This is a genomic window from Burkholderia sp. Cy-637, assembly GCF_011753175.1.
In the GTDB taxonomy this organism is placed as follows: Bacteria; Pseudomonadota; Gammaproteobacteria; order Burkholderiales; family Burkholderiaceae; genus Burkholderia; species Burkholderia gladioli.
Map to the genome: position 1 here is coordinate 1 of NZ_VWWC01000031.1, position 52,526 is coordinate 52,526.

General features: G+C 68.6%; 41 protein-coding genes. 30 read left to right on the forward strand and 11 right to left on the reverse strand.

All coding sequences use genetic code 11. The features are described from left to right. The first annotated feature begins 367 nt into the window (after positions 1 to 367). The 3 genes from F3J10_RS11630 to F3J10_RS11645 all read left to right on the forward strand — a co-directional run bounded on the left by F3J10_RS11630 (position 368) and on the right by F3J10_RS11645 (position 11,213). Positions 368 to 2,974, forward strand: a complete 2,607-nt coding sequence (locus F3J10_RS11630) for a transglycosylase domain-containing protein (RefSeq protein WP_167242142.1) — start codon at positions 368 to 370, stop codon at positions 2,972 to 2,974. A 233-nt stretch (positions 2,975 to 3,207) separates the two neighbouring features. Beyond that, positions 3,208 to 10,920, forward strand: coding sequence for a hemagglutinin repeat-containing protein (locus F3J10_RS11635; protein WP_205200268.1), 7,713 nt, complete (start codon positions 3,208 to 3,210; stop codon positions 10,918 to 10,920). 23 nt (positions 10,921 to 10,943) lie between these two features. Continuing rightward, positions 10,944 to 11,213 (forward strand): hypothetical protein, encoded by a 270-nt coding sequence (locus F3J10_RS11645; RefSeq protein WP_240155528.1) that lies wholly within the window; start codon positions 10,944 to 10,946, stop codon positions 11,211 to 11,213. A gap of 319 nt (positions 11,214 to 11,532) precedes the next feature. Here F3J10_RS11645 and F3J10_RS11650 read toward each other — a convergent pair whose 3' ends face one another. Continuing rightward, positions 11,533 to 12,381 carry an FCD domain-containing protein gene (locus tag F3J10_RS11650; protein ID WP_013691687.1) on the reverse strand — a complete coding sequence of 283 codons (849 nt, stop codon included), beginning with the start codon at positions 12,379 to 12,381 and terminating at the stop codon, positions 11,533 to 11,535. Between the two features lie 242 nt (positions 12,382 to 12,623). On the opposite strand from F3J10_RS11650, the gene F3J10_RS11655 reads away from it, so the two are divergent. From F3J10_RS11655 to F3J10_RS11685, 7 genes are all read left to right on the forward strand, one after another. Next, on the forward strand, positions 12,624 to 13,832 hold the full coding sequence (locus tag F3J10_RS11655) for an ABC transporter substrate-binding protein (protein WP_025098407.1): 1,209 nt from the start codon (positions 12,624 to 12,626) through the stop codon (positions 13,830 to 13,832). 62 nt (positions 13,833 to 13,894) lie between these two features. Then, positions 13,895 to 14,755 carry a branched-chain amino acid ABC transporter permease gene (locus F3J10_RS11660; protein WP_167242143.1) on the forward strand — a complete coding sequence of 287 codons (861 nt, stop codon included), beginning with the start codon at positions 13,895 to 13,897 and terminating at the stop codon, positions 14,753 to 14,755. 53 nt (positions 14,756 to 14,808) lie between these two features. Then, positions 14,809 to 15,804, forward strand: coding sequence for a branched-chain amino acid ABC transporter permease (locus F3J10_RS11665; RefSeq protein ID WP_051598264.1), 996 nt, complete (start codon positions 14,809 to 14,811; stop codon positions 15,802 to 15,804). Then, entirely contained in the window at positions 15,801 to 16,568 is a 768-nt protein-coding gene (locus F3J10_RS11670) for an ABC transporter ATP-binding protein (protein WP_013691683.1), read from the forward strand. Before F3J10_RS11665 ends, F3J10_RS11670 begins: the two co-directional genes overlap by 4 nt. Beyond that, positions 16,565 to 17,266 (forward strand): ABC transporter ATP-binding protein, encoded by a 702-nt coding sequence (locus F3J10_RS11675; RefSeq protein WP_167233487.1) that lies wholly within the window; start codon positions 16,565 to 16,567, stop codon positions 17,264 to 17,266. Before F3J10_RS11670 ends, F3J10_RS11675 begins: the two co-directional genes overlap by 4 nt. A 32-nt stretch (positions 17,267 to 17,298) precedes the next feature. Beyond that, positions 17,299 to 18,606 carry a Zn-dependent hydrolase gene (locus F3J10_RS11680; RefSeq protein ID WP_167242144.1) on the forward strand — a complete coding sequence of 436 codons (1,308 nt, stop codon included), beginning with the start codon at positions 17,299 to 17,301 and terminating at the stop codon, positions 18,604 to 18,606. After that, entirely contained in the window at positions 18,606 to 20,093 is a 1,488-nt protein-coding gene (locus F3J10_RS11685; RefSeq protein WP_167242145.1) for a M81 family metallopeptidase, read from the forward strand. The genes F3J10_RS11680 and F3J10_RS11685 overlap by 1 nt, the downstream gene beginning before the upstream one ends. 52 nt (positions 20,094 to 20,145) lie before the next feature. Here F3J10_RS11685 and F3J10_RS11690 read toward each other — a convergent pair whose 3' ends face one another. Further along, a complete protein-coding gene (locus F3J10_RS11690; protein ID WP_167242146.1) occupies positions 20,146 to 21,057 on the reverse strand; it encodes a DMT family transporter in 912 nt (303 codons plus the stop codon). Positions 21,058 to 21,371: 314 nt separating this feature from the next. Here F3J10_RS11690 and F3J10_RS11695 point away from each other — a divergent pair, with 314 nt between their 5' ends. Beyond that, complete coding sequence (locus F3J10_RS11695) at positions 21,372 to 22,118, forward strand: SDR family oxidoreductase (protein ID WP_167242147.1); 747 nt, start codon at positions 21,372 to 21,374, stop codon at positions 22,116 to 22,118. Between the two features lie 127 nt (positions 22,119 to 22,245). On the opposite strand, the gene F3J10_RS11700 is transcribed toward F3J10_RS11695, so the two are convergent. Then, positions 22,246 to 22,830 (reverse strand): ABATE domain-containing protein, encoded by a 585-nt coding sequence (locus F3J10_RS11700; protein ID WP_025098414.1) that lies wholly within the window; start codon positions 22,828 to 22,830, stop codon positions 22,246 to 22,248. 256 nt (positions 22,831 to 23,086) lie between these two features. On the opposite strand from F3J10_RS11700, the gene F3J10_RS11705 reads away from it, so the two are divergent. Both F3J10_RS11705 and gcvA read left to right on the forward strand, forming a co-directional pair. Beyond that, positions 23,087 to 23,977 (forward strand): alpha/beta hydrolase, encoded by an 891-nt coding sequence (locus tag F3J10_RS11705; protein ID WP_205200269.1) that lies wholly within the window; start codon positions 23,087 to 23,089, stop codon positions 23,975 to 23,977. Between the two features lie 150 nt (positions 23,978 to 24,127). Further along, positions 24,128 to 25,039, forward strand: coding sequence for a transcriptional regulator GcvA (gene gcvA / locus F3J10_RS11710; RefSeq protein WP_167242149.1), 912 nt, complete (start codon positions 24,128 to 24,130; stop codon positions 25,037 to 25,039). Between the two features lie 73 nt (positions 25,040 to 25,112). Here the strand turns inward: gcvA and F3J10_RS11715 are convergent, their stop codons facing one another. Then, positions 25,113 to 25,829, reverse strand: a complete 717-nt coding sequence (locus F3J10_RS11715) for a type 1 glutamine amidotransferase domain-containing protein (protein ID WP_167242150.1) — start codon at positions 25,827 to 25,829, stop codon at positions 25,113 to 25,115. 212 nt (positions 25,830 to 26,041) lie between these two features. On the opposite strand from F3J10_RS11715, the gene F3J10_RS11720 reads away from it, so the two are divergent. Next, the gene (locus tag F3J10_RS11720; RefSeq protein WP_105850366.1) at positions 26,042 to 26,956 is read left to right on the forward strand and encodes a LysR family transcriptional regulator; all 915 of its coding nucleotides are present in this window, start codon (positions 26,042 to 26,044) and stop codon (positions 26,954 to 26,956) included. 46 nt (positions 26,957 to 27,002) lie between these two features. Here F3J10_RS11720 and F3J10_RS11725 read toward each other — a convergent pair whose 3' ends face one another. Together F3J10_RS11725 and F3J10_RS11730 are read right to left on the reverse strand one after the other, a co-directional pair. Beyond that, complete coding sequence (locus F3J10_RS11725; protein ID WP_013691672.1) at positions 27,003 to 27,278, reverse strand: DUF2164 domain-containing protein; 276 nt, start codon at positions 27,276 to 27,278, stop codon at positions 27,003 to 27,005. Between the two features lie 70 nt (positions 27,279 to 27,348). After that, positions 27,349 to 28,293, reverse strand: a complete 945-nt coding sequence (locus tag F3J10_RS11730) for a LysR family transcriptional regulator (RefSeq protein ID WP_167242151.1) — start codon at positions 28,291 to 28,293, stop codon at positions 27,349 to 27,351. Between the two features lie 304 nt (positions 28,294 to 28,597). On the opposite strand from F3J10_RS11730, the gene F3J10_RS11735 reads away from it, so the two are divergent. From F3J10_RS11735 to F3J10_RS11770, 8 genes are all read left to right on the forward strand, one after another. After that, positions 28,598 to 30,037: an NAD-dependent succinate-semialdehyde dehydrogenase gene (locus F3J10_RS11735; RefSeq protein WP_166913619.1), complete on the forward strand. Its 1,440-nt coding sequence runs from the start codon at positions 28,598 to 28,600 to the stop codon at positions 30,035 to 30,037. 44 nt (positions 30,038 to 30,081) lie between these two features. Continuing rightward, on the forward strand, positions 30,082 to 31,092 hold the full coding sequence (locus tag F3J10_RS11740) for an NAD(P)H-quinone oxidoreductase (RefSeq protein WP_166913618.1): 1,011 nt from the start codon (positions 30,082 to 30,084) through the stop codon (positions 31,090 to 31,092). Positions 31,093 to 31,420: 328 nt separating this feature from the next. Continuing rightward, positions 31,421 to 31,498, forward strand: coding sequence for a pyrroloquinoline quinone precursor peptide PqqA (gene pqqA / locus F3J10_RS11745; RefSeq protein WP_013691668.1), 78 nt, complete (start codon positions 31,421 to 31,423; stop codon positions 31,496 to 31,498). A gap of 107 nt (positions 31,499 to 31,605) precedes the next feature. After that, entirely contained in the window at positions 31,606 to 32,517 is a 912-nt protein-coding gene (gene pqqB, locus F3J10_RS11750) for a pyrroloquinoline quinone biosynthesis protein PqqB (protein ID WP_036028557.1), read from the forward strand. A gap of 107 nt (positions 32,518 to 32,624) precedes the next feature. Continuing rightward, positions 32,625 to 33,377 carry a pyrroloquinoline-quinone synthase PqqC gene (pqqC, locus tag F3J10_RS11755; RefSeq protein WP_166913631.1) on the forward strand — a complete coding sequence of 251 codons (753 nt, stop codon included), beginning with the start codon at positions 32,625 to 32,627 and terminating at the stop codon, positions 33,375 to 33,377. Further along, positions 33,374 to 33,649, forward strand: coding sequence for a pyrroloquinoline quinone biosynthesis peptide chaperone PqqD (pqqD, locus tag F3J10_RS11760; protein WP_025098424.1), 276 nt, complete (start codon positions 33,374 to 33,376; stop codon positions 33,647 to 33,649). Before pqqC ends, pqqD begins: the two co-directional genes overlap by 4 nt. Next, positions 33,649 to 34,845, forward strand: a complete 1,197-nt coding sequence (pqqE, locus tag F3J10_RS11765; protein ID WP_025098425.1) for a pyrroloquinoline quinone biosynthesis protein PqqE — start codon at positions 33,649 to 33,651, stop codon at positions 34,843 to 34,845. The genes pqqD and pqqE overlap by 1 nt, the downstream gene beginning before the upstream one ends. Beyond that, positions 34,814 to 36,682, forward strand: coding sequence for a prolyl oligopeptidase family serine peptidase (locus F3J10_RS11770; RefSeq protein ID WP_167242152.1), 1,869 nt, complete (start codon positions 34,814 to 34,816; stop codon positions 36,680 to 36,682). The genes pqqE and F3J10_RS11770 overlap by 32 nt, the downstream gene beginning before the upstream one ends. A gap of 98 nt (positions 36,683 to 36,780) precedes the next feature. Here the strand turns inward: F3J10_RS11770 and F3J10_RS11775 are convergent, their stop codons facing one another. Next, positions 36,781 to 37,944, reverse strand: coding sequence for a porin (locus F3J10_RS11775; RefSeq protein ID WP_025098427.1), 1,164 nt, complete (start codon positions 37,942 to 37,944; stop codon positions 36,781 to 36,783). 754 nt (positions 37,945 to 38,698) lie between these two features. Here F3J10_RS11775 and F3J10_RS11780 point away from each other — a divergent pair. From F3J10_RS11780 to F3J10_RS11800, 5 genes are all read left to right on the forward strand, one after another. Next, entirely contained in the window at positions 38,699 to 39,337 is a 639-nt protein-coding gene (locus tag F3J10_RS11780; protein WP_167242153.1) for a LysE family translocator, read from the forward strand. A gap of 163 nt (positions 39,338 to 39,500) precedes the next feature. Continuing rightward, positions 39,501 to 40,511, forward strand: coding sequence for an ABC transporter substrate-binding protein (locus tag F3J10_RS11785; RefSeq protein WP_167242154.1), 1,011 nt, complete (start codon positions 39,501 to 39,503; stop codon positions 40,509 to 40,511). A 262-nt stretch (positions 40,512 to 40,773) separates the two neighbouring features. Continuing rightward, positions 40,774 to 42,852, forward strand: a complete 2,079-nt coding sequence (locus F3J10_RS11790) for a carbon starvation CstA family protein (RefSeq protein ID WP_167242155.1) — start codon at positions 40,774 to 40,776, stop codon at positions 42,850 to 42,852. A 22-nt stretch (positions 42,853 to 42,874) separates the two neighbouring features. Next, positions 42,875 to 43,081, forward strand: a complete 207-nt coding sequence (locus F3J10_RS11795; protein ID WP_013691656.1) for a YbdD/YjiX family protein — start codon at positions 42,875 to 42,877, stop codon at positions 43,079 to 43,081. Positions 43,082 to 43,330: 249 nt separating this feature from the next. Continuing rightward, the gene (locus F3J10_RS11800) at positions 43,331 to 44,245 is read left to right on the forward strand and encodes a PilZ domain-containing protein (protein ID WP_167242156.1); all 915 of its coding nucleotides are present in this window, start codon (positions 43,331 to 43,333) and stop codon (positions 44,243 to 44,245) included. A gap of 122 nt (positions 44,246 to 44,367) precedes the next feature. On the opposite strand, the gene F3J10_RS11805 is transcribed toward F3J10_RS11800, so the two are convergent. The 4 genes from F3J10_RS11805 to F3J10_RS11820 all read right to left on the reverse strand — a co-directional run bounded on the left by F3J10_RS11805 (position 44,368) and on the right by F3J10_RS11820 (position 47,489). After that, entirely contained in the window at positions 44,368 to 44,652 is a 285-nt protein-coding gene (locus F3J10_RS11805) for a hypothetical protein (RefSeq protein WP_167242157.1), read from the reverse strand. A gap of 512 nt (positions 44,653 to 45,164) precedes the next feature. Beyond that, positions 45,165 to 45,701, reverse strand: coding sequence for a chromate transporter (locus F3J10_RS11810; protein WP_013691653.1), 537 nt, complete (start codon positions 45,699 to 45,701; stop codon positions 45,165 to 45,167). A gap of 10 nt (positions 45,702 to 45,711) precedes the next feature. Beyond that, complete coding sequence (locus F3J10_RS11815; protein ID WP_025098444.1) at positions 45,712 to 46,284, reverse strand: chromate transporter; 573 nt, start codon at positions 46,282 to 46,284, stop codon at positions 45,712 to 45,714. Between the two features lie 170 nt (positions 46,285 to 46,454). Further along, on the reverse strand, positions 46,455 to 47,489 hold the full coding sequence (locus F3J10_RS11820) for a LysR substrate-binding domain-containing protein (RefSeq protein ID WP_167242158.1): 1,035 nt from the start codon (positions 47,487 to 47,489) through the stop codon (positions 46,455 to 46,457). 112 nt (positions 47,490 to 47,601) lie between these two features. Here F3J10_RS11820 and F3J10_RS11825 point away from each other — a divergent pair, with 112 nt between their 5' ends. The 3 genes from F3J10_RS11825 to F3J10_RS11835 all read left to right on the forward strand — a co-directional run bounded on the left by F3J10_RS11825 (position 47,602) and on the right by F3J10_RS11835 (position 52,356). Next, a complete protein-coding gene (locus tag F3J10_RS11825) occupies positions 47,602 to 48,687 on the forward strand; it encodes a tartrate dehydrogenase (protein WP_013691650.1) in 1,086 nt (361 codons plus the stop codon). A 148-nt stretch (positions 48,688 to 48,835) separates the two neighbouring features. Next, entirely contained in the window at positions 48,836 to 50,164 is a 1,329-nt protein-coding gene (locus F3J10_RS11830) for an MFS transporter (protein ID WP_167242159.1), read from the forward strand. 542 nt (positions 50,165 to 50,706) lie between these two features. After that, positions 50,707 to 52,356 (forward strand): tyrosinase family protein, encoded by a 1,650-nt coding sequence (locus F3J10_RS11835; RefSeq protein WP_025098447.1) that lies wholly within the window; start codon positions 50,707 to 50,709, stop codon positions 52,354 to 52,356. The last annotated feature ends 170 nt before the right edge of the window (positions 52,357 to 52,526 follow it).

Sequence of the window (52,526 nt, forward strand, 5' to 3'; positions counted from 1 at the left end):
TGGAAGAGGGCGTCTCGGGCGATGCCGCCGAGCGGCGCGGGAATCGGGAAGGAAATCGGGAAGCGGCGCCGTCGCCGGGCAGCCAGGCCGGCGAAGCGCCGCGCGACGGCCGCGAGCTGCCGCCGCCCGGCGCGCAGCCTTACGGGCCGACGCGCTAGCGGGCTTCGATAGGTCAGCCGGTTTTACGCAATAGCCGGCGTCGACCTGGCAGCCGGCTCCGATGCGTCTGCCGACGTCGTCGCGCGGCCGGCGCAACCGCGCCGTTCAGGTACCGCCCCCTCCCACCGCCGCGGCCTACCGCTTCTCCCGCCGTTCCGGCGCGCCGGCTTTGATACGATGCACGCTTTCGCCTCTTCGGATGTCCCGCGTGAGCCGTCGTTTCCTGTCCAGCCTGCTTTCCCGCCTCGCCGCCTGGCGGGCCGCCGCCCGGCCCGTGCTGGCCTCGGCCCTGGCCCGCGCGCGGCCGCCCGTCTCGCTCGCGCTGGCCCTGCTCTGGCACCACCTGCGGCATCCCACGCGCCGCGGCGTGCTGATCGCCGTGGCGGCCATCCCGGCGCTGTTCCTGCTCTATGTACTGGTGCTGATCCCGTTCACGCCCAGCATCGGCGACATCCGCAAGGCCCGGGTCGATGCGCCGGCCCAGGTGATGTCCTCGGACGGCAAGCTGCTGGCCGAATTCAAGCCCTCGAACCGCGAATGGGTGGCGCTGGCCGATATCTCGCCGCACATGGTGGACGCGCTGATCGCCACCGAGGACCATCGCTTCTACGAGCATCACGGGCTCGACTGGCGGCGCACCGCCGGCGCCGCGCTGCACACCTTCTCGGGCGACCGCCAGGGTGGCTCGACCATCACCCAGCAGCTCGCCCGCAATCTCTATCCGGACCAGATCGGCCGCGCGCCCACGCTCACGCGCAAGCTCAAGGAGGCGATCACCGCGCTGAAGATCGAGGCCGTCTACAGCAAGCCGCAGATCCTCGAGACCTACCTGAACACGGTGCCCTTCCTCTACAACGCCTATGGCGTGGAGATGGCCGCACGCACCTATTTCGACAAGTCGGCCGACCAGCTCGACGTGCTCGACAGCGCCACCCTGGTGGGCATGCTCAAGGGCAACAGCTACTACAACCCGGTGATCAATCCCGAGCGTGCGCTGCAGCGGCGCAACACGGTGCTCGGGCAGATGGTCAAGTACGGCAAGCTGACGCCGGCGCAGTTCGCGGTGCTGCAGAAGAAGCCCCTGCGCATCGACTTCGAGCGGCAGAAGGAGCCGCCCGGCCCGGCGCCGCATTTCGCGCAGCAGTTGCGCAAATGGCTGATCGGCTGGGCCGACCGCAACGACTACAACATCTACTCGGATGGGCTGATCGTCAGGACCACGATCGATTCGCGCATGCAGTCGATGGCCACCGCGGCGCTCAAGCTGCAGGCCAACCAGCTGCAGGGCATCGCCAACGGCGCCTGGAATTCGGGCAGCGGCTGCGCGTTCGGCAGCCCGCTGTTCCAGACCTTCATCCGCGAGACGCCCGAGTACAAGGCCGCGCGCGACGGCGGCGCCGACGATGCCGCCGCGCTGAAGGCGCTCGGCAAGCAGCGCGAGTTCCTGCGCGATCTCTGCAAGGCCAAGGCCGACGTGCAGGCCGGCTTCATGGCGATCGACCCGCGCGACGGCGCGATCCGCGCCTGGGTCGGCAGCCGCGACTTCGGCACCGAGCCCTTCGACCATGTGCAGCAGGCACGCCGGCAGCCGGGTTCGACCTTCAAGGCCTTCGTCTACGGCGCCGCCTTCGCCGACGGCGCCAAGCCCACCGATACCTTCATCGACCAGCCGGTGGAGATCCCGCTCAAGGGCGGCGAGATCTGGCGCCCCGACGACGCCGAGACGCCCACCGGCAAGCCGATGACGCTGGCCGACGCGCTGGCCTATTCGCGCAACCGCATCACCGCGCAGCTGATGCAGCAGGTCGGGCCGGTCAAGGTGGCGCGGCTCGCGCGCGAGATGGGGGTGCGCGACAGCACGCTGGAGGCGGTGCCCTCGCTGGCGCTGGGCACCAGCCCCGTCACGCTCAAGGAGATGGTGTCGGCCTACGCGACCATCGCCAACCTCGGCAGCTATGTGGAGCCGCGCATGGTGACCCGCATCGAGGATCGCGACGGCAACGTGCTGGCCGAGTTCATGCCGGCGCCGCCGGAACGCACGCTGTCCACCTCGGCCTCGCGCACGCTGGTGGAGGCGCTGCGCGGCGTGATCAATCGCGGCACCGGCTCGGCGATCCGCTCGCGCTTCGGGATCCGCGCCGACGTGGCCGGCAAGACCGGCACCACCCAGGGCAATACCGACGGCTGGTTCATCCTGATGCAGCCGCAACTGGTGGCGGGCGCCTGGGTCGGCTTCGACGACGGCCGCGTCACGCTCGGCGATACCTGGGGGCAGGGCGCGCGCAGCGCCTTGCCGATGGTCGGCGATTTCTACCAGCGCGTGTTCCGCGCCAAGCTGATCGACGCGCGTGTGAAATTCGATACCGAAGCGCCGCCGGGTTTCTTCGATACCTTGCGTGGCAAGCTCGACGACTGGATCGCCTATCTGTTCCCGTCCAAGCCGGAGAAGCCGGCCGTGCCGCAGAAGCCGCGCGCGCCGGCACCAGCCCCGGCGCCGAGCGAGGCGGAGCAGGCGGCCAGTGCCGCGAGCGCCGCCTCGGCGGCGGCCGCGGCCGAGGCGGCTTCGGATCCGCTCGGCGCGTTCCTGAAGGGCGGCGGCGCGGCGGGCGGCCATGCCGCGTCGGGCGTGGATACCTTCAGTGCCTCGGCGCCGCCGCTGCTGCCTTCGGCGCCGGCCGGCGGCGGTAATCACGGCAGTGGCAACGGCGGCGCGAGCGGCGGCGGGCAGGACAACGGCCTGCCGAGCGAGCCGCCGGCCGAATCGCCGACGCCCACGCCGGATACGCCGTCGACGGGTAGCGGCAACGGGCAATAAGCGAATGCCGCGAATGGCTTCCCCGTCACGATGAACTGATGGCCTGGTCGCGGCCTGACTGGCTTTGGAAAAGCGATCAGAGAGTCCGGACCCTAATCAATCAGACGTATCCAAATTTCATGATTTGAGTCGGTTGGGTCAACAACTTGGCAGTTGTTGACAGCTATCTTTCGTTGCTTCGATAAGCTCGCGTCCAATAACCACCGCAATGGACGCAGGCCACGTCGAAGAGCATGAACAAGAATGCGCATCGCCTGGTGTATTCCAGGCTTCGGGGTATGGTGGTGGCCGTCGCCGAGACGACCACGGCCGAGGGCAAATCCGCAAGCGGCGAGGCGCGGCGGGTCAAGCGATCGTCAGACATGCGCGCTGCCGCGGTGCTGGCCGCCTCGGCGGTGGCGGGTGTTCTGTCGACGCCGGTCCAGGCGCAAATAGTCGGGGCCGGGCCGAGCGCGCCGGCGGTGATCCAGACGCCGAACGGGCTGCCGCAAGTCAATATCAACAAGCCAGGCGGCAGCGGTGTGTCGGTCAACACCTACAACCAGTTCGACGTGCAGAAGGCCGGCGCGATCCTGAACAACTCGGCCACCATGGTCCAGACCCAGCTTGGCGGATGGATCAACGGCAACCCGAACTTCGGGCCGAACGATGCGGCGCGCATCATCGTCAACCAGGTCAATAGCCCGAACCCCTCCCAGATCCGCGGCGCGCTGGAGATTGCAGGCGCCCGCGCGGAGCTTGTGCTGGCGAATCCCTCGGGTATCTATCTCGATGGCGCGGGCTTCATCAATACCAGCCGCGCGACCCTGACCACGGGCCTGCCGTTCTACGGCCCCGACGGCTCGCTGGCTGGCTACAACGTCAACCGCGGCTTCGTGACCGTTGCCGGGGCGGGTCTCAATGCCTCGAATCTCGATCAGGTCGACATCATTTCCCGCGCCGTGCAGGCCAATGCGGCGATCTACGCGAAGAATCTGAACGTGATCGCCGGCACGAACCAGGTCAATCACGACACGCTCGCCGCGACGCCGATCGCCAGTGACGTTCCTGCTCCCGCTGTCGCGATTGATGTGGCCCAGTTGGGCGGCATGTATGCCAACAGGGTGTTTTTGGTGGGCAACTCGGCAGGCGTGGGTGTCGCGAACGCAGGGACGATCGCGGCGCAGGCAGGCGATCTGACGCTGCAATCGAATGGCCGTCTGGTGCTCACGGGCAAGACGACGGCGAGCGGCAACCTCGCGCTGTCGGCTGCAGACGGGATACAGAACAGCGGTACGACTTACGCTCGGCAGTCGCTGTCGGCCAGTATCGGCACCGATCTCACGAACAGCGGGACACTGGCGGCACAGCAGAATACGAGCGTTAATGCCGGCAGCGTCAATTCAACCGGCACGCTCGGCGCGGGCGTGAACAACGACGGGGCGGTCGGCCATGGCGGCGACCTGAACCTGACGGCCTCCGGCCAGTTGAGCGCAACCGGCCAGAATGCTGCCGGTGGCAATGCGTCACTGACCGGTGCCAGTGTGAATCTCGCCGGCAGCCAGACGACAGCAAACGGCAATCTGTCGCTGACCGCGACAGCCGGCGACGTGAACCTGTCGAGCGCGACGACCAGCGCACAAGGTACGGTCAACGCGAAGGCTTCCGGCACGGTGATCAACGACCACGGCAGCGTGTCGAGCGGCGGCAGCATGACATTGACGGGTGCCAACCTGTCGAACCACGGCGGTACGATCACGCAGTATGGATCGTCGACGATGGGGATGAACGTCAGCGGCACGCTCGATAACTCGGCCTCCGGCGTGATCCAGACCAACGCCACCGACCTGACGCTCACGCCGGCCGAGCTGGACAACGCGAGCGGCACCATTACGCACGGCGGGATCGGTACGTTGACGATCGCTCCCGGCACGGGAGCCAATGCGGGCGCCGGTGCGCTGAACAACGCGTCGGGCAGCATCGTGACGAAGGGACAAGCCATTGTCCAAGCGGCTGGCTGGAACAACGCGGGCGGTATTCTCGCCGCGCAATGGGGCATCGACGCGACCATATCGGGCCACTTGAACAATGCGCAGGGGTTGCTTCGTTCTGACGCGTCGCTGTCGTTGACGAATGGCGGTGCCCTGTCGAATCAAGGTGGCCAGATCAGCTCGACGCACGACTTATCGATCGCCGCGGCCACGCTGCAAGGCGGCGGCACCTACAGCGCGACGCATGACGCCTACGTGCATCTCCAAGGCGACTACACGGTAGCGTCCGATACCCAGTTCAATGTCGGCCACGACCTCGCTTTCACCTTGCCCGGCACCTTCACGAACAACGCGAGCCTGCAGTCGGTCAACATGCTGAGCGTCGACGCAGGCAACATCGTCAATGCAGGCGCCTTGACGGCCGGCGGCTTGCTGCACACGCAGTCGACCAACCTGACCAATACCGGCGCGCTGGTGGGCGCCAGCGCCTCGCTGAACGCGACGAATACGATCTCCAACCTCGGGCCGACCGCGCTGATCGGTGCGTCGGACAGCAACGGCACGCTCGACATCCTCGCGCACGCCATCGAGAACCACGACGACACGACCACGACCGACTCGATGGCGACGATAGCCATCTTCGGCATGGGCAAGGTCGTGCTGGCGGGCGGCAAGGACGCGAGTGGCAGCTATACGAACGCCGCGCTCGTCAATAACGTGTCGGCCCTGATCCAGTCCGACGGCGACATGGAATTGCATGCGGACAAGGTAACGAGCACGCGCCGCGTGATGAAGGCGTCCACCAGTCAGATCGACCCGGCATCGCTCGCGCAATTCGGCATCAGCATGGTTGGATGCGCGGCAGTCGACATGACGGCGTGCTCCGGCCGGGACGTGGGCTGGGTCGATTTGAGCAAGCCCGAGGTGCAAGCGCTTTTTCTGGACTTCCCGGGGGGAGTCCCTACCGTTCCTCCCCATGGCGGACAATGGAACAGCAGTTATCAGAAGACCACGTACTACGCGGACAGCGCGACAGCGACGACCGTAACGGACCTCAGCCCGGCCGCCCAGATCGTGTCGGGCGGCAAGATCGATGCGTCGTCGGTCGGTACGCTGCAAAACTACTGGAGCAACATCGCGGCGGTCGGCGACATCAAGATGCCCGCCCGCTACGACGCCGACGGCTGGGCGGCGTCCGGCCAGAAACTGCCGGGCGTGACGGTCTCCTATTCGGGGCAATACCACTACAACAACTACGACAACACCGAGCACGACTGGCAACTGCCGTTCGGCAACGCGCCGTTCGTGACGGGGCGCCCGGGCGGCTACACACAGGCGGCGCCAGCCTCCCTCAAGGACTACACGCTGCCGGGCTATTTTTCGACGCTGAGTTCGAACGGCACGATCTCGGGCACGGGCGCCAGCGTCAATAACACGGCCGGTAACGCATCGATTCCGCCGCTCGGCCTGCTGCCGGGGCAATCGGTGCCGGGACTCACGCCGAACGACCTGAACGGTAACGCGAGCGGCGCGAAATCGGGGGCATCGTCGGTGCACGGCGCGCCGTCCGCGCCGGTCGATCCGATCCTTGCCAGCGCGACGGCACTGAACGTCCTGAACAACCTCGCCATTCCTCAGGGTGGCTTGTTCAAGCCCACCGCCGCGCCGAACGCGAGCTATGTGATCGAGACGAACCCGGCGTTCGCGAACCAGAAGAACTTCATCTCCAGCGACTACTTCTTCAGTCAGATCGGTGTCGACCTGACGCATATCCCGAATCGCCTGGGCGACGGCTTCTACGAGCAGCAACTGGTACGCAATCAGGTGACATCGCTGACCGGCAAGGCGGTGCTCGGACCGTACGCGGACCTGCAGACGATGTATGAATCGCTGATGGCGGCCGGCGCCGATCTGTCGAAGTCGCTCGATTTGCCGATCGGCGCGAGCCTGTCGGCCGATCAGGTCGCTAAGCTGACCAGCAACGTGGTCCTGATGGAAACGCGCGTGGTCGACGGCCAGTCGGTGCTGGTGCCGGTCGTGTATCTGGCGCAGGCCAGCCAGCAGAACATGAATGGCCCGCTGATCGCCGCAACCAACATCGATCTCCAGAACGCGCAGTCGTTCACGAACAGCGGCACGATCAAGGCGGACAATACGCTGGCGATCCAGGGCAAGCAGATCGACAACGCATTCGGCGCGCTGCAAGGCGGCGGACTGATGTCGCTTTCGACCGAGAACAACATCGATCTGACATCGGCGAACGTGAAGGCCGGCAGCCTGCAATTGGACGTGGGCAGGGACCTGATTCTCGACACGGCGACGAAGACGAACACGCGCGTGAGCCGGGACGGCGCGACGAGCGTGGTGACGACGCTCGGGCCGACCGCCAAACTCGACGTTGCGGGCGATGCTTCGATCACGACCGGTGGCAACTTCCAGCAGAACGCGGGCGACCTGTCCGTCGGCGGTAATCTCGGCATGAATGTCGGCGGCAACTGGGATCTCAGTGCCGTGCAGACCGGCGAGCACAAGATCGTGCAGCGAGCCAATGGTGTGTCGAATACTGACATCAACAAGGTGACCGGTAGTTCGGTCAGCGTCGGTGGACAATCGAATGTCGTCGTGGGTGGTGATCTGACGGCAAAGGGCGCGCAGATCGACCTCGGGCAAGGTGGGACGCTTGCTGCCAAGGGCAACGTAATGCTCGGCGCGGCGAGCGCGACGTCGACCGTGAACAGCAACAGTTCGGGCAGCGACAGTCACGGCAGCTATGCCGAGACGCTGCACACGTCCGACCAGGCACTGACCGGCACGACGCTGAAGGGAGGCGACACGGTCAATATCGTGTCGGGCAAGGATATTACGCTCTCCGGCAGCGCGATTAGCCTCGACAAAGGCAATGCAAACCTGCTGGCCGCCGGCGACGTGAACGTCGGTGCGGCAATGGAGACGCACGAACTCAACTCACATGAAACGCATAGCCACAGCAATGTGGTGAGTGGTTCCAAGGTCGCGAGTGGAGTCGATCAGACGGCGACCTACAGCCAGGGCAGCATGATTTCGGCGGATGGTGTGACGGTCACGAGCGGTCGGGACATCAACGTGACGGGCAGTAACATCGTCGGTACAAACGACGTGTCGCTGTCAGCTGCGCGGGACGTGAACATCAAGACCTCGCAGGACACGATCCAATCGTCGACCTACTTCGACAAGAAGGAAACTGGCCTCATGTCGAACGGCGGACTGTCGGTGTCTGTAGGCTCGCGTTCGAACTCTGATAAGCAGCAGTCTTCATCGGTCACGAACAATGGAAGTGTGATCGGCGCGCTGAACGGCAATTTGACGGTGAGTGCAGGCAACGATCTGCACGCGACCGGCAGCATCCTGCATGCGGGCAACGACGTGAATCTTGCCGGCAAGACCGTGAAGATAGATGCCGCGACGGATACGTCAAACTTTGCAGAGCAGCAGCAGTTTCGTCAGGCTGGCGTGACGGTGGGCGTGACGAATCCGGTCGTGGCGGCGGTGCAGACAGGTCGACAGATGACGAACGCTGCGCAAAGCGTGAGCGGCGATCCGCGCTTGATTGCGCTGGCAGCGGCTACGACGGGCCTTGCGGCGAAAAACACCTATGACTCGCTGAAGCAGATGGGCGGCGACCCGGTGAAAGCCGCGACAAGCGTCGGGATCAACGTATCCGTTGGCGCGAGCAAGAACGACAGCCAGATGCAGGCACAGTCGAGCACGGCGGTGGGAAGTACCGTGTCGGCGGGCCGCAACGTCACCATCGCTGCCGCCGGCGCGGGGAAGGACAGCAATCTCGACGTGATCGGCAGCACGATTTCGGCCGGTAACAACGCGAAATTGGCCGCCGAAGGCAACGTGAACCTGCAGGCGGCGGAAAACACCAGTAGCCAGCACAGCACGAACAGTGGGGCAAGCGCCTCGGTGGGCGTGTCGTTCACCGTCGGTGACAAGAGTGGGGTAGCGTTCACGGCGGGCGTCTCTGGTAATCGCGGTAACGCGGACGGCGATTCGTCGACGTGGACGAATACGCATGTGAGCGCAGGCAACGAGCTCGCAATCCAGTCGGGCGGCGATACAAATCTGAAGGGGGCGGTCGCATCAGGCAAGCAGGTTGTTGCCGATATCGGCGGTAACCTGAACATCGAGAGTCTGCAGGACAAGGATCACTACGATTCGAAGCAGCAGAGTGCTGGCATTTCAGCGAGCGTATGTGCGCCGCCGCTCTGCACCGGGAAGTCGAGCGTGGCGGGCAGCATTGGCGAAACGAAGATGAACAGCGATTACGCGAGCGTGATCGAGCAATCGGGGATCAAGGCGGGCGATGGCGGCTTCCAGGTCGATGTGAAGGGCAACACCGATCTCAAGGGCGGTGTGGTCGCGAGCAGTGACAAGGCGGTGCAGGACAACCTGAACAAGCTGACGACCAGCACGCTCACCCATAGCGACATCGAGAACCATGCATCGTACGACGCATCGTCGGTCGGACTCTCGGGCGGCTACGGGGGCTCCATCGGGAAGGATCAGAAAGGCACGGCGACCAACGTGAATCCGGTGCCGGGGACGACGCTGCCGAAGGGGGACGGCGGATTGCAGGTAGCGCCGCCGGTCGCGCTCAGTGCGTCGGGCGATGCCAATTCGACCACGAAGAGCGGTATCAGCGGTGGGGCCATTACGATCGCCGATGGTGCGAAACAGCAGCAATTGACGGGGCAGACGGCTGCTGAAGCGGTCTCAAGCATCAATCGCGATACGTCAAATACCGGGAGTGCACTTGCGCCGATTTTCGACAAGGACAAGATTCAGGCCGGCTTCGACATTACGAGCCAGTTCATCAATCAGGCCGGGACATTCATCGCGAATCGCGCGGCCGAAGCGGACGCTGCGAAAGCCGCGGCGAACAACTCGAATCTGACGCCGGAACAGCGCGCTGCGGCCCAGCAGCGCGCCGACGAGCTGAGCGCGAACTGGGGACCCAACGGCACGTATCGTCAGGTGCTGACGGCCCTGTCGGTTGCCGCGGGCGGCAATGTGACAGGTGGCCTCGGCCAATTCGCGCAGAACGCCACAGTGGCCTACCTGCAAGAGCTGGGCACGAACCAGGTGAAGCAGATTGCCGACAACCTCGGCAGCGAAGAAGCGCGTGCGGCGCTTCACACGATTGCGGGATGTGCCGGCGCGGTTGCGAGCAGCCAGAGCTGCAGTGCGGGGGCGATGGGCGCGGCGACCAGCTCCGTGCTCGGGAGTCTGCTCGCGCCGTCGGTGAACTTGTCCGCATCCGAGCGCGAAGCGCGCGACAATCTGGTGGCCAGCTTGGTTGCCGGCGTCGCGGCGGTGTCGGGCCAGAATGTGGCAACGGCGACCGGTGCGGGCAAAATCGAGGTGGAGAACAATCAGGTCTCGCCGATGGCGCCGGCGCCGGCCTGGCTCGCTGGATTCAAGTTACCGGGGTACAAGGGCGAGCAGTCTGGTAAGGGCGACGGGGTGATCGCTGATCCCGCCACGGCGCTCGATTCAACGATCAAACCGACCGGATCGTTGATCTATCCGATGCCGGACGCGAAGACGGTGGGCGACTGGATTACGGCGATCATTCCGGATCACGCGAAGGGGTTGATAGACTACATCACGACGGCGGTCAAGGGTGGGGATACGCCAGTAATTGACGATGGCAAGCAGGGCAAGCATCAGCCGGATCACAATAACTTCATTCCGGGACGAAGCGAATTGTCATACCCTGATCCTCAAAAGCTTGTGGACGACTATGCAGGAACTGGGCAGCCCGCAAATAATGTCGCGCCTGGCCAGCCGGGCTATCGAGAGCGCGTGAACTTCGGGAAAGTTATTGGAAACTACGTTGATCCGGTTGCAGGCGAAAAGATGCCTACAACGAACGGTATTATTCACTACAGTAAGGACGGGGTTCATATTGTTCCCGGGAGGCCCCAATGATTAACGAGTTTCGAATTCGACTGTTGCTGGCACTGCAATCAGCTCTACTCGGATATGTCAGCGCAAATATTCGAGCCGTGAGCTGTGCCGCTGAAGGTGAAGATATAACGGTCCAAGTGGTGTTTGATGGGCCGATAGCCGACAGCGATCGGGATGCCATGGATGAGGTTGGATCTGAATTGGCATCGCACTTTGAGCATGGGTTGGTCGATATGCAATGCATTCGGATCGATGTGCCGCAGCTGTTTCGTGATAGTTCGTTAGAACTGCATGTCTATCAACGAAAGGAATGATTCATAGAGTGCAGAACCCCTGGAGCAATCAGGCGGCCAGCGCAACTGGTGAAGCGGTGTCGCGCCGGATCAGCGACTACGCGGACAAGATAATGAAGGAGGCCGCGGCGAACGGTGACAAGGCTGGCGGGCGGTAACGCGGTAGGCGGCACAGCCGGCGCGGCGATTGCGTCGATTGCCTCGGATAGCTTGAACTGTAATCACCTCGACGGCCAGTTCAATCCAGTCACATGACAAGTGCACCATCCAAAAAAACGCCGTTCAGCGAAGCGACTGAACGGCATCAAGACATCTATTTTTCATCGCCGAACCACCCGTCTCAGCCTTCCCCCTCACCTTCCCCCACCGGCACAGCCATCCGCGCCCTCACGCGCTTGCGGATCTCCGAATCGAGGATCAGCCGCCCGCGCAGCTTGCCCTTCATGCGTTTCACGTGCTTGGGCGCCTCGGTCATGTGCTCCACCATCAGCGCGCGCACCTTCTCCACATCACGCGCCCGCGCCGCCTCGGTGATGGCGCGATGGATCGACACGTTGGCCTCGCCGAAACGCTTGTGCTCGGCCAGCGGCGTGTCGTTCCGGAATTCGATCAACTGCCGGATCATCTCGTTGATCAGCTCGCAGGTGAAGCGCAGGAACGGGTTCGGGTTGGCCGATGCGAGGATGTCGTGGAAGGTCATGTCCTCCTGCCGCTGGCGCACCAGGTTGCCGCGATCGTGCGGCCCGGCCGCGCCGTCGCAACAGGCGATGTTGGCCTCCAGCGCGGCGAAGTCGCGCTCGGTCAGGTGCGGTACCGCGCCGGCCGCCAGCTCCGGCTCCAGCAGCTTGCGCACCGTGTAGATATCGTCGATCGACACGTCCTTGAAGAACAGGTAGTTCTGCAGCAGCTGCAAGGTGCGGTCGAGCGGCACCTCCACCACCATCCCGCCGCCGCCGGGGCCGGTGGTCACCTTGATGAGCCCCTGCACCTCGAGCGACTTCAGCGCCTCGCGCACGGTGCTCTTGCTGACCGAATAGAGCTGCTGCAGCTCGGCTTCGCGCGGCAGCCGATCGCCCGGCTTCAGGTCCTTCTCGGTGATCAGCCGCTTGATTTCCTCGGCGACCAGATCCGCGCGCTTCTGCTGCTTGATCTCGACCGCGACAGCCGCTTTCGCTCGCTCCATGCCCATCTTCCTGACTCCCTTCCTGTTCTGGCGGCGCCTGCCGGCCGCGTTGCGCGCGGTGGCGGTGGCGGTGGCCGGTTCGCGGTAGCGAATTTTGCCTGATTGACAGTGGATTTTGACATACCTAGGATCATGTTCATCCTATTTATCATGATAAATAGGATGAACCGATGGCCGCCCGAGCGAGGCGGCCCGAGCGATCGGCAGCCGGCCGGCTCGCGAGCGTCCATCCCCGAAGGAGCATCGACTTGAATCGCCGTGAACTGTTGAAACTGGCCGCCGCGTCGGCCATGCCGGGTGCGCTCGGCGCCCTTGCCTCCCGTGCCGCGTTCGCCGCCGGCGCGCCGCTCGAGCTGGCCTGCCCGGTGCCGATGTCGGGCCCGTTCGCGGCCAACGGCAAGTACGCCGACCTCGGCATGAAGCTGGCCGTGCAGCAATACGGCCAGGTGCTCGGCTCGCCGCTGTCCTACGTCACGCTCGACACCGAGGGCAAGCCGGCCACGGCGGTGCGCCGGGTGCAGGAAGTCGCGCAGCAGAAGGGCGTGCGCTACTTCGCGGGCGGCATCCTGTCCTCGGAATCGCTGGCGATGGGCAAGGAGGTGGAGAAGGCCGGCGGCGTGTTCATCACCACCGCGGGCGCCGACGAGATCACCGGCAAGGACTGCAACAGCGCCACCTTCCGCTGGTCGGTGCCGACCTTCGGCGCGATCGAGCAGACCGTGCGCCCGCTGATCAAGATGCTGCCGAACGCGAAGCGCTGGTACACCATCACGCCGCAATACGTGTTCGGCGAAGGCCTGCTGTCGGCCGCCAAGGCGATCTTCCAGGAAGCCGGCATCCAGCACGTCGGCAACAGCTATCACTCGCTGGCCGAGAAGGAATTCAGCGGCTACCTGACCAACGCCGTCGCCGCCAAGCCCGACGTGCTGCTGATCCTGAACTTCGGCTCGCAGTCCTCGGACACGCTGCGCCAGGCGGTCAGCTTCGGCATGAAGCGCAACTGCACGATCCTGATGGCCTGGGCCTCGGGCCTGGAGCAGTTCGAGACGCTCGGCGCGGATCTCTGCGACGGCGTGTATTTCGGCGCGCAGTATTGGCACGGCATCGATTCGCCGCTCAATCGCGATCTCGTCAAGCGCGCCAACGCGACCTTCCACGCCAACCCGAACTACAGCCTGGCCGGCTCCTACATCTGCACCAAGATCCTGCTCGACGGCATGCTCAAGGCCGGCACCACCGATCCGAAGAAGGTGATCGCCACGCTGGAGGGCATGAAGTACGACGGCCTCACCGGCCCCGAGGAAGTGCGCCGCGCCGATCACCAGGTGCTGAAGAACTACTACCTGCTCAAGGGCAAGGCGAAGAACCGCATGAAGAACGCCGACGACTACGCCGACATCGTCAGCTCCGGCCAGTCCTTCCTGGCCGCCGACAAGACCGGCTGCAAGCTCGGCTGACCGGCCAACGCGACGACGGAGGCGCCCGGCGCCTCCTTTCCTTTCCGCGGATCCTTCCTGCCATGAATGTCTATCTGCTGCAGATCGTCAACGGCATCGGCGTCGGGATGCTGTACTTCCTGCTCGCCGTCGGCCTGTCGATCGTGTTCGGCCTGCTGCGCTTCGTGAATTTCGCGCACGGCGCCTTCTACCTGCTGGGCGCCTACTTCTGCTACCAGGCGCTGCAATGGGAAGCGAACTTCTGGGTCGCGCTGCTGCTGGTGCCGCTCGCGGTGGGCGCCTTCGCCTGGCTGGTCGAGAAGCTGGTGCTGCGCCACGTCTACGCGCAGGCCCATGAATTCCACATCCTCGTCACGGTCGGCCTCGCGCTGGTGCTGCAGGAATGCGCGATCCTCATCTGGGGCCCGCTCGGCGACAACGTGCCGGTGCCGGCCTCGCTCGACGGCGTGGTGATCTGGGGCAGCTTCGTCTATCCGAAGTACCGGCTGTTCGTGATCGGCTTCACCGCGGTGCTGGCCGCGCTGCTCTGGTGGCTGCTGGAAGGCACGCGACTGGGCAGCACGGTGCGCGCCGGCAGCGAGGCGGCCGAGATGGTGTCCCTGCTCGGCATCAACGTGTCGCGCGTGTTCAGCCTGGTGTTCGCGCTGGGCGCCGCCACCGCCGCGCTGGCCGGCGTGCTGGCCGCGCCGATCCGCGGCGTCGATCCCTTCATGGGCATCGAGGCGCTCGGCGTCGCCTTCGTGGTGGTGGTGGTCGGCGGCATGGGCAACTTCCTCGGCGCGCTGGTGGGCGGCCTGCTGGTCGGCATCGTGCAGAGCGTGATGAGCACGCTGTGGCCCGAGGGCGCGCGGCTGATGATCTACGTGGCGATGGCGGCCGTGCTGCTGCTGCGTCCCAACGGCTTGCTCGGGAGGGCCGCATGATCGATGGTTCGAAACCGCTGGTGGCCGCGCCGCGCCAGGACGAGGCGGCCGACATGGCCGTCGACGGCGCCGCTGCGCGCGGCATCTGGCGCCGCCATTACGAGACCTGGCTGGCGATCGCGGTGGCCTGCGCGCTGCCGCTGGCGCTGAATTCCGGCTCGCTGGCCACCGAGGTGCTGGTCTATGCGCTGGCCGCCCTCGGCTGCAACCTGCTGCTCGGCTACACGGGCCTGCTCTCGTTCGGCCAGGGCATCTTCTTCGGCCTGGGCAGCTACACCGCCGGCATCGTGCTGACGCGCTTCGCGCTGCCCCTGCCGCTCGCGCTGGCGGCGGCCGTCGCGATCGGCGCGCTGGCCGCCGCCGTGGTGGGCTGGTTCTCGATCCGCCAGCGCGGCACCTACTTCGTGATGCTGACGCTGGCCTTCGGGCAGTTGTTCTACTTCCTCGCCTACACCACGCCGGATCTCACCGGCGGCGACAACGGCCTGCTCGACATCCCGCGCCCGGCGCTGTCGATCGCCGGCCACACGCTGCTGCCGCTGGCCACGCCCTGGCAGTTCTACGGCTTCGTGGCGGTGCTGTTCGTGGCGGCGTTCTGGCTGCTGCGGCGCGTGACGCTGTCGGTGTTCGGCCGCACCTTGCTGGCGATTCGCGACAACGAGGCACGCGCCGCCGCGGTCGGCTACGACGTGCCGCGCTTCAAGCTGCTGGCCTTCGTGCTGTCGGGCGCGGTGACGGGCCTGGCCGGCGCGCTGCATGCGCTGATGACGGGCATCGCGCCGCTGTCCAACATCGACTACCACACCAGCGAGATGATCCTGGTGACCACCGTGATCGGCGGCACCGGCAAGCTGTTCGCCTCGGTGCTGGGCGCGGTGTTCTACGTGCTGTTCTCGGACTGGCTCTCGACGCTGTGGCCGCGCTGGCTGCTGCTGCTCGGCCTGGTGCTGATCGCCGTGAGCCTGTTCATGCAGCGCGGCCTGTGGGGGCTGGGCGAACGCATCGTGGCTGCGCTGCGCGGTCGCAAGGATCAAGGGAGGCAGGCATGAGCGAGGCGATTCTCGAGGCGAGCGGCATCGTCAAGCGCTACGGCAAGTTCACCGCGCTGGGCGGCGTGGACCTGCGCATCGCGCCGCGCACCGTGCATTCGGTGATCGGCCCCAACGGCGCCGGCAAGACCACGCTGTTCCATGTGCTGACCGGCACCGTGCCGATCAGCGCGGGCCGCATCCTGTTCGACGGCGCCGACGTCACGCGCGAGCCCGACCACCGCCGCGTGCGGCGCGGCATCGCGCGCTCGTTCCAGGTCACCAGCCTGTTCCCGAACCTGTCGGTGCGCGAGAACCTGCGCATCGCCGCGCAGGGCGTCGAGGCGCGCCGCGCCTTCAACGCCTGGACGCCGCCGCGCGGCGCGCTCGCGCAACGCGAGACGATCGACGCGGTGATCGAGCGGCTGGCGCTGCAGCGCTTCGCCGGCAGCGCCGCCAGCGCGCTCTCGCACGGCCAGCAGCGGCGGCTGGAGGTCGGCATGGCGCTGGCCGCGAAGCCGCGCGCGATCTTCCTCGACGAGCCCACCTCGGGGATGGGCATCGACGACCTGGACGACATGAAGACGCTGATCCGCGGCCTGCGCGACGACTACACGGTGGTGCTGATCGAGCACAACATGGGGATCGTGATGGACATCTCGGACACCATCACGGTGATGCAGCAGGGCCGCGTGCTGGTGGAGGGCAAGCCCGACGCGATCCGCGCCGACGAGCGGGTGCGCCGCGCCTATCTCGGCAACATGATCACGGGAGGCCGCGCATGATGCTCGAACTCGACGCGGTGCACGGCTACTACGGCAAGAGCCACGTGCTGCAGGGCGTGTCGATGACGATCGGCGAGGGCGAGACGGTCACCCTGCTGGGCCGCAACGGCGCCGGCAAGTCCACCACGCTGAAGGTGATCGCCGGGGTGGTGGCGCCGCGCCAGGGCCGCGTGAGCTTCGACGGCGCCGCGCTGGCCGGCCTCGCGCCGCATCGGATCGCCGCGCGCGGGGTGTGCTTCGTGCCCGAGCATCGCGGCATCTTCCGGCTGCTGACGGTGGAGGAGAACCTGCGGCTGGGCGCGCGGCGCGATTCGCCGTGGCAACTGGAGGACATCTACCGGATCTTCCCGCGCCTGAAGGAGCGTCGCCGCAACGGCGGCGCGCAGCTCTCGGGCGGCGAGCAGCAGATGCTGGCGATCGGCCGCGCGCTGATGAACCGGCCGCGCCTGTTGATGCTCGACGAGCCGGTCGAGGGCCTGGCGCCGGTGATCGTCGAGGAGATCGTGGCCCAGCTCAAGCTGATCAAGGCGGCCGGCGTGGCGATCCTGCTGGTCGAGCAGAACCTGGAGGTCTGCACCCAGCTGGCCGATCGCCATTACGTGATCGAGCAGGGCGCGATCGTCTACCAGGGCGACAACGCGGCCTTTCTCGCGGACCAGTCGGTGCGCGACCGTTACCTGGGCGTCGGCGTCGCCTGAGCGACGCCGCCCCGCCAACCGAGGACACATCGATGCAAGTTCTGGATACCCCCCGCGGCGCGCGCGAGGACGCCGCGCCGGCCCTGCGCGTGAACGGCGCGCGGCTGTGGGACAGCCTGATGCAGCTCGCGCGGATCGGCGCGACCGACAAGGGCGGCGTGTGCCGCCTCGCGCTGACCGAGCTCGACCGGCTCGCGCGCGACCGCTTCTCGGCCTGGGCGCGAGAGATCGGCTGCACGGTGCGCGTGGATGCGATCGGCAACGTGTTCGCGCGCCGCGCCGGCCTGCGCGAGGACCTGCCGCCCGTGATGACGGGCAGCCATATCGACACCCAGCCCACCGGCGGCAAGTTCGACGGCAACTACGGCGTGCTGGCCGGGCTGGAGGTGCTGCGCACCCTGGCCGACGCGGGCCTGCGCACGCTCGCGCCGCTCGAGGTGGCGGTCTGGACCAACGAGGAGGGCTCGCGCTTCGTGCCGGTGATGATGGGCTCGGGCGTGTTCGCCGGGGCCTTCACGCTCGATCACGCGCTCGACCAGCGCGACCGCGAGGGCGTGTCGGTGCGCGAGGCGCTGGCCGCGATCGGTTATGCCGGCGAGGCCGCCGGCTCGCATCCGGTGGGCGCCTATTTCGAGGCGCATATCGAGCAGGGGCCGGTGCTGGAGGCCAACCAGACCACCATCGGCGTGGTGCGGGCCGCGCTCGGCCAGCGCTGGTACGACGTGACGATCCACGGCATGGAGGCGCATGCCGGCCCGACGCCGATGGAGCTGCGCCGCGACGCGCTGCTGCCGGCCGCCGCGTTGATCGCCGCGGTCAACCGCATCGCGCGTTCGCACGCGCCGCATGCGCGCGGCACGGTGGGCTGGGTCGACGTGCATCCGAACTCGCGCAACGTGATCCCGGGCCGCGTGACGCTGACCGTCGACCTGCGCGCGCCCGACGACGCCACCCTGAGCGCGATGGACGCCGCGCTGCGCGAAGCCTGCGCGCAGGCCGGCGCCGAGGCGGCGATGACCATCGACGTGGAGCAGGTGGTGTATTTCCCGCCGCAGCCCTTCGACGCGAAGCTGGTGGGCGCGGTGCGCGAGGGCGCGGCGCGGCTCGGGCTGTCGGCGATGGACATCGTCAGCGGCGCCGGCCACGACGCGGTGTACCTGGCGCGCGTGGCGCCGGCCGCGATGATCTTCGTGCCCTGCAAGGACGGCATCAGCCACAACGAGATCGAGGACGCGAGCCCCGAGCACCTGGAAGCCGGCTGCAACGTGCTGCTTCACGCGATGCTCGAGGCCGCGGGCCTGGCCCGGGCCGGGGCGGCCGCCGGCATGGAGGGCGCGTGATGCGGATCCTGATCGCGCGGATGAACCACGAGACCAATACCTTCTCGCCGGTGCCCACGCCGCTGGCCGCGTTCGGCGCGAACGGGCCGAGCTACGGCGCCGAGGCCTATCGCGACAACAAGGGCATGCGCACCGCGATGGCGGCCTTCATCGACGCGGCCGAGGCGGCCGGCGCCGAGCTGGTCACGCCGATCTCGGCCGGCGCGAACCCGAGCGGGCCGGTGGCGGCCGAGGCCTATGCCGCGATCTGCGAGGCGATCGTGGCCGCCGCGCCGGGCTGCGACGCGGTGATGCTCGACCTGCACGGCGCGATGGTGGCTGAGAGCACGCCCGACGGCGAGGGCGAACTGCTGGCGCGCGTGCGTGCCGCTCTGCCGGGCGTGCCGATCGCCGTCGCGCTGGACCTGCACGGCAACGTCACGCAGGCGATGATCGACCACGCCGACATCATCGTCAGCTTCAAGACCTATCCGCACGTCGACATGTACGAGACCGGCGAGCACGCGGCGCGGCTGCTGTTCTACACGCTCAACGGCCGAGCCCGGCCGGTGCTGGCCTGGCGGCGGCCGCCGCTGCTCAGCTCGACGCTGCGCAGCGCCACCGCCGAGGGCGCGATGCAGCGCGCGGTGGCGGCGGCGCGCGCGGCCGAGGCCGGGGGCATGCTGGCGGTGTCGATCCTGGCCGGCTTCTCGCTGGCCGATATCGCGGCGCCCTGCATCAGCGTGGTGGTGGTCGGCGACGGCGACGCGGCGCAGGCCGAGGCGGTGGCCGCGCGGATCGCCGCCGCGATCTGGGACGAGCGCGACGCCTTCGTCTACCGCAGCCCGCCGCTGGCCGAGTCGGTGGCCGAGGCGCTGGCGCTCGCGCGGGGCGCCGAGAAACCGGTGCTGCTGCTCGACCACGGCGACAACTGCATGTCGGGCGGCACCTGCGACACCATGGATCTGCTCGAGGCCGCGCTGGCGCAGGGGCTCGACGGCCTCGTCAGCGGGCCGCTCTGCGATCCCGAGGCGGTGGCGCTGCTCGTCGAGGGCGGCGTCGGCGCGAGCGTCACGCTGCCGGTCGGCAACAAGCGGCCGGCGCGCGACGGCTCGCAACGCGCGCCCTTCATGGCGCGCGGCACGGTGCTGGCGCTCACCGACGGCGAATACACCATCACCGGGCCGACCTATACCGGCCAGCGCGCGCACATGGGCCGCGCGGCCGTGCTCGACATCGGCGCGGCGGTGCTGGTGATCACCGAGCGCACCCACGAGCCCTGGGATCTGGGCGTGTTCGAGAGCGTCGGCGTCGATCCGCGCCGCGCGCGCTTCCTGCTGCTGAAGTCGCGCATGTACTGCCGGCCGGTGTTCGTGCCGATCTCGGCGGGCCTGGTCGAATGCGACAGCCGCGGCGTGACCGGTTCGGATTACGGATTGTTCGACTACCGGCATCTCGATCGGCCGGTCTATCCGCTCGACGCGGATACCGGCTGGGCGGCGCGCTGAGCCTCGCCCGCCGGGCCGGCGCCGTTTCGCGGCCGGCCCGGCAGGCCCTCCCTCAAGACGAGGTCGCGCCGCCGCGCGCGACATTCTCCTTGCCCTTCAGCGTCTGCGCGGCCAGCACGCCCGCCAGCGCGATGCCCCCGCCCACCAGGTGATAGGCCTGCAGCGATTCGCCGAGCCAGCCGATCGCGAGCAGCGCCGTGGCCACCGGCAGCAAATTCATGAACATCGCGCAGCGGCTCGGCCCGAGCCGGCGCACGCCTTCCAGCCAGAGCGCCGGCAGCACCACCGAGGCCAGCCCGCCCGCGTAGAGGATCAGCGGCAGGCTGGCGCGCGTCGGCACCGCCGCGCCGTGCGGCAGCCGCAACATCATCGGCACCATGCAGACCGCCGCGGCGCAGGCCTGCGCCAGGGTCGACTGCCAGACCGGCAGGGCGATCCGCCAGCGCTTGAGCAGCACGCCATAAAGCGCGTAGGCCGCCGCCGCGCCGATCATCAGCAGGTCGCCCGGCTGCACGCCGCGCGCCAGCAGGCCTTGCGGCGCGCCGCGCGTGATCAGCCAGACCACCCCCGCCAGCGAGACCAGCCCGCCCGCCACCATGCCCGGCGCCGGCGTCTCGCCGAGCAGGACCGAGCCGAGCGCCATCGTCATCAGCGGCACCAGGGCGGTGATGATCGCCATGTTGGTGGCGCTGGTGGTCTTGGCGGCCTCGTAGGACAGGCTCTGGAACAGCGCCATCGCCAGGAAGCCGAGCAGGGCCAGCTTCGGCCATTGCGCGACGATCGCCGCGCGATTGCGCCAGGCCGGGCGCAGCGTGAAGCTGCACATCAGCGCGATCGCGAGCAGCAGGCGATAGAAGGTGATCGCGGACGGATCGATGGCGCTGGCCGACAGCTTGGAGACGGCGACATTGCCGGCCCACAGCAGGATCGCGCCGAGCGGGAAGAGGAAGGCGGGTGGTTTCATCGAGGCACTCCGGCATGACGGAAAACGGATCGCCATCGTGCGGCGCGCCGGGCGCGGCTGTCTGACGCCACCTGGGCAGATGTTGTCGCGAAACGGCCAGGCGATGCTCGAAAGCGCGCTTCGCCGTGGCGCGGGCCTGTTTGAAAACCCACGCCCGGCAAGGCTTCTCACCGCCCCGAATAGTTTTTCTTGCCGGCCCCGCCAGATCTTCTCGTTCGACGCGTCCGGGCCCCGGCGACGATAGTTGAGCCAACGGGAAGCGACACGGCTCCCGCCGAGACGAACCCTCTCAACCGACTCAAAGGAGCATCATCATGAAGCTGGCAAACAAGGTGGCAGTGATCACGGGCGGCACCTCGGGCATCGGCCTGGAAGCCGCGAAGCTGTTTCGCGACGAAGGCGCGAAGGTCGTGGTGTTCGGCACCAACGAAGCGCGCCTGAAGGACGCCGAGCGCGAATTGGGCGCCCAGGCCACCGCGCTGTGCGTCGACCTGCGCGACCCGGCGCAGATCGATCGGGCGATCGCCGAAGTGGTCGAAACCCACGGCCGGATCGACGTGGTCTATGCCAACGCCGGCGCGGGCAAGGCCGCGCCGCTCGAAGCGGTCACGGCGGAGCAGATCGAGGAACAGTTCTCGCTGAACGTGACGGGCCTGTTCTTCACGATCCAGAAGGCGGCGCCGCATCTGGTGGACGGCGCCAGCGTGGTGGTCACCACCTCGTTCCTCAACGAGGTCGGCACGCCGGGCCTGTCGATCCTGTCGGCGACCAAGGCCGCGGTGCGCTCGCTGGTGCGTTCGCTCGGCGCCGAACTCGCGCCGCGCGGCATCCGCGTCAATGCGGTGAGCCCCGGCCCGATCGACACGCCCTTCGCCACCAAGATGGGGATTCCCGAAGCCGACCTGAAGAAGTCGGGCGAGGCGCTGGCCGCCGCCGTGCCGCTCAAGCGGATCGGCTCGGCGGCGGAAGTCGCGAAGGCGGCGCTGTTCCTCGCCAGCGACGACGCGTCCTACGTGACGGGCGCCGAATTGGTGGTCGACGGCGGGCTGTCGCAGATCTGAGGTCGGTGGCGATCCGGCGAGCGCAAGGCGCGCGCCGATCGGCCCGCGCCTCGAACGAGAAAAGCCGGTCCACCTGGACCGGCTTTTTCACATCCGATGTATCGCCCCGGGCAGCGGCTTCGACGCATCAGGCCTTCTGCCGCGCCCGATACGCGGCCACCTTCATACGGTTGCCGCACAAGGCCATGCTGCACCAGCGGCGTCGATGCGACTTGGTGCGGTCATGGAACATCAGCGTACAGTCCTCGCACTCGCATTTGCGCACCAGCCCGAAGTCGGCTTCGGCCAGCAGCCTGGCCAGCGCCTCGGCCACCGGCAGCAGCGCGGCGGTCGCGTTCAGGTCGGTGCGGCGCGACACCAGCTCGGGTTCGCCGCCCTTTTTCCATTGCAGCTCCAGGTGATGGCTGCCCGAGGCGAGCACGCGGTTCAGCGCGGCCGGGTCGCCCCATTTGCCTTCCTGGCGCTTCTCGACCAACTGGCGCGCCGCGTCGCGCAGCGCCAGCGCCGCCTCGCGCAGGCCGGCCGGGGCCGGGCCCGCATGGCCGGCCGGCAACGCGCCGGCTTGCCTGAGCCAGTCGATCACGCTGGCGTCGCTGGCCAGCACGTCGGTGCGCGCCTCGCCGACGCCGTAGCGTGTGTTGATGAAATCGAGGGCGAGATCGTCGCCTATGAACAGGGCCGTCGAGCCGCCGGCCGGGCTTGCGGTGCTCATCCTGAACTCCCGGAAAGTCGATGGACGGATTGTAACTCATAAAAAATCTGTTGACAGGTTACTCGTGCGCTACGTAACCTTTAAAAGCGATGTTGACGGTTACAGAGGGTGCGAGGCGCCCGCCGGCCGGCACACGGATCTTTCGACCAACGGAGGTTTTGCCATGAAGATCAAGCAGGTATTGATGGGTGCGCTGATGACGTTCGGCGTGGTGGAAGGGCTGGCGGGCGGCGCGGCGGCACAGGCCGCGACGACGATGGCGGCGAGCGCGGCGGCCGCGCCGGTGGTGAGCCACCACTACGTGCAGGTCGACGACGTGAAGGTGTTCTACCGCGAGGCCGGCAACCCGTCGGCGCCCACCATCCTGCTGCTGCACGGCTTCCCGACCTCGTCCTTCATGTATCGCGAGCTGATCCCGCGCCTGGCCGACCGCTATCACGTGATCGCGCCGGACCTGCCGGGCTTCGGCTTCACGCAGAGCCCCGATCGCGCGCATTACGCCTACACCTTCGATCATCTCGCGCAGACCATCGACCACTTCACCGAAACCCTGCATCTCGACAAGTACGCGCTGCAGGTGTTCGACTACGGCGCGCCGGTGGGCTGGCGCCTGGCGGTGGCGCATCCGGAGCGCGTGACGGCGATCGTCACGCAGAACGGCAATGCCTATGTGGAGGGCCTGAGCGACGGCTGGAACCCGATCCAGAAGTACTGGAAGGATCCCTCGCAGGAAAACCGCGATGCGCTGCGCGCGTTCCTCAAGCCCGAGGCGATCAAGTGGCAATACACCCATGGCGTGAAGGACCCGGACCAGGTCGCGCCCGAGGCGTACACGCTGGACGCCGCCTTCGTCGCGCGCCCCGGCAACGACGAGATCCAGCTCGACCTGTTCGGCGACTACGCGAGCAACGTGGCGCGCTACCCGGAATTCCAGGCCTACTTCCGCAAGTACCAGCCGCCGGTGCTGGCCGTGTGGGGCAAGAACGATCCGTTCTTCCTGCCGCCGGGCGCGGAAGCCTTCAAGCGCGACCTGCCGAAGGCCGAGGTGCATTTCTACGATACCGGCCACTTCGCGCTGGAAACCAACATCGCCGACATCGCGCCGGTGATCCACCACTTCCTCGACCGCAACGTGCCGCGCCGTTGAACGCGTGAGGCGATGACGAAGCAATGAAGCGGGACGCGGCACGTCGAGCGATCGGCGTGCCGCGTTCTGTCGTACCTGCGCGCCGATTGACCGGCCCGGAAGCCGCTGCCAGAATCCATCGCACTGCCGGTACCCGGTCACGAGCGGATCATGCGAGCCCCGAACAACCTGAATGCCCTGCGCGCCTTCGAGGCGGTGGCTCGGCACCTGAGCTACCCGGCCGCGGCGGCCGAGCTGAACGTGACGCCGGCCGCGGTCGGGCAGTTGATTCGCGGGCTGGAGAGCTATCTGGACGTGGAGCTGTTCCATCGCGCCTCGTCAGGCCCGTCGCGGCTGACGCTGACCGATGCCGCGCGCGCGGCGCTGCCCGAACTGCAGGGCGGCTTCGACCTGCTGTCCACGGCGGTCGAGCGGCTGCGCGCGAGCAAGTCGCGGATCGTGTTCACCGTGACGGTGCCGCCGGCCTTCGCCGATTGCTGGCTGCTTTGGCGGGTCGAGTCGTTCCAGGTCCAGCATCCCTATTACGACCTGCGTATCGACATGAGCCGGCACCTGGTCGATCTGACCGCCGAACGCGTCGACGTGGCGATCCGCTATGGCGCCGGCAACTGGCCCGACCTGGCGTCCACCTACCTGTTGCGCGACGATTTCTTCCCGGTCTGCAGCCCTGCGCTGCTCGAAGGCGAGCATGCGCTGACCAGCCCCGCCGAGCTGCGCCATCACCGGCTGATCCACGACACCTCGATGAGCGACTTCGGCGTGTTCCCGACCTGGCGCTCGTGGCTGCGCAAGGCCGGCTACGCGAACCAGGTCGACTGCGATCGCGGCCTGCAGCTCAACGATTCCTCGTCGGCCTACCAGGCCGCGATCTCGGGCAACGGCGTCGCGCTGGGCCGCACCACCCTGGTCGAGCGCGACCTGGCCGAGGGGCGGCTGGTGAAACCGTTCGATACCGTGCAGACCTGCGAGCTGGCCTACTACCTCGTGCATCGCAAGGGGCGCGAGAACGAGGCGCCGGTGGTGGCGTTCCGCGAGTGGCTGCTCGCCGAGGTGGGCGCCTAGCGAGCGGCCGTCGTTGCGCGCGCCGGCTCCACGGCGCCTGCGGCCAGGCGCTTCACGTCATTGCGCGGGCCGCTTAGCCCGCGTCGCGCTCGTCCAGCCAGGCCAGCACGGCGCGTGCCGCGGCGCCCGCCGAGGCCGGGTTCTGCCCGGTGACGAGATTGCCCTCCACCACCACGAATTCGCTCCACGGCGCACCGGCCTCGAATTCGGCGCCGGCCGCGCGCAGCCGGTCCTCCAGCAGCCAGGGCGCGTTCGCGGCGAGCCCCGTCTGGGTTTCCTCGGCGTTCGAGAAGCCGGTCAGCCGGCGGCCGCGGAACGCCCAGGCGGCGGCGTCGCCGGCCGCGAGCAGGGCGGCCTGGCCATGGCAGACCGCAGCCACCAGCTTGCCGGGATCGGCGATCGCGGCGGCCAGCAGGCGGCCCGCGTCGGCGTCGACGGCCAGGTCCTGCATCGGCCCGTGGCCGCCCGGCACGAACACCGCGTCGAAGCCGCCCAGCTCGATCTGCGCCAGCGGGCGCGGCGCGCGCAGCGTGTCGGCCTGCGTGTCGAGATAGGCCGCGAGCGCGGCGACCTTGGCCGCATCGCCGTGATTGACCTCGATCGACAGGCTAAGCGCATCGACCACGGCCGGCTTGCCGCCCGGCGTGGCGACCGTGATCGCGCAGCCGGCCGCCGTCAGCGCCTGGTGCGGCGCGACGAATTCCTCGGCCCAGAAGCCGGTCGGGCGCTGGCTGCCGTCCTTTTGTGTCCAGGCCGTGGCGGCCGATAGAATCATCAGAATGTTTCGCATGGTGTGTCCTGTGCTGGCGCCTCGCGAGCTGGCGAGGCGCCGTTGATGGGCGGGCGGTCCGTGGCCGGGCCGCCGTCGATCGAGACGCGCGTTCGATGGCCCGCACTTTGCGCGCCGGCCGGCCCGGACGTAAATGAAGCGAACACGATTTCTCAATTCCGGTCGACGGAACGGCATGCCGCCGTCGCCGCGATCCTTCCAGGGAGCAGGCAATGAATCGGCTCGAAGCGCTGCGCGTGTTTCGCGTGGCGGCCAGCGCGCTGAACTTCCGCGAGGCCGCCACGCGCCTCGGCGTCTCGCCGCAGGTGATCACGCGCGTGATCGGGCAGCTCGAGGCCGAGCTGGGCGAGCCGCTGTTCCATCGCAGCACGCGCGGCGTGCGCCTGAGCGCGTTCGGCGCGAGCCTCGCCGAGCAAGCGGCGCAGGCGATCGCCGGCATCGACCGGATCTTCGAGACGCGCGAGGCCGGCGAGCCCGAGGCGATCGAGGGCGTGGTGCGGATCGCGGCGCCCGGCGTGCTGGGCCGGCGCTGGGTGGTGCGCGCGCTGGCGCCGCTGCTCGCGGCGCATGCGGGGCTGGCGATCGACGTGCGGCTTTCGGAGGTGGTCGCCGACGTGGTCGACGAGCAGATCGACGTGGGCGTGCGGATCGGGCCGATGCGCGACAGCGGCCTGGTGGCGCGGGCGGTGTCGAGCGCCTCGCTGCACTTCGCCGCCGCGCCGGGCCTTGTCGAACGCTGCCGGCCGCACGATCGGCCGAGCCTGCTGGCGGCGCCGGCCGTGCTGATGATCGACCGCAATTCGGGCCGCCCCTGGCCCTGGATGTTCGCCGACGGCCAGCACGCGATGCCCGCGCGCGCGGTGCTGACCACCGACGATCCCGAGGCCGAATGCGAGGCGGTGCTGAGCGGCATCGGCATCGGGCAACTGCCGGGCCACCTGGCCTTGCCGCATCTGCGCGAGGGCCGGCTGGTGCCGCTGCTGGAGGACTTGCGGCCCGCGCCCTCGACGATCTACGTCTACCGCACGCGGCGCCTGCCGGTGCCGCCGCGGGTGCGGATCGTGTACGACGCGCTCTGCGAGGCGCTCGATGCCTGCGAGGGACCGGTGCCGCTGCCGGCTGGCTAGCGCGGCACGCGGCAGCGAGGGCTTTGGGGGCGTCGCGCCGCGCGGCTTACTTGCGCGGCTTGCCCTTCGAGGCCTGCTTCGACCAATAAGGGAACTCGTCCTCGTGCACCTCGAAGTCGAGTTCGGAGACGCGCCGCTGCATGTGCTCCTGCGCGTCGGCCACGGCGCGGTTGTAGATCGCCGGGCCGACCTCGTCCAGGAAGAAGGCCAGCAGCGCGCCGGCCGTGACGTTGCCGATCGGCTCCTCCATGTTCTGCTCGAAATAGCGCTGGAGGGAGGCGATCGCCTGGGCGCGGTCTTCCTTGGTCAGTTCGATGCTCATGCGGGCTCGCGGCGGTGAGAGGCGGGAGCGGACGATCTTAGCGCATGCCGCGCGCGAGCCGGTTCGTCGCTCAGGCCGCCGCCGACGACGCGATGCCCAGCTCTTGCGCGCAAGCTTCCAGCGGCTCGCCCACATGCTGCCGCACGAACTCGACGAAGCGCTTGATGCGCGCATCGACGAACTGCCGCGACGAATACATCACGAACACATTGCGCCGCCAGGTGTGATAACCGGGCAGCACGCGCTGCAGGCGGCCCGCGCGCAGCGCGTCGAGCGCCGCGTAGCCGGCCAGCAGGCCGATCCCCGCGCCGGCCTCCAGCGCGGTGCCCATCGCCTCCATGTCGTTGACGCTGAAGTGCGGGCCGGTGGGGTGGAACACGGTCTCGCCGCCCGCGCCCTCCAGCTGCCAGACGTCGGGCGCGTAGTCGACCGTGCCGAGCAGCACGCAGCGATGGTCGATCAGGTCCTCGGGCCGCTCGGGCGCTGGATGCGCGGCCAGGTAGGCGGGCGAGGCGGCCAGCACGCAGTGGCTGGTGCCGATCCGCTGGCTCACGTAGGCCGAATCGGGCAGGGCGCGGGCGATCACGATCGAGATGTCGAGCTGGTCCTCGAGCAGGTTCGGCATGCGCTGCGACAGCCGCAGGTCGACGGTGACCTGCGGGAAGGCCTCGCGATAGGCCAGCACCGCACGCGTCACCAGCTCGCGCCCCAGCCCCGGCACGCAATGCACGCGCAGCAGGCCGCGCGGCTCCAGCAGTGCGTCGCGCGCCTCGGCCTCGGCATGTTCGAGATCGGCGAGGATCGCCGCGCTGCGTTCGTAGAAGCGCCGGCCGGCGTCGGTGATGGTCAGGCGCCGCGTCGAGCGATGCAGCAGGCGCGTGTCCAGCGCCTCCTCCAGCGTCGAGACGGCGCGCGAGATGTTGCCGACCGTGGTGTCGAGATGGTTCGCCACGGCGGTGAAGCTGCCCATCTCGACCACCTTGGCGAATACCGACATGTTGTGGAACTTGTCCATCGACGCTCCCGCTTGCGGTTGAGGAACACGCGGAGCCGGCCTTCAGGCACGAGGCCGGCCCGCGAGCCAGCATGATGGATTCGGCTCGGGGTTCCGGCAAGCCGTTTGCCCCGCTTTATTCTGCTGTGCCAGACAAGACTGTTTCCCTTTCGAACGGCTAACCCGCGGCGGCCGGCCTCCCTAGACTTGGCTCCATGGTTCGGCGCCGCCGCGTGACGGCGGCACCGGACCGACGACGTTTTCGCGAACCGCGCGCCGATCGATCGCCAGACGAATCGATCCGGACAACTGAATGGAGCCTGTGATGACGCATCCCGCCTACGAACCGCTGCACCTGTTCATCGACGGCCAGTGGCTGTCGGCCGAGGGCCGCGATACCGCGGCCGTGATCAACCCCGCCGACGGCGGCGAGATCGGCCGCGTGCCGCTGGCCAGCGCGGCCGATCTGGATCGCGCCCTCGCCGCGACCGAGGCGGCCTTCGCGGCCTGGCGCCGCGCGGTGCCGGCCGAGCGGGCGCGCGTGCTCAAGCGCGCGGCCGAATTGATCCGCGAGCGCGCCGAACGGATCTCGACCCTGCTCACGCTGGAGGAAGGCAAGCCGCTGGCCGAGGCGCGCGACGAGGTGCTGCGCGCGGCCGAATATTTCGAGTGGTTCGCCGAGGAGGCGCGCCGCATCGACGGCCGCGTGGTGCCGTCCAACCGTCCCGGCGTGCAGCAGCTCGTCAAGCGCCAGCCGATCGGGCCGGTGGCCGCCTTCACGCCCTGGAACTTCCCGGCGATTACCCCCTCGCGCAAGCTGTCGGCGGCGCTGGCCGCGGGCTGCAGCGTGATCCTCAAGCCCGGCGAGGAAAGCCCCGCCACCGCGCTGGCCCTGGCGCGCGCGCTGGACGACGCGGGCCTGCCCAAGGGCGTGCTGCAGGTGGTGTTCGGCGTGCCCGACGAGGTGTCGCGCCGGCTGATCGCCTCGCCCGTGATCCGCAAGGTGACCTTCACCGGCTCGGGGCCGATCGGGCGCCTGCTGTCGGCGCGCGCGGCCGAGGGCGTCAAGCCGATCACGCTGGAGCTGGGCGGCCATGGCCCGGTGCTGGTGTTCGACGACGCCGATGTCGAGCGCGCGGCCGTGGAGGGTGCCGCGAACCGCTTTCGCGGCACCGGCCAGGTCTGCATCTCGTCGACACGCTTCCTGGTCCAGCGCGGCGCGTATGCCGCGTTCGCCGAGCGCTTCGCGCAGGCGGCGCGCGCGCTGAAGGTGGGCGACGGCCTCGCGCCCGGCACCCAGGTCGGGCCGCTGGCCAATGCGCGGCAGCTCGCCAAGATCGAGGCGCTGGTGGCCGACGCGCTGGAACGCGGCGCCACGCTGCTGGCGGGCGGCCGCCGCATCGAGGGCGAGGGTTTCTTCTTCGAGCCGACCGTGCTGGCCGACGTGCCGCCCGAGGCGCGCGTGATGCACGAGGAGCCGTTCGGCCCGATCGCGGTGCTGATGCCCTTCGACACGCTGGAAGACGGCCTGGCCGAGGCCAACCGCCTGCCTTACGGCTTGTCCGCCTATGCATTCACCGCCAGCGCGCGCACCGCGCTCGACGTCGGCGACGGGCTGGAGGCCGGCATGATCGGCATCAACCAGTACCGGATCGTCGCGACCGAGCTGCCGTTCGGCGGGCTCAAGGAAAGCGGGCACGGCTCCGAAGGCGGCGCCGAGGGCATCGAGCCCTACCTGACCCGCAAGTTCATCAGCCAGGCCTGAGCGGCCCGCGAAACCCTTCAACCATCGAACCGGGAAACCCGATCATGAAAGCGATTGTCTTCAAGGAATTCGGCGACGCCGAGGTGCTGCAACTCGACGAGGTGCCGGCGCCCGAGCTGCGCGCGACCGACCTGCTGGTGCGCGTGCGCGCGGCCGGCGTCAACCGCGCCGATCTCACCCATCGGCGCGGCGGCTACGGCCGGCCCGACTTCGGCGATTCGACGCTGATGGGGCTGGAGATCGCCGGCGAGGTGATCGCCATCGGCGAGCAAACGAGCGGCTATCGCGTCGGCGATCGCGTGATGGGCGTGGTGGGCGGCGGCGCCTACGCCGAGATCGCGCGCATCGACTACCGGATGGCGATGCCGGTGCCGGCCGCGCTCGACGACGTGCACGCGGCCGCGATCCCTGAGGTGTTCGTCACCGCGCACGAGGCGCTGATCCACCTGGGCCGGCTGCAGCGCGGCGATTCGGTGCTGATCCACGCGGCGGCGGGCGGCGTGGGCTCGGCGGCCGTGCAACTGGCCTACGCGAGCGGCGCGAGGATCTTCGCGACGGCCGACGCGCCGAAGCTCGAACGCGTGGTGCAGCTCGGCGCCGATCACGCGATCGACTACCGCGCCGAGGATTTCGGCGAAGTGATCGCGCGGGCCACCGAGGGGCGCGGCGTCGACGTGGTGATCGACTTCATCGGCGCGCCGTATTTCGAGCGCAACCTCGGCGCGCTCGCCCATGGCGGCCGGCTGGTGCAGGTCGGCATCCTCGGCGGCGGCGGCAAGGTCGGCGTCGAGCTGGAGCGGATCCTGTACCGCCATCTGCAGATCCTCGGCACGGTGATGAAATCGCGGCCGCAGGCCGAGAAGCATGCGATGGTGCGGCGCTTCCGCGAGCACTGGCTCGAACGTTTCTCGGGCGGCGCGAGCCTGGAGCCGGTGGTCGACAGCACCTTCCCGCTGGCGCGTGCGGCCGACGCGCATCGCCGGATGGAAAGCTCGGCCAACGTCGGCAAGATCATCCTGACGATGGGCGACGGGGATCTCGTGCCGGCGGCTTGAGTCATCGGCATGGTTTCGGTATCGATGTGCAACTAACGGTCTATCCGGCCGGCGCCCGCCTCGCTGCCGGCGTCGTCCCGGACGTGATGGGCTGCGGTTCGCCACAGCGAGCCGAAGCCCCGCGCGGCAGGGCCGACAGCGAGGCCGGATCGCGCGTCGGGCGCCGGAATTCGTCAGACCGTACAAAGTGGTAGGATTGCCATCGGACCTTTCCGGGATAAAAACGCGACCGCGCGGTGTTCGCCGCGAGCGCGTTTTTTTGTTCCTCGGTCTTCCCGTGCCCGGCCTCGCGCCGGGTTGCCCGTATCGCCCGAATGGAGAATCTGCCATGTCCAAGTGGATCAAGCCTGCCTACACCGACCTGCGCCTCGGTTTCGAAATCACGATGTACATCTCGAATCGTTGATTCGAAGCCCCTCCCAAGGCCATATCTAGCCTCGGTTCGCCGGGGCTATTTTTCTTGTGGCCGGCCGTCGCCCGCTCGCGGCGGCCGGCTCCTCACCGAATTCAGGCATGCACATACAGATCCTCGGCTCCGCGGCCGGCGGCGGCTTTCCGCAATGGAACTGCAACTGCGCGAACTGCGCCGGCTTCCGTGACGGCAGCGTCGAGGCCAAGGCGCGCACCCAATCGTCGATCGCGATCTCCGACGACGGCGTCTCCTGGGTGCTCTGCAACGCCTCGCCCGACATCCGCGCCCAGCTCCAGCAGTTCGCGCCGTTCCAGCCGGGCCGCGCGCTGCGCGACACCGGCATCGCCGCGATCGTGCTGATGGACAGCCAGATCGATCACACCACGGGCCTGCTGAGCCTGCGCGAGGGCTGCCCGCTCGACGTCTGGTGCACCGACATGGTCCACGAGGACCTCAGCACCGGCTTTCCGCTGTTCACCATGCTCTCGCACTGGAACGGCGGGCTGCGCTGGAACCCGGTCGAGCCGGAGCGCGCCTTCACGATCGCCGCCTGCCCGAACCTGCGCTTCACGCCCTTCGTGCTGCAAAGCGCGGCGCCGCCGTATTCGCCGCATCGTCACGATCCGCATCCCGGCGACAACATCGGGCTGGTGATCGAGGACGCGCGCAGCGGCGGCAAGCTGTTCTACGCGCCGGGCCTGGGCGCCGTCGACGAGGCGCTGGCCGCGCGCATGGCGCAGGCCGACTGCCTGCTGGTGGACGGCACGCTCTGGCACGACGACGAGATGCAGCGGCGCGGCGTGGGCACGCGCACCGGCCGCCAGATGGGCCATCTGGCGCAGAGCGGCCCCGGCGGCATGCTCGAGGTGCTCGAGCGCTTCCCCGCGCAGCGCAAGATCCTCACCCATATCAACAACACCAACCCGATCCTCGACGAGCGCTCGCCCGAGCGCGCGGAACTCGCGCGCCGGCAGGTCGAGGTCGCGTTCGACGGCATGCGCATCGATCTCTGATGCCGTCGCGGCGGCGCGCGGCGCGGGTTTGCCGCCCGCCGCCGCGCCGCGTTTTGCTGCGCCACTCCCGCGGGCCCGCCCGTATCGAAACCGGAATGCAAGCCATCATGAGCCAGACCGCCCTGAGTCCCGAGCAGTTCGAGCAGGCATTGCGCGCCAAAGGCGCCTACTACCATATCCATCACCCGTATCACGTCGCGATGTACGAAGGCCGCGCCACGCGCGAGCAGATCCAGGGCTGGGTGGCCAACCGCTTCTACTACCAGGTCAACATCCCGATGAAGGACGCGGCGATCCTCGCCAACTGTCCCGATCGCGAAGTGCGCCGCCAGTGGATCCAGCGCCTGCTCGACCACGACGGCGCGCCCGGCGAGGACGGCGGCATCGAGGCCTGGCTGCGCCTGGGGCAGGCCGTCGGGCTCGATCCCGAGCAACTGCGCTCGCAGGAGCTGGTGCTGCCGGGCGTGCGTTTTGCTGTCGACGCCTATGTCAACTTCGCGCGCCGCGCGAGCTGGCAGGAAGCGGCCAGCAGCTCGCTGACCGAGCTGTTCGCGCCGCAGATCCATCAATCGCGGCTCGATACCTGGCCGCGCCACTATCCCTGGATCGACCCGGGCGGCTACGAATACTTCCGCTCGCGGCTGGGCCAGGCCCGCCGCGACGTCGAGCACGGCCTGCAGATCACGCTCCAGCACTACACGACGTTCGAATCGCAGCAGCGTATGCTGGAGATCCTGCAGTTCAAGCTCGACATCCTGTGGACCATGCTCGATGCCATGTCGATGGCCTACGAGTTGAATCGTCCGCCCTATCACACCGTCACCGCCGATCGCGTCTGGCACAAGGGAATCGCGCTATGAGTTTCGACCGACAACGCACGCCGGCCTGGCGCCGCGGTTATCGCTTCCAGTTCGAGCCGGCGCAGGACGCGCACGTGCTGCTCTATCCCGAAGGCATGATCAAGCTGAATGAAAGCGCGGCCGCGATCGGCGCGCTGATCGACGGCCAGCGCAGCGTGGCGGCCATCGTCGCCGAACTCGACGCGCAGTTCCCGGGCGTGCCCGAGCTCGGCGAGGACGTCGAGCAGTTCATGCTGGTCGCGCTCGACAAGCACTGGATCGAGCTGGCCTGATGAACGAGGTCATCGACAGCGCGGCGGCCGTGGCGGCCGGCACGCAGGCCAGCCCGGCGGCATCGCCGGCCCCGGCCGCGCCCGTCGGGCTGCCGCTGTGGCTGCTCGCGGAAGTGACCTATCGCTGCCCGCTGCAGTGCCCGTATTGCTCCAACCCGCTCGACTTCGCGCGGCAGGGCGAGGAACTGGGCACCGCCGACTGGGTGCGCGTGATGGGCGAGGCGCGCGCGATGGGCGCCGCGCAGATCGGCTTCTCGGGCGGCGAACCGCTGGTGCGCCCCGACCTGCCCGAGCTGATCGCCGAGGCGCGCCGGCTCGGCTACTACACCAACCTGATCACCTCCGGGATCGGCCTGGACGAAGCCAAGCTCGACGCCTTCGAGCGCGCCGGGCTCGACCACATCCAGATCAGCTTCCAGTCCAGCGACGAGCAGGTCAACAACATGCTGGCGGGCTCGGACAAGGCCTTCGCGCACAAGCTGGCGATGGCGCGCGCGGTGAAGGCGCATGGTTATCCGATGGTGCTGAACTTCGTCACGCACCGCTACAACATCGATCACATCGACCGCATCATCGAGCTGTGCATCGCGCTCGAGGCGGATTTCGTCGAGCTGGCGACCTGCCAGTTCTACGGCTGGGCCTACCTGAACCGCGAGGCGCTGCTGCCCACCCGCGAGCAGCTCGCGCGGGCCGAGCGCATCACCAACGACTACCGCGAGAAGCTGGCCGCGCAAAACCATCCCTGCAAGCTGATCTTCGTCACGCCCGATTACTACGAGGAACGGCCCAAGGCCTGCATGAGCGGCTGGGGCAGCATCTTCCTGACCGTCACGCCCGACGGCACGGCGCTGCCCTGCCACGGCGCGCGGCAGTTGCCGATCGCGTTCCCGAACGTGCGCGAGCACGACCTGCGCCACATCTGGTACGACTCGTTCGGCTTCAACCGCTTCCGCGGCGAGGACTGGATGCCCGAGCCCTGCCGCTCCTGCGACGAGAAGCAGAAGGATTTCGGCGGCTGCCGCTGCCAGGCCTACATGCTGACCGGCGATGCCGCGAACGCGGACCCGGTTTGCGGCAAGTCGCCCTATCACCCGGTGATCCTGCGCGCGCGCGACGAAGCCGTGCAGCCCCGGCCGACCACCTCCCATCCGCTGATCTTCCGCAATGTCAAGGAATCCCGCCGACTCAAGCCATGACGCGCCGCGGGCGCGCCTCACCGCCGACGAGGCCGTGGCCGCCGGCCGCGACTTCGTCGAACTGCAGGCCGGCCCGGCCGGCGTGTTCTGGACCGAGTACGACCCGGCCGACGCGATGTGCCGGATCTGGCGCGCGCGCGACGGCGTGATCGAGGCCGTCAGCCCCGACGGTTTCAGCGCGCGCGGCCGCGTCTACGAATACGGCGGCGGCGCGTTCTGCCTGGCCGGCGAGCAGGTGGTGTTCGTCAACGAGCGCGACCAGCGCATCTACCGCTTCGCGCCCGGCAGCCTGGCCGCGCCCGAGCCGCTCACGGCGGAAGGCTTGCGCTACGGCGCGCTGCGCCACGCGCGCGGGCGGATCCTGGCCGTCGAGGAGGAGGGCGACACGCATCGGCTGGTCTCGATCGGCCTGCACGACGGCTCGCGCGAGCTGCTGGCCGAGGGCGCCGATTTCTACGCTGCGCCGGTGCTGAGCGCCGACGGCCGGCAACTGGCCTGGATCGAATGGCAGCATCCGCATCAACCCTGGACCGCCACGCGCCTCAAGCTGCGGCGCTACGCGGCCGAGGGCGGCGTGCTCGACGAACGGACCCTCGCGGGCGAGGGCGACGACGAAGCCCTGCAGCAGCCCGGCTTCGACGCCGAGGGCCGGCTGGTGTGCCTAAGCGATCGCGCGGGCTTCTGGCAGCCGTGGCGGCTGGAGGGCGAGCGCCTGGTGGCGCTGCCGGCCGAGGCCGGCGATCACGCGGGCGCGCCCTGGCAGCTCGGCGCGTCGAGCTGGCTGCCGCTGGCGGGCGGCGAACTGTTCGCGACCTGGTTCGACGAAGGTTGGGGCCGGCTCGGCCTGCGCGCGGCCGACGGCACGCTGACGCGGATCGCGCCGGAATACAGCCTGTTCCAGCAACTGGCCGCCGACGAGACGCATTGCTACTGCCTCGCCGCCTCGCCCGAATGCCCGGCCGCGATCCTCGCGATCGACCGGCGCGATCGTCGTGTCGAGGTATTGCGCGAGGTCGCGCCGCTGGTGCCGGTCGAGCGGATCACGCAGCCGCTGCCGCTGCGCTTTCGCAGCGGCGATCGCGACGCCCATGGCTACCTCTACCTGCCCGCCGCGGAGCAGGCGGCGAGCGACGGCGCGTCCGCCGAGCCGCCGCCGGTGGTGGTGTTCGTGCATGGCGGCCCGACCTCGGTCAGCCATCCCGTGTTCAGCCCACGCTTCGAATACTGGGTGCAGCGCGGCTTCGCGATCGCGCTGCTCAACTACCGCGGCAGCAGCGGCTACGGCCGCGTGTTCCGCCAGGCGCTGCACCTGACCTGGGGCGTGGCCGACGTCGACGATGCCTGCGCGCTGGTCGAGCACCTGGCGGCGCAGGGCCTGGTGGACGCGCGGCGCGCCTTCATCCGCGGCGGCAGCGCGGGCGGCTACACGGCGCTCTGCGCGCTGGCGTTCCGTGACGTGTTCCGCGGCGGCGCGAGCCTGTATGGCGTGAGCGATCCCCTGCAGCTCGACGCGCATACGCACAAGTTCGAGGCGCGCTACCTGCGCTGGCTGATCGGCGATCCGGTGGCCGATCGCGAGCGCTACCTGGCGCGCACGCCGCTGGTTCATGCCGACCAGATCCGCGCGCCGGTGGTGTTCTTCCAGGGCGAGCTCGACGCGGTGGTCACGCCCGACCAGACGCGCAGCATGGCCGAGGCGCTCGACGCGAACGGCGTGCCGAACGAGGTGCACTACTACGCCGACGAGCGCCACGGCTTCCGGCGCGCGGTGAACCAGGCGCATTCGCTCGAGGCCGAGCACGCGTTCTACCGGCGCATCCTCGACGGCGGGATCTGAGCGAGGAAGCACGTCGCCGCAATGAACAAAGGCCGCCCGAGGGCGGCCTTTGCACTGTGCGCGCAGCGGTTCGGGAGAACCGCCTCGGCGGGGACGGCTTAGAAGCGGTGACGCAGGCCGAGGTTGACCATCGTCTGCGAGTTCGTGCCGGCGTAGCCGTACGAGCCGATCGATGCCTGGGCCGCGACCACGTTGCCCGTCACGCTGTCGCGCGTGGTGCCGCTGGCGTGCTGGTAGGCGGCCGTCATGTAGATGTCGGTGCGCTTGGACAGCGTGTAGTCGGCGCCCAGCGAGGCCTGGTGATAGGTGGCCGAGGTGTCGCCGGTGGCCTTGGTGTAGCTGTAGCCGACGCCCAGAAGCAGGGCCGCGGTGGCCTGGTAGTTCAGGAAGCCCTGGCCGGTGTTGTAGCGCTCGTTCTGGCCGAACAGCGAGGAGCCGTCGCGACGGTACTGCGCATTGCTGTAGCCGCCGCCGAAGGTGAAGGCGCCCCACACGTACTGGCCGGCGATGCGGGCGATGCCGATCGAGTGCGCGGTCTGGTAGCCGAGGTTGATCGGGCCGTCGAAGGTGCCGTCCGAGGTGCTCGACCAGGTCGAGCGCGGGCCGAGGTCGGCCGCGGTGTTGGTGGCGTAGTAGTAGCCGCCGGCGACGCTGAGCGGGCCGCCGTTGTACGACAGCGCGGCCGCGTACGACTGCTTCGAGCCGGTCGAGCCGGCCACGCCGCCGAGCGAGTACATCGCCTCGAACTGCACGCCGGCGAACAGCGGCGAGGTGTACTTGACCGCGTTGTCGACGCGGAAGCTGTTGTCGTAGTTGTCGACGTCGCCGGCCGTCGCGAAGGCGCTGCCGAAGTAGTTGTCGGCCGTGATCGGCTGCACCAGGTCGATCAGCGGATCGTACTGGCGGCCCAGCGTGAGCGTGCCGAGGCGGTCGCTGGCGAGGCCCACGAAGGCCTGGCGGCCGAACTCGCGGCCGCCCTGGCCGAGGCCGCCGGTGCTCGGGTTGAAGCCGTTCTCCAACTGGAAGATCGCCTTCAGGCCGCTGCCGAGATCCTCGCTACCCTTGATGCCCCAGCGCGAACCGGCCAGGTTGCCGGCGCTGCTGTTGCCGAGCAGCCAGGAGTTCTTGGCGCCGTCCGCGTGATTGATATAGGTGAGCGACGTGTCGATCAGGCCGTACAGCGTCACGCTCGATTGCGCGTGGGCCGAGCCCATCGCCGCCAGCGAGGCGAGCGACACCATCGTCAATGCGGTGCGTTTCATGTCGGTCAATCTCCTGTAGTGGATGCTGTTGCGTGTGGTGGTTTTGGAGTGACGTGAGACTAACCAGACAGATTTAATTGGCAAAAACGAAATTCAGTCTTGTATCGAAAACAATACAAGCCGATTACGGTGAAAGATTTGTTAACTTATTTGAATTATTCTCGATTTTGTATTAATTGAGCGATGGAGATCGTTTGGGTCGCCATGCTTCGCGTGGAATCGGAAACAATCCTGCCCAAGGATTGAGCAGGAAGGACCTGCGCCAGGATTGATTTTGTTCCTGCAATGATTAATTAACCAAATCGGTTCAATAGGCGGCTGGGAAAGATGATAGTGTGCGTCCACTCGTCCTTACTCTGGTGGGTAGACAGACGAGTCCACGCTTGAGCGGCTTCGGCCGCTCTTTTTTATGCGCGCGCCACCAATTTTCGCAATACTGCATTTCGATTTTTAATCGGAATTCGTATTGCCGATGGAATCGGCTTGAAGCCGGCGTGATTCGTTCGCCGCGCTTGTCGGTCCGCGCCCCGCCGCGCCGCGCCGTTCCGATCCGATCCCGGTTTCCTTTGTGCGCGCTTGCGCCGGCACGACGCCGAAGTGTCAGCCCGAAACGGCATGACAGTGCCTGCCCGGCGCGATCGAACCGTCCCTGTTGCTGCCTGCCGGCTGCGCGATAATCGTCCGCGCACGGGCTGCCCGCCCGCTTGGCCCCTCCCATTCCGGCAACGTGCCCCCAGGACCCAGGATCGTCACCATGTCCGTCGAAGTGCTCTCGAATCTCGGCGTCGCGTTCGCCGTCTACCTGGTCGGCACGGTGTCGCCGGGCCCCGCCAACCTGTCGATCGCCAATACCTCGCTGCATTACGGCCGCAAGCCCGGCTTCGCGATGGCGGCCGGCGTGATCAGCGGCTCGCTGTGCTGGGGCGTGACGGCGGCGGCCGGCATGTCGGCGCTGCTGATGTCGTACCGGCAATGCCTGATCGCGCTGAAGGTGCTGGGCGCGGTCTACCTGCTGTGGCTCGCCTACAAGGCGGTGCGCGGCGCATATTCCAGGCAGGATCCGCTCGCCGCGGCCGCGCCGGCGCGCCGCGATCGCCTGATGCGCTTCTACCTGCAGGGGCTCGGCATCCACCTGACCAATCCCAAGGCGATCCTGACCTGGCTGACCGTCACCTCGCTGGGGCTGTCGCCGCACGCCCCGGTCTGGACCAGCTTCGTGCTGGTTGCCTGCTGCGCGCTGCTGGGCGCGGCGATCTTCGCCGGCTACGCGCTGGCGTTTTCGGCGCGCGCGGCCGGGCCCTTGTTCGCGCGCACGCGCAAGGCCTTCGGCTTGTTCTGCGGGGGGTTTTATTGCGTGCTGGCGGCGGGGTTCATCCGGTCGATCCGCTCGTGAGGGAAGGGCGGCCCGAGACCCGCTCCGTTCTCTTGCATCACGGCATTCGCATTCCTCGCCTCATAAGCATTGCCGATTTCAATGGTTGGTGCCGGCCACGCCCTTCCTTAATCTTGGCGACCAGCCTTGCCGCCCGGCTCGGCATTCTCCGAGGTCGCCATCGATGTCGCATCGTTCCTTCCCGCCGTCCTCGCCCACGCGCCGTCGCGCGCTGCGCTCGCTCACGGGCCTGGCCGGCAGCGCGTTGGCGAGCCTGGCCGCGCCCACGCTGACGCGGGCCGCGCCGGCCGAGGCGGATCTCTCGAACGTCACGCTGGTGCTCGGCGACCAGGCGGGCGGCCTGCGCGCGCTGGCCGAGGCGGCGCGCGTGCTCGACGGCACGCGCTACCGCTTTCGCTGGGCCAACTTCCAGGGCGCCGCGCCCCTGTTCGAGGCGCAGCGCGCCGGCGCCATCGATCTCGCCCCGGCCGGCGACCTGCCGGTGCTGACGGCGGCGCTGGGCGACCCCGACCTGCGCATCGTCGCGACGCGCGCCGGTTCGTCCGCCTCGCTCGGCATCGTGGTGCAGCCCGATTCCGCGGTGCGCAACGTCGCCGACCTGAAGGGCAGGACGGTGGTGGTCTCGTCCGCGTGCGGCAGCATTTCGCAGTACCAACTGTACGGCGCGCTCGAGGAACACGGCCTGTCGCGCACCGACGTGGAGGTGCGCTTCGTGCTGCCGGTCGATGCCTTCGCGGCCTTCGAGTCGAAGCGCATCGATATCTGGGCGACCTTCGATCCTTATTACGGCCACGTGGTGCGACGCGGCGCGCGCGTGCTGCGCGACGGCAGCGGCATCAATTCGGGGCTCGGCTTCCTGACCTCGCCCGCGCCGACCCTGGCCGATCGCGCCAAACGCGCGGCGCTCGCCGACGTGCTCGCCAGGCTCGAACAGGCGGGCCGCTGGGCGCTCGCGCATTCGGCCGACTACGCGAAGGTCTATGCCTCGCTCACGCGCCTGCCGCTCGACGCGGCCAGCGACATCACCGGGCGCGCCTCGGTCGCGCAGCGCGCGGTGACGCCCGCCGACATCGCGACGCTGCAGCGCGTCGCCGATCGCGCGCAACACGATGCGATCCTGCCGGCGCGCGTCGACGTCGCCGCGATCTCGGTACGCGACGTGGCGCGCGGCTGAGGCCTTTCGCGTCTCCGCCTCGTGCGCGACGCGCATCCATTCCCCCGCCGCCGCGACACGCCTCGCGCGCCTTCCCCCGCCCCTCATCGCTTTCCCCTACGCGTTGCTACGTAGCGTGGATACGTAGTTGTGCGCTTGTCCGCGCGGTGCCGAACGCGAACAATACGCGGCAGTGCCGAGCCCCTTGCCGGGCGCGCGCCACCCCCGCCGGTTCGCGTGCAAGACCGCACGCGACGACGTCGAACAATAGCCAGGAGACACCATGAATCGGGCTTCCGGAACCCTGCTCTGGAGCGCGATCGCGCTGCTGGGCGCCTTTGCCTTCGGCACCATCGCGCTCGCGCACGGCGAGCGCATCAGCGCGCTGTGGATCGTGATCGCCGCGGTCTGCGTCTATCTGATCGCCTACCGCTTCTACAGCCGCTTCATCGCCAGCCGCGTGGTGCAGCTCGACGGCCTGCGCATGACGCCGGCGGTCAAGTACAACGACGGCCTCGACTACGTGCCGACCAACAAGTACGTGCTGTTCGGCCATCACTTCGCTGCGATCGCAGGGGCCGGGCCGCTGGTCGGCCCGGTGCTGGCCGCGCAGATGGGCTACACGCCCGGCATGCTGTGGATCCTGGCCGGCGTGGTGTTCGCCGGCGCGGTGCAGGACTTCATCGTGCTGTTCATCTCGACGCGCCGCAACGGCCGCTCGCTCGGCGACCTGGTCAAGATGGAGCTCGGCACGGTGCCGGGCGTGATCGCGCTGTTCGGCGCCTTCCTGATCATGGTGATCATCCTGGCGGTGCTCGCGCTGATCGTGGTGAAGGCGCTGACCAACTCGCCCTGGGGCACCTTCACGGTCGCGGCGACGATTCCGATCGCGATCTTCATGGGCGTCTACACGCGCTACATCCGCCCGGGCCGCATCGGCGAGGTGTCGATCATCGGCTTCGTGCTGCTGATGGCCTCGATCGTCTATGGCCAGCATGTGCACGACACGCCGGCGCTGGCCGCCTGGTTCACCTTCACGGGCACCCAGCTGACCTGGATCCTGATCGGCTACGGTTTCGTGGCTTCGGTGCTGCCGGTCTGGCTGCTGCTCGCGCCGCGCGACTATCTCTCCACCTTCCTCAAGATCGGCACCATCCTGGGCCTGGCGATCGGCATCCTGGTGGTGGCGCCCGAGCTGAAGATGCCGGCCTTCACCAAGTTCGTCGACGGCAGCGGCCCGGTCTGGTCCGGCAACCTGTTCCCGTTCCTGTTCATCACGATCGCCTGCGGCGCGGTATCGGGCTTCCACGCGCTGATCTCGTCGGGCACCACGCCCAAGCTGCTCGACAACGAGAAGAACGCGCGCCTGATCGGCTATGGCGCGATGCTGATGGAATCCTTCGTCGCGATCATGGCGCTGGTGGCCGCGAGCGTGATCGAGCCGGGCATCTACTTCGCGATGAACGCGCCGGCCGCGGTGCTCGGCACCACGCCCGAGGCGGTCGCGCAGACGGTGACGCAATGGGGCTTCATGCTGACGCCCGACATGCTCACGCAGACCGCCAAGGCGGTGGGCGAGACCACCATCATCGCGCGCGCCGGCGGCGCGCCGACGCTGGCGGTCGGCATGGCGCAGATCCTGCACCAGGTGATCGGCGGCCAGGCGATGATGGCCTTCTGGTATCACTTCGCGATCCTGTTCGAGGCGCTGTTCATCCTGACGGCCGTCGACGCGGGCACGCGCGCGGGCCGCTTCATGCTGCAGGACCTGCTGGGCACCTTCCACCCGGCGCTCAAGCGCACCGAATCGCTGCCGGCCAACCTGGTCGCCACCGCGCTGTGCGTGGCCGCCTGGGGCTACTTCCTCTACCAGGGCGTGGTCGATCCGCTGGGCGGCATCAACACGCTGTGGCCGCTGTTCGGCATCTCGAACCAGATGCTGGCCGCCATCGCGCTGACGCTCGGCACCGTGGTGCTGTTCAAGATGAAGCGCGAGCGCTACGCCTGGGTCACCATCCTGCCGACCGCCTGGCTCCTGGTCTGCACGCTGACGGCCGGCTGGCAGAAGATCTTCGACGCGAATCCGAAGGTCGGCTTCCTGGCCCACGCGGCCAAGCTGCAATCGGCCGTCGACGCGGGCAAGGTGATGGCGCCGGCCAAGTCGCTCGAGCAGATGCAGCGCATCATCCTGAACGACACGATCGACGCGGCGCTGGCGGGCCTGTTCATGTTCGTGGTGATCAGCGTGGCGGCCTATGGCGTGCTGGCGGTGCTGCGCGCGCGTCGCGAGGCGCGGCCGACCACCAAGGAAACGCCGTTCGAACCGCTGCCGTCCGCGCAGGCGCTCGGCAGCGGCCGCTGAACCACCGGCACGGGAGGCCCTCATGTTTACCGATCTCGGCGACGAACTGCGCTCGGCTGGGCGCTACCTGGGGCAGGCCTTCCGCCTGATGGTGGGCGTGCCCGACTACGACACCTATGTCGCCCACATGCGCGAGACGCATCCCGACCGCGCGCCGATGAGCTACGAGGAATTCTTCCGCGAGCGGCAGAACGCGCGCTACGGCAGCGGCGCGGGCAAGTGCTGCTGATCATCCTCCGCGCGCGCGGGTAGCCGCCGCGCCGCCATCGCCCGTGGTTCGATCGACTACACGGCCGCGTTCCTCACGCGGCCGTTTTTCTTGCCGGCGAGCTTGCGCCGGCTTCTCCAGGCCGTCCTCGCGGCATATATCGATGCGTGCGCAACGGCTCGTCCCGCGTTTCCGGCGACACCCGCCTCAGGTTTTCCCTTATCGTGCCGTCATACGAATCGAATCCATTTCGTCCGGAGTGCCGTCCCGATGTCCGAAAACCGTTCCGTCCTGCTGCTCGCCGAATCCGACCTGACAGCCGGCGAGCCCCTGCCGTGGCCGCTGTTCGATGCCGGCGGCGCGCCGCTGATGCCGGCCGGCGCGAGCCTCGATGCCGAGGAGATCGCCTTCCTGTTCGCGCGTTTCGCGCCCGCGCGTCGCGCCGATGGCGACGCGCCGCAAGCAGCCCCGCAAGCAGCCCCGCAAGCAGCACCGCAAGCAGCACCGCAAGCGGGCGAGGCGCCGGACGGGGCCGCGCCGTCCGAAGCGGCCCCTGCCGCGCCGCGCCTGAGCCTGCCCGCCGACGCGACGCTTGGCCTGCGCCGGCGCGCGGGTTCGACGCGCCAGATGAGCCGCTTCCGGGTGCTCGGCGTGCATCCGGCCGGGCCGCTGTTCGTGCGGCCCCTGCAGCCGCGCGCGGTGGACCTGACGCCGGGCGAGGCGATCGAGGCGATGGCGATCGGGCAGTCGGCGGTCTACTGGTTCACGGCCTTCGTCGAGGCGGTGGCATTCGAGCCGGCGCCGTACCTGATCCTGTCGGCGCCCGGCAACCTCAAGCGCGTGCGCGAGCGGCGCGATACGCGCGTCGCGGTGCGGCTCGCCGCGCGCTATGTGCTGTCCGGCGCGCAGGGCACGGGGCTGGTGCTCGACGTCAGCGCGAGCGGCCTGTCGATCGCGGTCGACCGGGAGCTGGGCAAGGCGGGGGAGAGCTTGCGGGTCACGCTGCCGGTGGCGGCCAGCGATGGCGCGGTGGAAGCGCTGACGCTGACCGGCAGCCTGCGCGGGCTGACGCATCAGCCCGAGGCCGAGCCGGCCTGGCTTCATCATGTCGCGCTCGACGCGATGGCCGAGGCGGAAATCACGCGCCTGAAGGCGGCGCTGTTCGACTGGTCCCTGTCCGCCTGAGCGGTTTGCCTGTTGTGTTATCCGCCTGGGTCCTCGATCCGGGCGCCGGCCGCGAGGCGGGTGGCGAAGCCCGGTGATGCGCGATGGCGGCGCTGCCGCGCCATCGTCGTCCCTTTCCTGTGTCAGTGTGCCCGGCGCGTGCTGCGCGCCGCGGCCTCGAGCCGGCCTTCCTGCCAGACGTCGGCGAGCCGGCTGCCGAGGCGATACGGATTCGGTCGGCGCGCGAAGTAGTCGGCCACGCCCTGGCGATAGGCGCCGTAGAGCGTGAGCGGCGGCAGGTCGACGCCGGGCAGTGCCTCGGCGCGAACCGGCGCTGCGCTGCGCGATTCCATGATCAGCGTATCGCCGTCGATCACGTCAAAGTCGTTGATATCCAGCAGCGGGTGGGCGACGCCTGCGATGTCCATGTGAAGCTCCACATACGTGGTGATTGGCGGTGTTGCAGGCTTTTATGCAATAAGGATGCCAATCGAAAAAAACGTGTGGAATCAAGGCCTGGCTTTAACAAATGGGCTGGCGCGCGGTGGTGGTGTTACGTCCGCGTAACGTGACGTGAGGCGGTGACGTGAGGCGGTGACGCGAGGCGGTGACGTGAGGCGGTGACGCGAGGCGCCGGGGATGGCGACATCGACGCGGCGGGAGGGAGCGACGGAAGGGGACGAGGGGCTGCGCAGGATCGTCGAGGCCGTGGCAGCCATCGAGGCCGCGCGGACAAAAAGAGACCGCTCGCGAGGAGCGGTCTGCTAATCGTCTCAACTCTGCAGGTTGGGCACCTAGGGGCAGCGCCCAACGAATCCATTGTGTCCCATGACAGGCGGTTTGGATATGCGCTGGCGCTTATTTTCACGGCAATGTCTGTCGCATGTCGTGTTTTGGCGGCTGCGTGTCGCGCCGGTCCGGATCGCGCCGTGCCGCTGTTTCAGAGCACGCCCAGCGCATGCAGCGTCGCGAACAGCGCCGCGCCGCCGGCGATCAGCACCAGCGCGTTGACGCGGGTGCGCATCACCAGCGCGGTGGACACCAGCGCCGTGGCGATCGCGATCCAGCCGCCGTCGAGCCCCTGCACCAGCGTATAGACGGCCGCCAGGATCAGGCCCGCCGCCACCGGCCGCAGGCCCGCCTGCAGCGCGAGCTGCCAGGGCGCGTCGTGGTGCCGCGAGGTCATGTGGGCCACTGCGATCATCAGGAAGGCGGTCGGGCCGAACAGCGCGAGCGTGGCCACCAGCGCGCCGGCCACGCCGCCCACCTGGAAGCCCACCAGGGTGGCGAGCAGCGAGCCGGGGCCCGGCGCCAGGCGGGCGATCGCGAAATCGTTGACGAATTGCGCGTGCGTCATCCAGTGGTGGACGTCGACCACCTGCCGCTGCATGTCGGCGATGATGGTCTGGCCGCCGCCGACGGTGGCCACCGACAGCGGCGCGAACATGGCGAACAGCGCGTAGAGAGTACGGGACATGGTGCCGGCCTCAGTCGCCGCCGCCGCGCCGCAGGCGCCGGTACTCGTAGCCGACGTTGAGCACGCCGGCCGTCAGCACGGTCCACAGCACCGGCACCTTGAACACCGCCACCGCCACGAAGGTGGCCGCGAACACCGCGTAGGGCACCACGCGGCGCGGCAGGCGGCGCGCGGCCGTGAGCGCCATCGACAGCGACAGGCCGATCGCGGCGGCGGCCGCGCCGGCCAGCGCGATGTGCGCGATCGGGTAGCGCGTGATCTCGGCGAACAGCAGGCCGAGCAGCACGATCACCACGGCGGGCGGGAAGATGATGCCGCAGAAGCCGGCGATCGCGCCGGGCCAGCCGCGCAGCCGGTAGCCGACCCAGATCGCCAGGTTCTTCACGTTGACGCCGGGCAGCGCCTGCGACAGCGCCAGGCCGTCGAGGAATTCCTGCTCGCTGAGCCAGCCGCGATCCTGGACGAACTCGCGCATGAACCAGCCGCTCAGGCCGCCGCCGAAGCTGGTCAGGCCGATGCGGGAAAAGATCAGGAACAGGCCGAGGGTGGTCGGCCGCTGCGGGTCGGGCGTGCTGGCTGTCATCGGGAACCGGGCGGGCGGTGGCGGGCGGGGCGAAGTGCGGCTGCCTGCGTGCCGCACCGGCCGACGATAGCATCGCGGCGCGCCGGGCGGCAATCCGGGATGGTCGCGGGCAGGCGCGGCGCGGGCCGCGTCTTGCCGTCTCTTGCCGCCTTTTGCCGCCTCGCCGGGCCTTATCGTGCCGGGCGACGGCGCTTGGGCGGCCGATCCGGTGTCGCGGCGTCGCGCGCGGCGGCCGGCGTGTCGCCTGCCGTTCTCGTCCTCGCCCCCGGCGCGGCTCCCGGCGCCGGCAGCACGCGCGGCTGGGCGAACTCCCCCGCGATGAAATCCACGAAGCTGCGCACCCGCGCCGACATCTGCAGGCGCCGCGGATAGACGGCATAGATATCGGCGGCCGGCGTTTCGTAGCCCGGCAGCACCAGCACCAGGCGCCCGTCGGCCAGGTAGTCGTGGATATCCCATTCGGCGCGCATCAGGATGCCGTGCCCGTCGAGCGCCCACTTGACGGCGATCTCGCCGTCGTTGGTGGTGAGGCTGCCGCCGATGCGCACCGCCTCGGTGGCGCGTGCGGCGCCGCGTGCCTGGGTCAGCCGCCAGACGCCGTAGGCCTCGTCGCCCTGGCGGATGCCGATGCAGTTGTGGCGCGCCAGGTCGGCCGGCTTGCGCGGCATGCCGCGCTCGGCCAGGTAGGCGGGCGAGGCGCACAGCAGCCGCCGGTTCGGCGCGAGGCGCCGCGCCACCACGCGCGTGTCGGGCGGCTCGCCGAAGCGGATGCAGACGTCGAAGCTGTCGTCGGTGAGCGGCGGCGGTGTGACCGACAACTGCAGCTGCACCTCCACCTCGGGATAGCGCCGCGCGTAGCGCGAGATGGCGGGGCCCACCGCGCTGCGCCCGAAGCCGAGCGTGGCGTTCACGCGCAGCAGGCCGCGCGGCCGGTCGTTCGAGCGCGACAGCAGCTCGCCCAGTTGCTCGATCTCGTCGAGGATGCGCCGCGCGCGCTCCAGGTAGACCTCGCCCTCGGGCGTGAGCGCCATGCGCCGGGTGGTGCGGTTGACCAGCGCGACGCCGGCGCGCTGCTCCATCTGCGCCAGCCGCTTGCTGACCGCGGCCGGCGTCAGGCCCAGCTCGCGCGCGGCGGCGCTGAGGCTGCCGGAGGCGGCCAGCGTCGAGAAGAAGGCCAGGTCGGCGGGCTGGACGGCATCGCTCACGTCGCTCACTTGTGAATGGAAGTTAAAGATGCTTTGAGTCTAGCACCGGTTTTCGCGGCGGCCGGCGCGTTACCGTCTGTCCACCAACAGACAGTCAATCGGAGACACTCGCATGAAGACCTACCGGATCGCCACCATTCCCGGCGACGGCATCGGCAAGGAAGTGATTCCCGCCGGCCGCCGCGTGCTCGAGGCGCTGGCCGCCGCCGACGCCGGCTTTCGCTTCGACTTCGAGGATTTCGACTGGGGCGCCGACTACTACCGCCAGCACGGCGTGATGATGCCGGCCGACGGCCTCGACGCGCTGCGCGACAAGGACGCGATCCTGTTCGGCTCGGCCGGCGACCCCGACGTGCCCGACCACATCACGCTGTGGGGCCTGCGCCTGAAGATCTGCCAGGGCTTCGACCAATACGCCAACGTGCGGCCGACGCGGATCCTGCCCGGCATCGACGCGCCGCTCAAGCGCTGCGGCCCGGGCGACCTCGACTGGGTGATCGTGCGCGAGAACTCGGAAGGCGAATACGCGGGCGTGGGCGGGCGCGTGCACCAGGGCCACCCGATCGAGGCGGCCACCGACGTGTCGATGATGACGCGCGCCGGCGTCGAGCGGATCATGCGCTTCGCGTTCCGGCTCGCGCAGTCGCGGCCGCGCAAGCTGCTGACGGTGATCACCAAGAGCAATGCGCAGCGCCACGCGATGGTGATGTGGGACGAGATCGCCGCCCAGGTCGCCAGGGAATTCCCGGACGTGAAGTGGGACAAGGAGCTGGTCGACGCCTCCACGGCACGCATGATCAATCGCCCGGCCTCGCTCGACACCATCGTCGCCACCAACCTGCACGCCGACATCCTCAGCGACCTGGCCGCCGCGCTGGCCGGCAGCCTGGGCATCGCGCCGACCGGCAACATCGATCCCGAGCGCCGTTATCCCTCGATGTTCGAGCCGATTCACGGCTCGGCCTTCGACATCATGGGCAAGGGCATCGCCAACCCGATCGGCACCTTCTGGTCGGTGGTGATGCTGCTCGAGCACCTGGGCGAGCCCGAGGCGGCCGCGCGCGTGATGCGCGCCGTCGAGGCGGTGACCGCGAACCCGGCGCTGCATACCGGCGATCTCGGCGGGCAGGCCCGCACCGAGCAGGTGACCGAGGCGGTCTGCGCGCTGGTGGCGCACGGCGCGGCGGTGGCCGCCTGAGCAAGCCGCAGGCGGCGCGCCCCGGCTGCACGGCGGCGAGGGCGCGCCGCTATCGCGATCAGGGCCGAGCAGGATCGACGAGAGCCCGACGCACCCGAACATCCGGCCCGCGGCGCGATGCCGTGCCGCGTGGCCGCAGGAGACATGCATGCAAACCGATCTCGAGCGCCGCGTCACCCGCAAGCTCATGTGGCGGATCATTCCGTTCGTGATGCTGCTTTACTTCGTCAGCTTCCTGGACCGCGTCAACGTCGGCTTCGCCGCGCTGACCATGAACGCCGAGCTGGGCCTCACGCCCACCGCCTTCGGCCTGGGCGGCGGGCTGTTCTTCATCGGCTACTTCCTGTTCGAGGTGCCGTCCAACCTGATCCTCAGCAAGGTCGGCGCGCGCGTCTGGATCGCGCGCGTGATGATCTCCTGGGGCATCGTCTCGGCGGCCTCGGCGCTGGTCACCGGGCCGGCCAGCTTCTACTCGGTGCGCTTCCTGCTCGGCGTGGCCGAGGCGGGCTTCTTCCCCGGCATCATCTACTACCTCGCGCAGTGGTTCCCGACGCGCCAGCGCGCGGTCGCGGCGGCCTGGTTCATGGCGGCCGCGCCGATCTCGACGGCGCTCGGCTCGCCGCTGTCGGGCGCGATCATGCAGCTGCCGCCGATGTTCGGCCTGGCCGACTGGCAACTGCTCTACGTGATCGAGGCGGTGCCGGCGGTGATCCTCGGCTTTGTGGTGCTGCGCGCGCTGACCGACCGGCCCGCCGACGCGCGCTGGCTGACCGACGAGGAACGCGCCTGGCTGATCGACAAGCTCCGCGGCGAATCCGATGCGCGCCAGGCGCGCGTGGGCCACACCATCGGCCCGATCGCCGCGCTGCGCGACCCGCGCGTGCTGGCGCTCGCGCTGATCTACTTCGGCACCTCGGCCGGGCTCTACACGCTCGGGCTGTGGGCGCCGCTGATCATCCGCCAATACGGCTTCGGCAGCCTGCAGACCGGCTTGCTGAACGCGATCCCGAGCGTGCTCGCGGTGGTGGCGATGATCCTCTGGGCGCGCCATTCGGATCGCAGCGGCGAGCGCACCTGGCACGTGGTGATTCCCTGCGCGCTGGCCTGCGTCGGCTTCGTGTTCGCGGGCGGCTCGAGCACCATCGTCGGCGTGATCGCCGCGCTGGTGGTCGTCAATGTCGGCATCAGCGCCGCCAAGGCGCCGCTGTGGGCGATGCCGAGCCTGTTCCTGTCGGGCTCGGGCGCGGCGGCCGGGATCGCGATGATCAACTCGATCGGCAACCTCGGCGGCTTCGTCGGGCCGTTCGCGATCGGCTGGCTCAAGGGCGTGACGGGCGGTTACGCGGCCGGCCTCTACGTGGTGGGCGCGAGCCTCGCGCTGTCGGCGGTGCTCACCCTGGTGCTGGCCCGGCAGTCGCGGCAGGCGGCGCCGGCGGCTGGCGCGGCCGCGCTCGCGGCGGGGCGGCGCGAGCGCTGAGCCACCGACTCGCCGGATCGAAAGCGGGCGGCGCCGGAAGCGGTGCCGCCCGTTGCGCATGCCGGCCCATGAATGGTGACGAGCGGGTCGCGATTTCACTTGTTTTCGATTCCGTTCGCGAATCGGAAAACATAGGTAATTGTTAATCGAGGATTTTTCGTCCCGAGGAGCGGCGATTATCTCGATCTTCGTTTCCAAAATAAAAACGACCGGCGCCGGCATTGAGTAAATCGCACGAAGCCAGTGCCTGCAAGGCTTTCGTCCGGATCGAGATTGCCGTTGGTGTGATTGTTTTCGTTGATTTCCGTCGATCCCGCTCCTACTATCCATTCAAACAAAATCCTGAATCCGTCCACCGGCGAATCGCTCGACGATTTACCGGATCTCGAATCCGGACGATTCCTGTCGATCAGGCATTCGCATTTCCCGTTTGATGTCGAAGGACGCGCGCCGCGCATCTTGCCGCGTCGCGCATGCAGACGGCCGTGCCCGCGATCTGCCGTGGGCCACGGATTTCGTGAAAAGCCAGGAGGGACCACAGGATGTCGAACACCACACGCCGCGATTTTCTGATGACGGCCGGGGCAGCCGTCGGCGCATCGATGCTCATGCTGAACGGCAAGCGCGTGTTTGCCGAGGAGGCCGCGAACGCGGCGGCGGCGCGCTACCGCCGCTACAACGTGACCAGCGCCGACGGCCAGCGCATGCTGCGCAGCTATGCGCGCGGCATCGCCGCGATGCTCGCGCTGCCGGCCACGCATCCGCAGAACTGGTTTCGCAACGCCTTCATCCACATGATGGATTGCCCGCACGGCAACTGGTGGTTCTATGTCTGGCACCGCGGCTACATCGGCTATTTCGAGCAGACCATCCGCAACCTGAGCGGCGACGCCTCGTTCGCGCTGCCCTATTGGGACTGGACGCAATTGCCCGAGATCCCGGCCGCGATGTTCGACGGCGTGCTGACGCCGACCGACGCCGCCTACGTGCCCTACACGGGCAACCTGGCGCGCTTCACGAGCTTCATCCAGCCGGCGCTGCAGGACTACTGGAATAACCGGCTCACCGGCTTCCAGCGCGCCCAGCAGCGCGCGCGGGGCTATGCCGTGTTCAACCAGCTCTGGGACGACGTGACGGGCTTCAGTGCCTCGATGAACGCCGGCATCTCGGGCAACATGGCCTATGCGATCACCTGCGGCGCTCGCTACCTGTCGCGCGACAATCCGAAACTCGACTCGAAGACGGCCTACGACGTGTCGCCCGGCGTGATCCGCTCCGGGCTGCAGCCGACGCTGTTCTACAGCCCCGACATCGGCAACAGCTTCACCAGCTCGCGCACCAGCTCGCATGTGATCCAGCCCGACGGCACCACCCAGTTCTCGATCCTCGAGGGCCTGCCGCACAACAAGGTGCATAACTACATCGGCGGCGTCGGGCCGGTGTCGCCGGGGCCGTTCGGCAACATGACCAACTTCCTCTCGCCGGTCGACCCGATCTTCTTCCTGCATCACGCCAACATGGACCGGCTGTGGGACGTCTGGACCCGCAAGCAGCTCGCCTACGGGCGGCCGACGCTGCCCACCGGGGCCGACTGGAATTCGTTCGCCTCGGACCCGTTCCTGTTCTACGTGAATGGCGCGGGCCAATACGTATCGGGCTCGGCGGGCGACTACGTGAACATGTCGAAGTTCGACTACGACTACCAGCCGGGCTTCGGCCTGGATGCCGGCGAGCAGCGCGAGCGGGCGGCGCGCAAGGCGCTGGGCCTGAAGGGCGTGCTCAGCGCCTCGGGCGCGTCGGTGGCCGTGCCGACCGAGCTGATCCGCTCGTATCTCGGCGACGAGCAGCAGCCGGCGCCGATCGCGAGCATCACGCTGCCGCGTCCGGAAGGCGATTCGATCGATCGCGAGTTCGACGTGCTGGTCAACGCCCCCGCCGACGTCACCCGGGTCGAGGCCGACAGCCCGTATTACGCGGGCACGGTCGCGTTCTTCGGGCCGACCATGCACGGCATGAAGATGGCGCACGACGCGACCTTCGCCTTGCCGCTGCCGAGGGCGCTCGGCGCGTTCGCCAACCTGAGCGGCGCCGCCGCGAGCGCGAGACTGGACGTCAGGGTGGTCCCGTCGGGGGCGGCCGGCGGCAAGCCGCTGCCCTTGCGCGGGCTGTCGGTGCAGACGCAGGAGCAGTAGCGTGCGGCGAGGCGCGGCCGGCTGGCTCGCGCTGGCCGTGACGATCGGGCTGGCGCCGGCGGCCGGCGCGCAGCCCGGCGGGGCCGGCGTGCTGACGAGCGACGGCAGCGTGGTGCTGCGACTGCCGCGGCCGCCGCGAGCGGACGCCGCGGGCCGGGCGTGGGTGCTCG

Bases quoted from the DNA above. Each gene is read 5' to 3' on its own strand.
- F3J10_RS11635 (WP_205200268.1), top strand. From the start codon at position 3,208: ATGAACAAGAATGCGCATCGCCTGGTGTATTCCAGGCTTCGGGGTATG.
- F3J10_RS11650 (WP_013691687.1), bottom strand. From the start codon at position 12,381: ATGGGCATGGAGCGAGCGAAAGCGGCTGTCGCGGTCGAGATCAAGCAG.
- F3J10_RS11660 (WP_167242143.1), top strand. From the start codon at position 13,895: ATGAATGTCTATCTGCTGCAGATCGTCAACGGCATCGGCGTCGGGATG.
- F3J10_RS11665 (WP_051598264.1), top strand. From the start codon at position 14,809: ATGGCCGTCGACGGCGCCGCTGCGCGCGGCATCTGGCGCCGCCATTAC.
- F3J10_RS11670 (WP_013691683.1), top strand. From the start codon at position 15,801: ATGAGCGAGGCGATTCTCGAGGCGAGCGGCATCGTCAAGCGCTACGGC.
- F3J10_RS11675 (WP_167233487.1), top strand. From the start codon at position 16,565: ATGATGCTCGAACTCGACGCGGTGCACGGCTACTACGGCAAGAGCCAC.
- F3J10_RS11680 (WP_167242144.1), top strand. From the start codon at position 17,299: ATGCAAGTTCTGGATACCCCCCGCGGCGCGCGCGAGGACGCCGCGCCG.
- F3J10_RS11685 (WP_167242145.1), top strand. From the start codon at position 18,606: ATGCGGATCCTGATCGCGCGGATGAACCACGAGACCAATACCTTCTCG.
- F3J10_RS11690 (WP_167242146.1), bottom strand. From the start codon at position 21,057: ATGAAACCACCCGCCTTCCTCTTCCCGCTCGGCGCGATCCTGCTGTGG.
- F3J10_RS11695 (WP_167242147.1), top strand. From the start codon at position 21,372: ATGAAGCTGGCAAACAAGGTGGCAGTGATCACGGGCGGCACCTCGGGC.
- F3J10_RS11700 (WP_025098414.1), bottom strand. From the start codon at position 22,830: ATGAGCACCGCAAGCCCGGCCGGCGGCTCGACGGCCCTGTTCATAGGC.
- F3J10_RS11705 (WP_205200269.1), top strand. From the start codon at position 23,087: ATGGCGGCGAGCGCGGCGGCCGCGCCGGTGGTGAGCCACCACTACGTG.
- gcvA (WP_167242149.1), top strand. From the start codon at position 24,128: ATGCGAGCCCCGAACAACCTGAATGCCCTGCGCGCCTTCGAGGCGGTG.
- F3J10_RS11715 (WP_167242150.1), bottom strand. From the start codon at position 25,829: ATGCGAAACATTCTGATGATTCTATCGGCCGCCACGGCCTGGACACAA.
- F3J10_RS11720 (WP_105850366.1), top strand. From the start codon at position 26,042: ATGAATCGGCTCGAAGCGCTGCGCGTGTTTCGCGTGGCGGCCAGCGCG.
- F3J10_RS11725 (WP_013691672.1), bottom strand. From the start codon at position 27,278: ATGAGCATCGAACTGACCAAGGAAGACCGCGCCCAGGCGATCGCCTCC.
- F3J10_RS11730 (WP_167242151.1), bottom strand. From the start codon at position 28,293: ATGGACAAGTTCCACAACATGTCGGTATTCGCCAAGGTGGTCGAGATG.
- F3J10_RS11735 (WP_166913619.1), top strand. From the start codon at position 28,598: ATGACGCATCCCGCCTACGAACCGCTGCACCTGTTCATCGACGGCCAG.
- F3J10_RS11740 (WP_166913618.1), top strand. From the start codon at position 30,082: ATGAAAGCGATTGTCTTCAAGGAATTCGGCGACGCCGAGGTGCTGCAA.
- pqqA (WP_013691668.1), top strand. From the start codon at position 31,421: ATGTCCAAGTGGATCAAGCCTGCCTACACCGACCTGCGCCTCGGTTTC.
- pqqB (WP_036028557.1), top strand. From the start codon at position 31,606: ATGCACATACAGATCCTCGGCTCCGCGGCCGGCGGCGGCTTTCCGCAA.
- pqqC (WP_166913631.1), top strand. From the start codon at position 32,625: ATGAGCCAGACCGCCCTGAGTCCCGAGCAGTTCGAGCAGGCATTGCGC.
- pqqD (WP_025098424.1), top strand. From the start codon at position 33,374: ATGAGTTTCGACCGACAACGCACGCCGGCCTGGCGCCGCGGTTATCGC.
- pqqE (WP_025098425.1), top strand. From the start codon at position 33,649: ATGAACGAGGTCATCGACAGCGCGGCGGCCGTGGCGGCCGGCACGCAG.
- F3J10_RS11770 (WP_167242152.1), top strand. From the start codon at position 34,814: ATGTCAAGGAATCCCGCCGACTCAAGCCATGACGCGCCGCGGGCGCGC.
- F3J10_RS11775 (WP_025098427.1), bottom strand. From the start codon at position 37,944: ATGAAACGCACCGCATTGACGATGGTGTCGCTCGCCTCGCTGGCGGCG.
- F3J10_RS11780 (WP_167242153.1), top strand. From the start codon at position 38,699: ATGTCCGTCGAAGTGCTCTCGAATCTCGGCGTCGCGTTCGCCGTCTAC.
- F3J10_RS11785 (WP_167242154.1), top strand. From the start codon at position 39,501: ATGTCGCATCGTTCCTTCCCGCCGTCCTCGCCCACGCGCCGTCGCGCG.
- F3J10_RS11790 (WP_167242155.1), top strand. From the start codon at position 40,774: ATGAATCGGGCTTCCGGAACCCTGCTCTGGAGCGCGATCGCGCTGCTG.
- F3J10_RS11795 (WP_013691656.1), top strand. From the start codon at position 42,875: ATGTTTACCGATCTCGGCGACGAACTGCGCTCGGCTGGGCGCTACCTG.
- F3J10_RS11800 (WP_167242156.1), top strand. From the start codon at position 43,331: ATGTCCGAAAACCGTTCCGTCCTGCTGCTCGCCGAATCCGACCTGACA.
- F3J10_RS11805 (WP_167242157.1), bottom strand. From the start codon at position 44,652: ATGGACATCGCAGGCGTCGCCCACCCGCTGCTGGATATCAACGACTTT.
- F3J10_RS11810 (WP_013691653.1), bottom strand. From the start codon at position 45,701: ATGTCCCGTACTCTCTACGCGCTGTTCGCCATGTTCGCGCCGCTGTCG.
- F3J10_RS11815 (WP_025098444.1), bottom strand. From the start codon at position 46,284: ATGACAGCCAGCACGCCCGACCCGCAGCGGCCGACCACCCTCGGCCTG.
- F3J10_RS11825 (WP_013691650.1), top strand. From the start codon at position 47,602: ATGAAGACCTACCGGATCGCCACCATTCCCGGCGACGGCATCGGCAAG.
- F3J10_RS11830 (WP_167242159.1), top strand. From the start codon at position 48,836: ATGCAAACCGATCTCGAGCGCCGCGTCACCCGCAAGCTCATGTGGCGG.
- F3J10_RS11835 (WP_025098447.1), top strand. From the start codon at position 50,707: ATGTCGAACACCACACGCCGCGATTTTCTGATGACGGCCGGGGCAGCC.